The organism is Pseudomonas sp. UBA7530 (assembly GCF_002479365.1).
GTDB lineage: Bacteria > Pseudomonadota > Gammaproteobacteria > Pseudomonadales > Pseudomonadaceae > Aquipseudomonas.
This window is the reverse complement of the sequence record NZ_DLMS01000012.1, coordinates 1-56,047: the sequence shown is the minus strand read 5'-3', so window position 1 is coordinate 56,047 and position 56,047 is coordinate 1. Positions and strand designations below refer to the sequence as shown.

Below are 56,047 nucleotides of genomic sequence, written 5' to 3'. Positions count from 1 at the left end.
TACTCAAAGGACCTCGATACGGTCGCGGCCATTGGCCTTGGCCCGGTACATGGCCTGATCCGCGCGTTCCATCAGGCTGTCGAGGCTTTCGCCGGGATGGTATTCGGCAATGCCGAAGCTTGCGCTGTTGCGCTCAACGCGGTCGAACGAAAAGCCGTTGATACGCTTCTGCAGCGCCTGCACGGCCCGCATCGCATGCTCTGCATCGGTCTCGGGGAGGACGATGAGAAATTCTTCGCCGCCGAGTCGGCCGACTTTATCCACGACCCGCACACCGTCGCGCAGCAATCCGGCGAATTGACGCAGCACGCTGTCTCCGATCGCATGACCGTGTGTGTCGTTGACCGTCTTGAAGTGGTCGATATCGATCAGCACCACCGAGAATGGCGTGCCGTAGCGGTTGGCCCGTGCAGCTTCTTCGACGAGAAAGTGCAGGGTACGCGCGCGATTCCACAACCCGGTCAGGCTGTCGATGCTGGCGCTCAGGACCAAGCTGTCCTGATGCAGGAACATGCGTTTGTATGCCTTTTCCAGCAGAAATGCGCTGAGCAGGCCGAAGGAGAACGAGGCGAGAATCCAGATCAGGTGCAGGCGCTGCATGCCCGGCTGCAGCGAATCACCGAGAGTGACGAGGAGAATCACCAGCACCGACGCCGAGGCCGTTGCGCTGGCCTGACGCAGGGTGAGCCCGGAAACGGCGAAGGTCCACATCAGGTTGAGGTAGATCTCCGGTGCGTAATGGACGAACAGCGGTGTGCCGTAATTGAAATAGAGATTGGCTGCCGCCGTACACACGGGCGCCACCATGAGAATGGCGAACATGGTGCGCTGGCGGTTCGGCTGAAAACTCAACAACCCAACTGCCAGCAGCGCTCCGGGCACCATCAGCCCGTGAACGATGAAACGAGCCCATACCTGCTCGCTCGCCACGTTCTGCTCGATGGCGGCATAGATCAGGTACAGCGCCATCGTCAGGAATGCGACGTAGCGAATCTGCGGAATCTTCGCCTGCAGATACCAGCTGACGAACGCCTGCCGAGTCGTCTCGGGCGCCCCGTGCAGGGGGTTCAGCGCACGTATCAAGGAATTCAACAACGGCACCTTTGCACCTCAGCCAAATGGCCATCATCCACAGCATAGAACGCCTGCAGCGGAATAGACCACAAGACGACGCCTGAGGGCTGCGGGGAAGGAGGAGCGCAGGTGGGCCGAATCCCCCCCGGCAACTGGAACGGTCAACCCAATTGGTCACAACAAAGCGGCTTCGGCACTGGCCAGACAGGGCAAAACTGGGAAGAAGCGCGGTTCACCGCTGTGAATGAGCGTTCGACTTCCTGCTCAGACCGGGTTTTACGGTTTGATGACGATACGCCCAAGCGGCTTCTCCTTCTCGGCATAATCATGGGCTGCGGCAGCCTCCGATAACTTAAACGTTCGGTCAATGACGCTGCGAAGACTGCCCTTAGCAATGGCCTTCAACATGTCGTCAACATTCGAACGTACGGAGGGTCTCTCGAAAAGGGTTCCCATGAACACGCCCAGGAGTGTCTGGTTGGCCTGCATCGGTGGCCACAGGTCAGCTGTCAGGTTGCCGCCCCCCGCATTACCGACAAAGACAAGACGGCCCTCATGCGCGAGACAGGAAAGGGAGGCCTGCAGAGTCTTTCCAACCGGATCGATAGCGAGGTCGACGCCTGCGCCTTCTGTGAATTTATGAACTGCTTCCACCACGTCACAGTTAGCGCGGTCTATTACGTGGTCAGCGCCGAGTTCGACCAAGCGATTTTTGCGCTGTGCCCCGCTTGCTACAGCAATTACAGTCGCGCCCGATTGTGCTGCAAGCTGAAGAGCAGCAACCCCTACTCCGCCGGCAGCCGCCTGGATGAGAACAGTCTCCCCACGTGTAAGTGCGCCTCGCGTGAAAAGACAGTGGTAAGCGGTTCCAAATGAGATTGGTATAACTGCAGCACCCGAGGCATCTAGCTCATCGGGTATGCACCACGTTCGCGACTCCGGCACAGACCAGAGTTCCGCATGCGAACCCTGCATATCGAACGCGACGACCCTATCCCCGACCTTGCGGTTTCTGACCTCCGTCCCGATCTCGATCACGGTTCCGGATGCCGCATAACCGACTACCCAAGATGGATGGGGCGGCGGTGTAGAGCGACGGTTGATCAGGTCACCACCCTCGAGCGAAATGGCCTCAACGGAAATCAGCACTTCACTTGGACCAATAGCGGGTCTTGGAAGATCGATGTATCTCAAAACACTAGGGGCGCCGGGTGTATCGTAGGCTGCTGCTTTCACAATTTATCTGCTCCTTGTCCGAATCAAGCTGTGGATGAGTGCGCTCAACCTGCTACGACTGAAGCAACTTCTCGGCACCAAGTCGGCCTCAAGATCCGTTCCAGCTAGCGTATTCCCGTAGCGAAACGACACTGATTCAGAACGTCGATTTATCGACGTTGTTCCATCGGTTTCAGATAAGTGAACCTACGTGGGGAACTGCTAGCTCGTGGTTTTGGACCAGCTTCCCGCGCCGCGTTCAAGCGGCGGTTTGATCGAAGTAGATTCGCCAGGGTGCCCAATGTCTATCTTGCGCTTGGCGTTGATAGGCGGACGTACCTGGGGCTGGAGCGTGTCGGCATAGGCATGCGCTAGCGAACAAAGCGCACCAGAGCATCTAAGCCCGCGGCAGCGCTTCCAGCACCTGCCGATACAGCCCCTGCAGGCGTTGGGCATCGTCTTCTTCGAACGCCTCCTGCTGCAGCCGACGGGCGAAAACGTCCTCCACGCTCAGCTCGTCCAACGTCTCCCGCGAGTCACTGGCCAAGCTGGCTGCCGCATTGCCACGCTCACGGCGGATGCGCAGTACGTCCACTGGCAGCCCTTCGCAGAGAGCGTTGATGCGGCTTTGCAGATCGCTCAGGTAATCGTCGCTGCTGACCTGCACCTCCAGCCAGACCGGGCGCTCGGGTGTGCCCTGTTCAGCGGCCGCAGCGATGGCACCGGCCAGCTCCTTGAGCGAACCGCGCAGGCTGGCCATGGGCTGGAATACCGGTACGGGCAATGGCGTGATCGATTGTAGCTCCCCCTCGCCGAAGTCCAGCAGCAGCACTTCCTTCTGCTGGCGCGCCTCGTCGAAGGACAGGGCAATCGGCGAGCCGCTGTAGCGGATGTGCTCCAGGCCGCCGACCTTTTGCGGGCGGTGGATATGACCAAGGGCGATGTAGTCGGCCGGTGGGAAAGCGCTGGTGGGGAATGCCTCCAGGCTGCCGACGTAGATTTCGCGCACCGATTCGCTGGCGCTGGCGCCCACGGTGGTGAGGTGGCCGGTGGCGATGATCGGCAGCGCCGGAGCAAACGCCTCGCGCCTGCTCAGCGCCAGCTGGTACAAGGCCTGGTAATGCTCGGCGATGGCCTGCTGCAGCGACTGTTGCTTGTCCTGCGCGCTCTGCCCGGCCTGGCTGGCCATGACATCTCGCGGGCGAATGAAGGGGATGGCGCAGAGGATCGCGCCCGGCTGGCCCGTGCGATCAAGCAGCACCAGCACCTGTTCACCCGGATCGACACCCACGCCCGGCACCACGCGGGTGCCCAGTTGCGCCAGCAGGCTGCGGCTTTCGCCGAGCATGGCTGGCGAGTCGTGGTTGCCGCCGAGCACCACCAGCGCGCAGCCGGCATCGCGCAGGTCGACGACCAGACGGTAGTACTGTTCACGGGCGTAGCTGGGCGGCGCGCCGGTGTCGAACACATCGCCGGCGATCAGCAGCACGTCCACTTCATGCGCGTGTACCTGCTCCAGCAACCAGGCACAAAAGGCCTGGTGCTCGGCCTGACGGGTCTTGCCCATGAAGTGCTGGCCCAGATGCCAGTCGGAGGTGTGCAGGATGCGCATGCGAAAACGACCAAAGCGAAAAACCCGCCTACAGTGCCTGCGCAGCTGGATGCTGGCAATGCCGGGCGCCGCATCACATCCGGTTACACAGCCGCAGGCGTTGCGCCCACTGGGTTGAAGGGCGTTCTTGCCCGATCCTGCTGCGTATCGATACGAACCTAGGTCCCGCTCGCCAGTCGGAAAAAAATCGCCACCCTCGTGAGGAGCTTTTCCCGATGAGCGCTCTATCCGTTCGCAGCTTCGCCTCCCTCACCCTGCCCGTCGGATTGCTGGCCGGTCTGCTGATCGGCCCCGCGCAGGCCCAACAACCAGCGCGGCTCGACGTGCCCTACGTACCGACGCCGGAACCGGTCGTCGCGCACATGCTCAAGCTGGCGGAAGTCGGCCCGGACGATTACCTCATCGACCTGGGCTCGGGCGACGGCCGCATCGCCATCTCCGCGGTGCAGGATCATGGCGCCAAGGCTGCACTCGGCATCGATCTGGACCCCGAGCGTGTCAAAGAAGCCAAGGAAAACGCCAAACGCGAGGGCGTGACCGACAAGGTCACCTTCGAGCAGGGCGACCTGTTCCAGAAGGATATTTCCGAGGCCGACGTGCTGACCATGTACCTGCTTTCCACGGTCAACATGCGTCTGCGCCCGGTGATTCTCGACACGCTAAAACCCGGCACTCGGGTGGTGTCGCACGCCTTCAGTCTCGGTGACTGGGAGCCCGATCAGAGCGATGTGATCAACGGCAGCTCGGTATTTCTGTGGATCGTGCCGGCCAAGGTGGCGGGCCAGTGGACCCTCGAACTCGATGGCAAACGCTATCAGGTCGAACTCGATCAGCGCTTTCAGAAAGTCACGGGCACGGTCGAAGGCCATCCCGCTGGACTCAGCGGCCAGTTGAAGGGCAACGAACTGCACTTCACCCTCGACGACAGGCTGTATGTCGGCCAGCTCAATGGTGATCGTATCGAGGCGGTGCCGGCGGACGGCGCGCAGCAGGGTTGGGTCGCGTACAGGAGCTGAACCATGACCTCGCTAGCGTCCTCCCAGCGCGCCGGGCTTTCGGTCGTCGATGCCGTGGCCATGCTGGTCGGTGTGGTGATCGGCGTCGGCATCTTCGGCCTGCCGCCGCTGGTGGCGCAACATGCCAGCAGCGCCGAACTGTACCTTGCGCTGTGGCTGGTCGGCGGCCTGGTGATGCTGATCGGCGCGTTGTGTTACGGCGAGCTGGGCGCAACGCACCCGGACCAGGGCGGTGAATACCATTATCTAAGCCTGGCCTGGGGGCCGCAGATCGCCCTGCTGTTCGCCTGGGCTCGCGGCACGGTGATCCAGACCGGCGCCATCGCCGTGGTCGCCTTCATCTATGGCGACTACGCCCAGCGCCTGCTGCCGCTCGGCGAATATGGCGGGGCCTGGCATGCAGCCTCGGTAGTGGTCGCGCTGACCCTGCTCAATGTGCTCGGCACACGCGAATCGCGGCGGGCGCAGGTGTTCTTCACCGGGGTGACGGTACTGGCACTGCTGACGGTGGTGCTCGCTGGCCTGGCGCTGGCCGAACCGCAGCCGACCGCTGCCACCTCGGCACCTGCCGGCGGCAACCTGGCCGGCATGCTGGGCATGGGCATGGTCTTCGTGCTGCTCACCTACGGCGGCTGGAACGAGGCAGCCTATCTGTCCGGCGAGTTGCGCAACCCAGCGCGCAACATGAGCCGCGTGCTGCTGATCGGCACGGCGGTGGTGACCGCCATCTACCTGCTGGCGAACCTGGTCTTTCTGAATATCTTCGGCCTCGACGGCCTACGCCAGAGCGACGCAGTGGCAGCGGACCTGATGAGCATCGTCGCCGGGCCAAGAGCCGAAGCACTGCTGGCGCTGTTCGTCTGCCTCACCGCCTTGAGTACGTTGAACGCCACCCTGTTTACCGGCGCGCGGGTCTATTACGCGCTGGGCCGCGACGTGCCGCTGTTGGCCTTCATCGGGCGCTGGAACGAGCGCGGCGCCACGCCGGTGCGCGCGCTGCTGTTGCAATGCGCATTCACCTTGCCATTGATCCTGTTCGGCGCGCTGAGCGAGAACGGCGTGGAGACCATGGTGGCCTACACCGCCCCGGTGTTCTGGCTGTTCATGTTCCTCGTCGCCCTGGCGCTGATCCGCCTGCGCCAGCGCCAGCCCTGGGTGCCGCGGCCGTTCAGCGTGCCGCTGTATCCGCTGACGCCGATCCTGTTCGCCGCGACCTGCCTGGGCCTGCTGTATGCCAGCACGCTCTACGCTGGCAGTGGCGCATTGCTTGGCTTGCTGGTGCTCGGCGCCGGCCTGCCGTTGCTGGCCCTGCAGCGCCCGCAACCGGAACTGCAAGGCGAGCACGCCGAGTAGCGCTACATCGCCCAGTCCTTGACCACCACATGGGTCTTGACCTTCTGCATGCCGGGGAACGCCTCGATGGCCCCGCGCACTTCGCTCAGGCGCGTCATGCTCGGCGCTTCGATGAACACCAGCATGTCGGTTTCCCCGCTGATGCCGCTACAATGACGCACTTCGGGCAGCGCGCGCATGCGCTCGACGTATTCCTCGCAACGCCCGCCCTGATAGAAAAGCTCTAGAAAGGCCTTTACCCCCGCCTCGCCCAGCTCCGCCACCTGGGCGTGATAGCCACGAATCACCCCGCTGCTCTCCAGATGGCGAATCCGCTCGCTGACCGCCGAACGTGACAGATTCACCTCACGTGCAATCTGGCTGATGGAGGTACGCGCATCGCTGCGCAGCAGAGCGAGGATCTGGCGATCGAACTTGTCCACGGGCTTCTCGGGCGGCAATCAGTTTGACGGGGAAAACCACCATTTCGTCGGCAAAAGGCGCCAGCCTGCAAACGGCCAGCGCCCTACCATGGCGGTATCGGAAAGAGGATGAGCATACCCCATGAGTCGCTTGAACAAGGAGTTGGGCCTGTTGCAGGGCATCGCGCTGCTCAGCACATCGCTGCTCGGCACCGGCATCTTCGTGGTGCCGGCACTGGCGGCCACCGCGGCCGGCGAGGCCTCGCTGTGGGCCTGGCTGCTGCTGATTAACCTGGTGTTGCCGGTGGCGTTCACCTTCGCCCAGCTGGGCAAGCGCTTCCCCCATGCCGGTGGCGCGCCGCACCTGATCGGGCGCGCCTTCGGCCTGCGCATGGAGGGCGTCAGCGCCCTGCTGTTTCTCGCCGTGCTGCCGGTCGGGCTGCCGGCTGCCCTGCATATCGCCAGCGGTTTCTGGCTGGCCTTGTTCGACCTCGATCGCACCGGCCTGCTGCTCATCGAACTGGCGACCTTGGTCGCCATGCTCGTACTCGGCCAACGCCCAGCAAAAGCATCGGGCACGCTGCAGGGGCTGATTGCCGTGGCCATCGTCGCCAGCGTGGCACTGATCTGGTGGGTTGGTGACCTGCCGCGCGCCAGCCAACCGCTGCTGCCGACGATGGACGGGCAATGGCACCTGCTGCCTACGGCGCTGGCAGTCATGTTCTGGTGCTTCGTCGGCATTGAGGCCTTCACCCATCTGGGCGAGGAGTTCAAACATCCCGAGCGCGACTTTCCGTTGGCGCTGCTGCTCGGCGTGCTGCTGGCCGGCCTGGTGTACTGGGCCTGTTCGGTGGCGGTGCTGAGCTTCGCCACCTATGGCGACGTGCACAGCGATACCGCCGCCCTGCCGCGTTTGTTCTCGCTGCTGCTTGGCGACCAGGCGCGCGTGCCGGTAACGGTGCTCGGCTATCTGGCCTGCTTCGCCTCGATGAACGTGTACATCCAGGGTTTTGCCCGGCTGATCTGGAGCCTGGCCGACGAGGGCCGCCTGCCGGTCGCGATGGCTGCGCGCAATCGCCATGGCGTACCCGGCAGGGCATTGCTGCTGGTGGTGTTCAGCTGCGCACTGTGCACTACGCTTTCCGCCTCGTTGAACCTGTCCGTGGACGACCTCATCCGCTACGCCAACGGCAACTTCGTGCTGATCTATCTGCTCAGCATGGCCGCTGGCTGGGTGCTGCTGCGAAGCTTCTGGCGCCTGCTCGCAGGGCTTAGCGCAGTGCTCTGCGCCGGCGTGTTGCTCATGCTCGGCGGCGATGCCCTGTACGCCGTGGCGCTGCTCGGCGCGTTGCTGCTGCTCGATCGCCTGCGCGTCATGCACAAGGCCATGACCTGACGCAACCGCTCTGCCAGCGCAAGGTTACCTGCACCTCCGCGGCCGTTAGGGGTCGAAAACGGCGTAACCCGAGCGACGACGCAGCCAAGGCGTGACCTTCGTCGCTCAGGGGTTCTATCCTTGAATCGAGAATGCCGAAAGGATGCCCAATGCACCGCGTACTGAACGATCTGAAAATCATGATCCTGACCAACCTGTGGATCGTCCCGGTGGTTGGGGTAATCGTCTGGGCCTTGTTCCAGTTCGTCCCGCCACCGCCGCAGATGAGCGCGAGCATGGCCACCGGCACGCCGACCGGGGCCTATCAACAGTTCGCCGAGCGCCTGAAGGAGGAACTGGCCAAGGAAGGCTTCGAGCTCAAACTCGTACCGACCTCAGGCTCGCGTGACAACCTGGAGCGCCTGCTGGCGACGAACCCGCAAGTCGAAATCGCCCTGGTGCAAAGCGGTCTGGAGCGCCAGCTTACAGCCGCGCAGCAGCGCCAGTTGGAAAGCCTGGGGGCCATCTATCAGGAACCGCTGTGGCTGTTCTACCGACGTGACGTGGAGCTCGATCGCATTGCCGACCTGCTGCCGCTGCGCGTCGGCCTGGGCGGCGATGGCAGTGGCACTCGCGCCGCCAGCGACGCCATTCTCGGCGCTAATGCCATCGCCCCCGAGCAGTATCCGGAAACCTGGCAGAGCACCGGCGGCGGCAAGGCGGCACGCGCGCTGATGGCCGGCGAGTTGGATGCCGCATTCTTTGTCGGGCCTGCGGAAAACGCCCTGGTACAGCAACTGGCCGCCAACCCGGACATCGTCCTGGCGCATTTTCGCCGCGCCGCCGCCTATGAGGCGCGCCTGCCGTTCTTCAATCGGGTGGAGGTCGGCGAAGGCCTGCTCGACCTGGCCAGCAACGCGCCGGATCGCGATATCGTCACCCTCGCGCCCGTCGCGACGCTGGTGGTCAACGATGAATTCAACCCCGGCCTGGTGCCGCTGTTTCTCGAGGCCACCCGCGAAGTGATGAGGAAGGGCACGCTACTCGACGCGGCCGGCACCTTCCCCAGCGCCGAGCCGCGCACCTTCGACCTGCACAAGGACGCCAGGCACTACTACGACAAGGGGCTGCCGATCCTGCAGCGCTACGTGCCGTTTCGCATCGCCTCGCTGGCCGACCGCTACATCATCCTGCTGATCCCGCTGATCGTGGTGATGATCCCGCTGCTCAAGGCCGTCGGGCCACTTTACCAGTGGCGCATCCGCGCGCGCATCTATCGCTGGTACAAGTACCTGCGCGAGATCGACCGCAAGCTGCATGCCGGCTCGCTGCCCGACGAGCTCGACAGCGAGATCGCCCGCCTGGAGCACCTGGAGGACGAGCTGGCATCCGTGGAAGTGCCGCTGTCGTATTCCAACCAGCTGTACGAGTTGCACCTGCACGTACGCTACGTGATCGAGCGACTGCGCGAGTTGCAGCAGCGGCGGCACTGAATGACCATCGCGGCTGAAGCCGCTCCTACAGAATTCATCCACCCGTAGGAGCGGCTTCAGCCGCGAAGGCTTCAGCTTGGTTGCCCTACGATTGACTGTGCGCCGCGACTTTCTGCGTGACTACAAGACGCTTCACGGAACGATCCATGCCGGAATCCAGCGGCCGCTTCGGGTAAACTTCGCCTCCTGTTTCATCTGCCCACGAGACCGCCATGCCGATCCGTCACTGCATCGTCCACCTGATCGACAAGAAGCCCGACGGCAGCCCTGCCGCACTGCACGCCCGCGACAGCGAGCTGGCCACGTCGCAAGCCATGGAAAACCTGCTGGCCGACCTCAACGAGAGCTACAACGCCAAGCAGGGCAAGGCCTGGGGCCTGTTCCACGAGGAATCCGGCGCTTACCCGTTCAGTGGCTGGCTCAAGGCCTATCTCGATGGCGAGCAGGATTTCACTGCCTTCAGCCGCCAGGCCGTCGAGCAGTTGCAGAAGCTGATGGAGGAATCCAACCTGTCCACCGGCGGCCACGTGCTGTTCGCCCACTATCAACAGGGCATGACCGACTACCTGGCCATCGCCCTGCTGCACCACAGCGAAGGCGTGGCAGTGACCGACGCATTGGACGTGACCCCGGCCAAGCATCTGGACCTTGGCCAGTTGCACCTGGCCGCGCGCATCAACATCAGCGAGTGGCAGAACAACAAGCAGTCCAAGCAGTACATCTCCTTCATCAAGGGCAAGAACGGCAAGAAGGTCTCGGACTACTTCCGCGATTTCATTGGCTGCCAGGAAGGTGTCGACGGCCCGGGCGAAACCCGCACCCTGCTCAAGGCCTTCAGCGATTTCGTGGAAAGCGAGGACCTGCCCGAAGAGCAGGCGCGCGAAAAAACCAAGACCCTGGTCGGCTATGCCACCAGCCAGGCCAAGCTGGGCGAGCCGATCACCCTCGACGAACTCTCCGGGCTGATCGACGAGGAGCGCCCCAAGGCCTTCTACGAACACATCCGCAACAAGGACTACGGCATGGCCCCGGAATTTCCGGCGGACAAACGCACCCTCAACCAGTTTCAGCGCTTCACCGGCCGCGCCGAGGGCCTGTCGATCAGCTTCGAGGCGCACCTGCTGGGCTCGAAGGTCGAATACGACGAGGGGCGTGACATGCTGATCATTCGCCAGCTGCCGACCCAGCTCAAGGACCAGCTCAAGCGTCGCCAGGACTGATAGCGCAAGATTGGCGGGATGGCCCCGCGCGGTTTACCCTGATATGACCGCGCCATCACACAAGGACGCGAAACGATGAAGACGATTGTGCTGCTGCTCGCCGCCCTGGCCCTGTGGCAACACTGGGACAAGGTCGAGCGCTGGATCGACCCGCCCCAGGCACGCAATGCCAGCGGCGAAGTGGTGCTCTATGCCACGCAATGGTGCGGCTATTGCGCCAAGACACGCGAGCTGTTCGCCGAGGACGGCATCGCCTATCGCGAAGTGAATATCGAGACCGATGCCGCCGGCCGCGCCCAATACCAGGCCTTGGGCGGGCGCGGCGTGCCGGTGATCGACCTGCGCGGGCAGGTCATCCACGGCTACGACGTACGCGCCATCCGCGCCGCCTACTGACAGGCGGCGCAGCAAGCTTCAGCGCGCCTCGATGCGGAAGCCCAGGCGTGGGAAGTGCACATGCACGACGCCGGCGCGCTCGTCCTCGCGACGCAGAATCAGCTCGTCACGCCCGGCATGCAGCAATTCGCCTTGTACCGGGTCGACACCATAGTCCACCGCCGCGATGCTCACCGCCTGGCCGGCCTCGAAGCCATTGGGGTCGACGAAGGCTTCGTCCGGCAGCGCCGCCGGCGTGGCAGCACGCGCCACCTCAATCGCCTGCTCGCCGCTCATCTCGCTCAGCGATCCATGGCCGAAGCCCAGTACCCGGGCGAGCCAGGCAGCGACCTCGGGGTAATCGTCGACCAGCGGCGAGGTCACCGGCGTGCCGCGCAGGAACCACAGGCAATGGGCCACGGAGAAGTCTGCGTGCGATGGCTCACCGAAAAGGAAGTCACCCTGCTCGCACTGCAACTGACGCTGCAATGCGCCCATCAGCGCCGGCCACTGGTGCTTGGCCTGCTCCAGCGGCAGACGGCTCGCCGTGCCGCCGGAGAACAGCGCACTGCGGTCGGCGGCGAAGGCCTTGGCGAACTCCGGCGGCACCTTGGCGAAGCGTAGCGCCATCGACTCTGGCTGAAATACCAGCGCCACGACGTGCTGGAACAGTACCGAGTCAGCCCATTGCGAGAGCAGGCTGACGTTGAACGCCTGAGCTTCGGGGAACAGCGCCGGCGTGGCCTTTTCGGCCTCCAGGCGGCGGGCGATCAGCGCCGTATCGCAATAGATGTCAGCACCGACCTGCAGCACCGGCGTCTTGCGGTAGCCGCCGGTCAGTGCGGTGAGGTCGGGCTTGGGCATCAGCGGAGGGATCATCGCCGAACGCCAGGACAGTTGCTTGAAGCCCAGCATCAGGCGGGCCTTCTCGGCGAACGGCGAGGTCGGATAATGGTGCAGGATCAGCTCGTGCATGGCGCGCTCCGCGACAAAGTCGAAAGCTGCAGCTTAACCGCCTCGCTTGGCCACGCCCACCGTCTCAGGGTGATGCAACGCTATCAACGGCCAGAATGAGCGCCTCTTTGGCGCTTTTGCTCAGGCGTTTGATCGCCCGCTCGCGCCGCAGCGCGTCGCCCTTGCCGGCACAGGCCTCGACATAGGCAAGCGCCAGCGCGGGGCTGGTATGGAAGAAACGCGCGCCCTTGCCACTCTGGTGCTGGGTGAAGCGCCGTTGCGGGTCATCGCTGATACCGCAATAAAGAGCGCCATTGGCCGCACGCACCAGATAGACGAACCAAGCCTTTTCGACGGCCGCATTCATCCGCGTGCTGGAAACCACTCACGCGCCGAGCGCCACAGGCACATGCCGACGAAGTAAGCCGATGCCAGCCACCACAGCGCCAGCAGCCAGAAATGGTTGGCCGGGTACTGCAGAATCAGCAGCGCGCTGGAGAGCATCCAGACGAAGGTCACCAGGATGTTCAGCGGCATGAACTGGCGTACGCGGAACGGGTGCAGGAACTTCATCTTGGTCAGGGTCAGGCCGGCCAGCAGCACGATCATGCCCAGGGTGACCCAGGGATGCACATCGAGGATGTAGAAATACAGCACCACCACGTTCCAGGCCGCCGGGAAGCCGACGAAGTAGTTGTCCTTGCTCTTCATGTTCAGGTTGCAGAAGCAAAACAGCGAGGACAGCAGGATCAGCCCAACGGCGAACAGCGGCGTGTAATCCGGCAACGGGATGAAGCGGTAGAGGAAGATCGCGGGGATGAAGACGTAGGTGAGGTAGTCGATCACCAGGTCGAGGGTCGAGCCGTCGAAGTGCGGCAGCACGCCCTTGACGTCATAACGTCGCGCCAGCGAACCATCCAGGCCATCGACCAGCAGCGCCAGGCCAAGCCACATCAGGCACTGCTTGGGTTGGCCGTCGAGTACAGCCAACAGCGCCAGCAGAGCGAGGATCACACCGCTGGCGGTAACGGCATGAACCCCCCAGGCTTTGGCCTGTTTTACGGCAACGATCAGTTCGGTCACGGCAGGTCTCGATTGGCAGTGGAGATGCGACACCCCATGTGCGCACGCTCATTATTGAAGGCTAAGACCGAATAGCCTACCACTGCGTTCCTTCGCCCGCCTTAGCGCGAAGCGCGGAATTGGACGAGACCGCGTGCCGCCTGTCGACGAATGGCGGCCTGAACCGGTGGCGCCCAGCCCAATAGCAGCCCCTTGCCACCGAGCGCCTGACGCGCCCATCGCCACAGATCGAAATGATCGCGATGTTCGACGATCAGCCCGTCGCGGAACACGAAGCGCGCCTGGATGTGGTTGACCACCTGGCGACCAGTGGCACTGAAGCGGTAGCTGGCAATCCAGCGCGCACTGCCGGCATGGTCATCGGCGTGCACCGAGTCGAAGGTCAGCGAAAAGTCTTCGGCGCGGCTGCACAGCATGCGCCACATATCACCTGCCTCTGCGCCGCGCAGGCCAACGAAGACCGGGTCGGAGAACTTCACGTCCTCGGCGTAGCAGGCCGCCATGGTCTCGGCATCGAGCTTCTGGAAAGCGCTGTAGAAACGCTGGAGTAGTTCGGCGTTGGGGTGGCTCATGACTCGTTCCTGCGTGCGTTCTGGTGGTGACCGGCGCGCATGCGCGCTACGGCACGTGAATGCAGCCTAGTTTGTGCGCGGGAGAATCCGGTGACGACTGGCGATAAAGACAACCTTGTGTCAATAATCGCCAAATCCACACAAGAGCCGGTTTCATGCTGCGCATCGCCCTTTATATCTGCCCGCAAACCATCTGCTCCAGCCTGAGCATGGCGCAGGACGCCTTCAGCCTGGCCAATCGCCTCGCCGATACGCCGGGCTTCGAGCTGCAGCGCTTCAGCCTCGATGGACAGTCGGTGCAGCTGGATTTCGCGCAGATCCGGGTCGATGGCGGCCTGCAGTTGGCCGAACAGGCCGACCTGCTGATCGTGCCCGCCACCGGCAGCGCCATCAGCAAGACTCTGGAGAGCAACGCCAGACTCCTGCCCTGGCTGGCTCGACGCGACCGACAGCAAGTAGCGAGCCTGTGTAGCAGCGCCTTCCTGCTGGCAGCAGCCGGTCTGCTCAATGGTCGCCAGGCCACCACCCACTGGGCACTGGCCGGGGCCTTCTCGCACCACTTTCCCCAGGTAAACCTGCGCAGCGACCTGCTGCTGACCGAAGATGGCCCGTTGTTCTGCTCCGGGGGCGCACAGGCCGGGCTTGACCTGTGCCTGCACCTGATCGGCCGGTATGCCGGCGAATGGCTCGCACAACAAGTGGCCAGTGCCATGGTGATCGAGCGCCAGCGCGGCACGCAGACGCGCTTCGCTCCACTGCTACCCAACACCGAAGACAAGGCACTGGCGCCGCTATTGGCCTGGCTGCGCGAACACCACGCCGAGGCCATTGATCTCAACCGCCTGGCGCAGCAGGCCCATTGCTCGGCGCGCACCCTGCTGCGCCGTTTCAAACAGGGCACCGGGCTGACCCCAGGCGACTACCTGCAGCGCCTGCGCATCAGCGTCGCGCAACAGGCGCTGGCCGACTCGACGCAGTCACTGGAGCAGATCGCCAGCGAAGTCGGGTTCGCCGACCGCGCCACCTTCGCCAAGCGCTTCAAACAGCTGTGCGACGAAACGCCCGGCGCCTTTCGCAAACGCATGCGACGCAGTTAATACCAGGCAAAGAAAAAGGGAGCCTGAAGGCTCCCTGATACACAACGCGACGCCGACTCAGTGCAGGATCTGGCTGAGGAACAGCTTGGTGCGCTCGTTCTGCGGGTTGGTGAAGAAGGTGTTGGGCTCGGCCTGCTCGACGATCTCGCCCTTGTCCATGAAGATCACCCGGTTAGCCACGGTACGGGCAAAGCCCATCTCGTGGGTCACGCAGAGCATGGTCATGCCGTCTTCGGCCAGGCCGATCATGGTGTCCAGCACCTCTTTCACCATCTCCGGGTCGAGGGCCGAGGTCGGCTCGTCGAACAGCATGATCTTCGGCTTCATGCACAGCGCACGGGCAATCGCCACACGCTGCTGCTGACCTCCGGAGAGCTGACCCGGAAACTTGTGGGCCTGTTCGGGAATGCGCACACGCTCGAGAAAGTGCATGGCGATTTCCTCGGCCTGGCGCTTGGGCATCTTGCGTACCCACATCGGCGCCAGGGTGCAGTTCTGCAGCACGGTCAGATGCGGGAACAGGTTGAAGTGCTGGAACACCATGCCCACTTCGCGGCGGATCGCCTCGATGTGCTTGAGGTCGCTGGTCAGCTCGGTGCCATCGACCACGATGCGCCCCTGCTGATGCTCTTCCAGACGGTTGATGCAGCGAATGGTGGTGGACTTGCCCGAGCCGGACGGCCCGCACAACACGATACGCTCGCCCGGTTGCACGCTGAGGTTGATGTCCTTGAGCACGTGGAACTGGCCGTACCACTTGTTCACGCCCTGCAGCAGGATCATCGGCTCGGCGCTGGGTTGCTTGATTGCTTCACTCATAAATTCACTCCTATCGAGGGGCTCGATTCAGGATTTAGCGAGCTAGAGCCAGGCAAGGCGAAAACATTCGAGGGAGCGGAGCGTACTGTTGTACGTGAGCATTCCGAGAGTGTTTTCAACGACGCCTGGTCGACGCGCAGCAAATACTGATCAACTCCTAACGCTTGTGGCCGGTGTCCAGCTTCCTCTCCAGATGCATGGAGTAGCGGGACATACCAAAACAGAAAATCCAGAAGACCAGCGCGGCGAACACGTAGCCCTCGGTGGCCATGCCCAGCCAGGCCGGGTCGGTGGTCGCCTGCTTGATGCTGTTGAGCAGATCGAACAGGCCGATGATGATCACCAGGCTGGTGTCCTTGAACAGGGCGATGAAGGTGTTGACGATGCCTGGAATCACCAGCTTGAGCGCCTGCGGCAGGATCACCAGACCCATCGTCCGCCAGTAGCCCAGGCCCATGGCCGCGGCCGCCTCGTACTGGCCCTTGGGGATGGCCTGCATGCCACCGCGCACCACTTCGGCGATATAGGCGGCCTCGAAGAAGATCACCATCACCAGGGCTCGCAGCAGCTTGTCGAGGCTCATGCCTTCGGGCAGGAACAACGGCAGCATCACCGAAGACATGAACAGCACGATGATCAGCGGCACGCCGCGCCAGAATTCGATGAAGGTGACACAGATGACCTTGATCGCCGGCAGGTTCGAACGTCGCCCCAGCGCCAGCAGGATGCCCAGCGGCAAGGCGCCGGTGATGCCGACGTAGGCGATCACCAATGTAAGCATCAGGCCGCCCCAGCGGCTGGTAGGCACCACGCTCAGGCCGAACACGCCGCCGTGCAGCAGGCACCAGGCGATGATCGGGTAGATCACCAGGAATGCCACGCCATAGAACGCCTTGCGCGGCATCTGCGGGACGAACAGCGGCGCAGCTCCGACGATGGCCAGCCAGATGGTGGCATCGACCCGCCAGCGCTGCTCGCTGGGGTAGAAGCCATACATGAACTGGCCGAAGCGTTGCTGAATGAACACCCAGCACGCGCCTTCCTTGGTGCAGTCTGCGCGGGTGCTGCCCACCCAGTTGGCATCGAAGATCGCCCACTGCAGAAGCGGTGGAACCACGAGCCAGATCAGGTACAGCGCCAGCAGGGTCAGCAGGGTGTTGAACCAGTTGGAGAACAGGTTGGCCTTGAGCCAGCCCAGCGCGCCGACGCTCATGCTCGGCGGCGGCAGGTCAGGCTTGAAGATATGGGTCTGCATGGCTGCTCCTTACCGCTCGGTCAGCGCGATGCGCTTGTTGTACCAGTTCATCAGCAGGGAAATGCTGATGCTGATGGCCAGATAAACGCTCATGGTGATCGCCATGACCTCGATCGCCTGACCGGTCTGGTTAAGTACCGTGCCGGCGAACAGCGAGACCATGTCGGGGTAGCCGATGCCGGCCGCCAACGAGGAGTTCTTCGCCAGATTGAGGTACTGGCTGGTCAACGGCGGGATGATCACGCGCAGTGCCTGCGGGATGATCACCAGGCGCAGGGTGATGCCTGGGCGCAGGCCCAGCGAACGCGCGGCTTCGGTCTGGCCATGGCTGACCGCCATGATCCCCGAGCGCACGTTCTCGGCGATGAAGGCTGCGGTGTAGATGGTCAGCGCCAGGGTCAGCGCCATCAGCTCGGGGATCATCACCCGGCCGCCGCGGAAGTTGAACCCGGTCAGCTCCGGCACGCTCCAGTGCAACGGGTTGCCGGCGACGAGAGCCGTCAGCCCGGGGATCAGGACGATCAGCGCCAGCGACGTCCACAGCAGCGGGAAGATCTTGCCGGTGGCTTCGCGGCGCTTCTTGGCCCAGCGCCCCAGCGCGATGATGCCGACGATGGTGGCCAGCAGGATCACAACGAACAGGCCGAAACTCTCCGACGGGCTCGGCGCCGGCATGTACAGACCACGGCTGTTGAGGAAGAAGGTTTCGCCAACATCCAGGCTCTGCCGCGGTCCGGGCAGGGCGAGGAAGACCGCGAAGTACCAGAAGAGGATCTGCAGCAGCGGCGGGATGTTGCGGAAGATCTCGATATAGACGGTGGCCAGTTTGCTGATCAGCCAGTTCGGCGACAGCCGCGCCACGCCCAGCACGAAGCCGAGTATGGAGGCCAGCACGATGCCGATGAAGGACACCAGCAGCGTATTGAGCAGACCGACCACGAACACGCGACCGTAGCTGTTGCTCTCGGTGTAGTCGATCAGGTGCTGGGCGATACCGAAGCCGGCGCTGTTGTTGAGGAACGCGAAGCCGGAGATGATCCCGCGCTTCTCCAGGTTGGCCTGGGTGTTCTGGAAGAGAAACCAGCCGAGCGCCACGACGGCGACAACGGCAATGATCTGGAAAGCCCAGGCGCGCACCTGCGGATCGTTCAGAAGCGATCCACGCGGGCGCGGGGCGTTAGCAGTCGTATGCATGACAACCCTCACGGAAGCCCCGGCCGTACACAATCAGGCCGGAGTTCACTTAATCGGAAACGACAGCGGCAGCCCCCGAGAACCGGTCCATAGTCTGCTGCGCGTCGGGCCTGCTGCGTCATAAACAGGCTCAGAATGCTCATTTACAACTCGTAAACTGCGCTTCTTCGCCTGCTTTTTCCTTGCATGCCTCTAGCTCGCGAGCCTATGAACAGATTCTCGTCTGCCGCTGTGGACGGTCAACGCACCGGCGGTGCGTACTGCAGACCACCCTTGTTCCAAAGGGCGTTGAGACCACGCTCGATCTTCAGCTCGCTGCCGGCACCGACGTTACGGTCGAAGGACTCGCCGTAGTTACCGACTTGCTTGACGATCTGCACTGCCCAGTCTTTCGGCAGCTTGAGGTCCTTGCCGAACTCACCTTCGGTCCCTAGCAGACGGGCTACGTCCGGGTTCTTGGTGGATTTGGCGGTTTCTTCGACGTTGGCCGAGGTCACGCCCAGCTCTTCGGCGTTGAGCATGGCGAACAGGGTCCAGCGCACGATATCGAACCACTCCTCGTCACCCTGACGAACGGACGGGCCGAGCGGCTCCTTGGAGATGACTTCCGGCAGCACCACGTAGTCGCCCGGGGTGGCCAGCTTGATGCGCTGTGCGTACAGCTGCGACTGGTCGGAGGTCAGCACGTCGCAACGACCGGCTTCGACCGACTTGGCGCTCTCGTCGGAGGTATCGTAGGTGATGGGGGTGTACTTCATGCCGTTGGCACGGAAGTAGTCGGAGAGGTTCAGCTCGGTGGTGGTACCGGCCTGGATGCAGACGGTGGCACCGTCCAGTTCCTTGGCGCTGGAAACCCCCAGCTTCTTGTTCACCAGAAAGCCCTGACCGTCGTAGTAGGTCACGCCGGTGAAGTTCAGGCCCAGCGCCGCATCGCGCGAGCTGGTCCAGGTGGTGTTGCGCGAAAGGATGTCGACTTCGCCGGACTGCAGCGCGGTAAAGCGCTCCTTGGCGGTCAGCGGGCTGTACTTGACCTTGGTCGCGTCACCGAACACCGCGGCTGCAACCGCGCGGCAGACGTCGACGTCCAGGCCCATGTAATTGCCCTTTGCATCGGCGTAGGAGAAACCAGGCAGACCGTCGCTGATACCGCACTGCACGAAGCCTTTCTTCTGCACCGCATCCAGGGTGGCGCCTGCCTGAGCAAAACCACTGACACCGAGCACAGCTGCGGTAGTCAGAACAGCCAGGGTGGATTTCACCATCTTCATCAAAAACCTCCAGTTGCTCTTGTTGTGTTGGAGTCTCCGTCCGCCTTCCCCACCCTTTTGAGGCTTGCGATCCGCTGGCAGCAACGGTATCGACGAGAAGTTCGAACGTCAGGCGGGAGTCTAGTCGGCATTACCCTCTGCTGGCCAACTGCTCCTGCCCTGCCCATTGGTTGAACGGGCTTGAGACGGATCGTCATCCGCCTGGGCGTATCACCGCCCCGACGGTCTGGTTAGGAACCCCCCACAGCAGATTCCTGCCTGTTGAGCAGCGCGCATTACACAGTGTTACCGTTAGCGCACCGCGTCGTCAGTCCGGATGAGGCATAGCAAGCCCCGTACCAGCACACGGCGAACTGCCGTATCCAAAGGGGTCAAGCGCAAAAGATTCACCCGTGCGACAACTTGTTCACAGATTAGCCAAGCCTTGAAAAGGGTGCCGCCCCAAATAAAGGCACCTGCACCACACTGGAGCTACCAATGACCGCACCCATGATTCTGCAGCCCCCGCAAACCGCCGATGCCAGCGTGATCTGGCTGCACGGGCTGGGCGCTGACCGCTACGATTTCCTGCCGGTCGCCGAGATGCTGCAGGAACGCCTGCCGACCACGCGTTTCATCCTGCCGCAGGCGCCGACCCGCCCGGTCACCATCAATGGCGGCTGGAGCATGCCGAGCTGGTACGACATCCTTGCCATGAGCCCGGCACGCGCCATCGACCAGGCGCAGCTGGACGAGTCCGCCGATGAGGTAATCGCGCTGATCGAAGCCGAGCGCGAAAGCGCCATCGCCGCCGAGCGCATCGTCCTGGCCGGCTTTTCCCAGGGTGGCGCGGTGGTGCTGCACACCGCCTTCCTGCGTTACCAACAGAGCCTCGGCGGGGTGTTGGCGCTGTCGACCTACGCGCCGACCTTCAGTGACGACATGCAGCTGGCGGATACAAAAAGACAACTGCCGGTGCTTTGTTTGCATGGCAGATTCGACGACGTGGTGACACCCGACATGGGACGTGCCGCGTACGACCGCCTGCACGCCAGTGGCGCACAGGTGCAATGGCGCGACTATCCGATGACCCACGAGGTCCTGCCGGAAGAGATTCGCGATATCGCCGAATGGTTGGGCCAGTTGCTGGCCAACTGACCGAACCGAAGAGATGCACGATAAATGAGCACAGCGCCCCTGATTCGCACCCTGCAGGATATCGAGCAGATCGAGAGCACGCCGTTGAGCGAGCGCGATCTACCCGGCAGCACCTTCGAGCTGATCCGCCGCACGGCACAGGCCAACCCCGATGCACCGGCGCTGTCGTTCATCCTCCAGGGCACGGGCGATGAAACGCCACTGCGCCTGAGCTATGCCGAGCTGCTGGCCAGGATCACCCAGACCGCCAATGCCTTTCATCGCCTGGGTTTACGCCCGGGCAAGGCAGTCTCGTTCCTGCTGCCCAACCTGCCGCAGACCCACTACACCATCTGGGGCGGCGAGGCGGCGGGGATCGTCAACGCGATCAACCCGCTGCTCGATCCCGAGCACATCGCCGAACTGATCCATGCCTCCGAGTCCGAACTACTGGTGACCCTGGCGCCCTTCCCCGGCACCGACCTGTGGGACAAGGTCGAGGCCCTGCGCGATCAACTGCCGGAGCTCAAGGCGATTCTCTGCGTGGACATGGCCAACCTGTTGCCGGAACCGCAACGCAGTGCGCTCAAGGCCCAGCGCGGCCCGTTGCCGGACGGCGTGCTGGATTTCGATGAAACCATCGCCGCCTGCCCCGCCGACCATCTGGAAAGCGGACGCGTGATCGCCGCCGAGGACATCGCCAGCTACTTCCATACCGGCGGTACCACCGGCACGCCGAAACTGGCGCCGCACAGCCACGGCAACGAAGTGGCCATGGCCTATAGCATGAACCTGGTGACCCGCTTCGGCGTCGGAGACGTGACGCTCTGCGGCCTGCCGCTGTTTCACGTCAACGGTGTGATCGTCACCGGCCTGGCGGCCTTCATCGGTGGCGCCGAGGTGCTGCTGGCCACGCCGCAGGGCTATCGCAACACCACGCTGATCGGCAATTTCTGGAAAGTGATCGAACGCCACAAGGTCAGCTTCTTCAGCGGCGTGCCCACCATCTATGCCGGCCTGCTGCAGGTGCCCAGCGAGGGCCATGATCTGTCCTCGCTGAAATACGCGCTGTGCGGCGCGGCGCCGATGCCTGTCGAGCTGATCCGCCAGTTCGAGGCCAAGACCGGCCTGACCCTGATCGAAGGCTACGGCCTGACCGAAGGCACCTGTGGCAGCTGCGCCAACCCGCCAGCCGGCGAACGCCGCCCTGGTTCCATCGGCCTGCCGATGCCTTACTGCGAGGTGCGCATCAAGGTGCTCGACGAACAGGGACACTACGTTCGCGATGCCGCGCCAAATGAAATCGGCAACCTGTGCATCCGTGGCGCCACGGTGTTCAAGGGCTATCTGCAGGCGAGCAAGAATACCGGCATCTGGGTCGATAGCGACTGGTTCAACACCGGCGACCTTGGCCGCGTCGACGTCGATGGCTATATCTGGCTGACCGGCCGCAGCAAGGACCTGATCATCCGCGGCGGCCACAACATCGACCCGCAGATGATCGAAGAAGCCCTGCACAAGCACCCGGCCGTGGCCATGGCCGCTGCCGTGGGCAAGCCGGATGAGAAGGCCGGCGAGCTGCCGGTGGTCTACGTGCAGCTCAAACCCGGCAGCCAGATCAGCGAGGCGGAACTGCTCGAGCATGCCGCCGCGCACATTCCCGAGCGCGCCGCAATTCCCAAGGACGCCTGGATCATCGATGCCATGCCGCTCACCGCAGTGGGCAAGACATTCAAGCCGGCGCTGCGCTTCGATGCCATCACCCGCGTCTACCAAGCTGCCGTCGGCGAGCTGCATCCTGCCGCTCGGGTCGAAGTGCTGAGCGACGACAAGGCCGGTCAACTGGCTCACGTTCACCTGCCGAATCAGGATCAGGCACTTGCCGAGGCCATCGGCGAGCGCCTGGCCGGCTATGCAGTAGGCCATCGTATTCACTTCGCAACGTGATCCAGAGCGCGCAAGGACGCGCGCCAGTTAACAACTTTGCACTTTCGTGCCGCCATTGGTCGGTCTGGCTTGGGACAGGCATTGCCAGGCCTCCAGCGGCGGAATAATGTCGAGCGATCCGTAGACACGACAGGGAGCGTTGGTGGAGCCCTACGGCCTATTCCCCCGGCCAGGCCCGACGAGATTGCGATGAAACCGGCGCACTGGCAGGCAGACCTGCAGCAAGTCCAGCAGTTGCGACTCTTTCAGAATGTCGCCACCAGCAGCCTCGATCAGTTGCTGCGGGAGTTTCGTGCCTGCGAGTTGGAAGCAGGCGAAGTGCTGCTTTCCCCTTTCAACCGCAACCAGCACCTCTATCTGCTGATAGAAGGCCAGCTGCGCGTCTACCTCGGTTCACTGGACAACCAGGCCGTCAGCACCCTCGAAGTCGGCGACTGCGCGGGTGAAATCAGCTTCATCGACAACGAGCATCCTTCTGCCTACGTGGTAGCCGAGCGCCCCTCCATCGTCTTGCGCCTGCATCGCGAATCCCTGGTGGCGCTGTTCGAGCAATCCCCACAGATGATGCAGAACCTGCTGGAGCTGCTCTGCGACCGCGTGCGTCAGGGCAACCGGAAGATTCTCGACAGCGAGCAGAACGCCAACGTCGACACCCTGACCGGCTGCTTCAACCGACGCTGGCTGGAGCACGTGTTCGAGCGCGAGAGCACCCGCTGCGCCTTCAACGATGAACCCATGTCGCTGCTGATGCTCGATGTCGACCACTTCAAGGCCTACAACGACCAGCACGGCCATCTGGCCGGCGACTACGCCCTGTGCCTGGTGGCGCATACCCTGAGCAGCCAGCTCAGGCCCAAGGACAGCCTGATACGTTTCGGTGGCGAGGAGTTCGTCATCCTCTTACCTGAGATCGCTGCCGAGGCCGCGCGCGGCATTGGCGAGCGCCTGCGCGTCAGCCTGGAGCAGATCGCCTCGTTCTACTCGCCGGTTGGCGTGCTGCCCGGCGTCACCATTTCCATCGGTCTGGCGCAGATACAACAGCCGGACAGCCTGCAGGGCCTGATCGCGCGTGCCGATGCGGCGCTGTACCAGGCCAAGCAACAGGGTCGCAACTGCCTCTGCGGCTGAGCGTTGCCAACATCGCTGCGCACACGTACCCGAGCGCGCCGGACACTACGCTTCCCTGCTAGAGTGCCGGGCATAACAACATGCCCGGATGGCTTCTCATGCGCAAACTGCTGATCGCCCTGCTTCTGCTGATTCCCCTCTCCGCCCTCGCCGTGCTCGGCCTGCCGCAAGTGATCGACGCGCAGATGAACAGCGTCGCCAACCCGCCACCCTATGCGGCCAGTGCCAGCGCGCAAAAGCTCCACCAGGGCCTGTTCGTCGCCGACCTGCACGACGATGCGCTGCTCTGGGAGCGCGACCTGCTCAAGCGCTACGACTATGGCCATTCCGACCTGCCGCGCATGCTCGAAGGCCGCCTCGGCCTGCAGGTGTTCTCCACCGTGACCAAGACTCCGCGCGGCCTGAACATGGAGAGCAACGGCGCCGACAGCGACAACATCACCCTGCTGGCCATGGCTCAGCGCTGGCCGCGGGAAACCTGGAACAGCCTGCTGCAACGCGCGCTGTACCAGGCACAGAAACTCCAGGACGCCGCCGCTGGCAGTGATGGTCGTCTGGTGCTGATCCGCACCCGCGCGGACCTGGCGAACTTCGTCGAAGCCTGGGAAAAGGACCCGCGCCGCGTCGCCGGCCTGCTCGCCACCGAGGGCCTGCAACCCATCGAAGGCAAGCTGGAAAACATCGACGTGCTGTATGACGCAGGCTTCCGTATCGCCGGCCTGACCCACTTCTTCGACAACGAGGTCGGTGGCTCCGCCCACGGCCAGGAAAAAGGCGGGCTCACCCCGTTAGGCCGGCAGGTCATCGCGCGCCTGGAAGAAAAATCCATGCTGGTGGACCTGGCCCACGCTTCGCGGCCGCTGATCGATGACGTACTGGCCATGGCCAAGCGTCCGGTACTGGTTTCGCACACCGGAGTCGAGGGCACCTGCGCCGGCACACGCAACCTCAGCGACAAGCACCTGCAGGCCATCGCCGCCACCGGTGGGGTGATCGGTATCGGCTACTGGAGCACCGCGGTGTGCGACACCTCGGTCGCCGCCATCGTCAAAGCCATTCGTTACACCGCGGACAAGGTCGGCGTCGAGCACGTCGCCCTGGGTTCGGACTTCAACGGCGCCGTGCACACGCCGTTCGATGTAACCGGCCTAGCGCAGATCACCGAAGGCCTGCAAGGCGCCGGCTTCGACGACACAGCCATCGCCGCGATCATGGGCGGCAATGTCCAGCGCCTGCTGCTGGCCAGCCTGCCGGAGAAATGACGCACTGACCGCACAGTACGCTTGACAGACGCGAGCGAAGCACTTCGCCACGCCCGCGTCTTGCATTACACTGGCGGGCGTTCACTCCTTAACCAGTCGATGAGAAGCCCGTGCTCAAAGCACTCAAGAAAATGTTCGGCAAGGCCGAAGACGAGCAGCCGCAACCAGCGCCGTCACCCGTAGCAGCGCCCGCCCAGAGCCGTGGCGCAGACGACAAGCGCCCGCGCAGGAACAAGCCCGCCCGCAGCGCAGACGAACCGGCTGGCGACAGCCCGGCGCCACAGCCGCCGCGCCCGCCGAAAGCCGACAAGCCGCGCCGCGAGCGCCCAGCCAAGCCGGTAGACACCTGGAAGCTGGAAGATTTCGTGGTCGAGCCGGCCGAAGGCAAGATGCGCTTCCATGACTTCAAGCTCGCTCCCGAGCTGATGCACGCCATCCACGATCTCGGCTTCCCCTACTGCACACCGATCCAGGCCGGCGTGCTGGGCTACACCCTCAAGGGCCAGGACGCCATCGGCCGCGCCCAGACCGGCACCGGCAAGACTGCCGCCTTCCTCATCTCGATCATCACCCAGTTGCTGCAGACCCCGGCGCCGAAAGAGCGCTACATGGGCGAGCCGCGTGCGCTGATCATCGCGCCGACCCGCGAACTGGTGGTGCAGATCGCCAAGGACGCCGCCGAGCTGACCAAGTACACCAAGCTCAACGTCATGAGCTTCGTCGGCGGCATGGACTTCGACAAGCAGCTCAAGCAGCTGGAGTCGCGTTTCTGCGACATCCTCGTGGCCACCCCGGGCCGCCTGCTGGACTTCAACCAGCGCGGCGAGGTGCACCTGGACATGGTCGAGGTAATGGTGCTCGACGAAGCCGACCGCATGCTCGACATGGGCTTCATCCCGCAGGTGCGCCAGATCATCCGCCAGACGCCGATGAAGGGCGACCGCCAGACCCTGCTGTTCTCCGCCACGTTCACCGACGACGTGATGAACCTGGCCAAGCAGTGGACGGTCAACCCGGCCATCGTCGAGATCGAGCCCACCAACGTCGCCAGCGAAACCGTCGAGCAGCACGTCTACGCCGTCGCTTCCAGCGACAAGTACAAGCTGCTCTACAACCTGGTGACGCAGAACGCCTGGGACCGGGTGATGGTCTTCGCCAACCGCAAGGACGAAGTGCGCCGCATCGAAGAGCGCCTGACCCGCGACGGCGTCAGCGCCGCGCAGATGTCCGGCGACGTGCCGCAGCACAAGCGCATCAAGGTGCTCGAAGGCTTCCGCGCCGGGCATATCCGCGTGCTGGTGGCCACCGACGTGGCCGGCCGTGGCATCCATGTCGACGGTATCAGCCACGTGATCAACTTCACTCTGCCGGAAGACCCGGACGACTACGTGCACCGCATCGGCCGTACCGGCCGCGCCGGCACCAGCGGCACCTCGATCAGCTTCGCCGGCGAAGACGACGCCTTCGCCCTGCCGCCGATCGAAGCGCTGATCGGCCGCAAGATCCAGTGTGAGATGCCACCGGACGAGTTGCTCAAGTCGGTGCCACGCAGGCACTGAGCCGGCAGGAAGCAAAAAGGCGAAGCGCGTGGTGCGTCAAGGATTCGCGATGGTCGGCCGCCCTTCCAGCCGCGGTGCCCAGTCCTCGACTTCGGTTTTCTGCAGACGCCGCTCCAGGGTTTTGCGCCAGGACGGCACCAGTGGCAGAGCCAGGCATTCACGCAACAGCTCGGGCTCCACCCGCCTGTCGAACAACACTGCCGAAAGCCGACTCAGCGGCCAATCGGCATGGGTGCGTTCCAGCAACTGCAGAGGGTCGCCGACCCGAACCATGCCCTCCTCAACAACTCGGTAGTACCAGCCGGTGCGGCCGGACTGCTGCACGCGCAGCGCCAGATCGGCGACGCCGAAGCGGTCGCTCAGCTTCCAGCATGGCATGCGCCCCTGGGACACCTGCAGCAAGGCGCTGCCGGCCCGTATGAGATCGCCCAGGCAAACATCATTTTCGGTCCACCCTGTGGTACTGAAGTTCTCGCCGAAAGCGCCGGGCTGCGCCAGCAGAGGATGTTCGCCAAGCTCGCTAAGCCAGGCGGCGTAGTGTTCGCGCGGGTAGTGATGGATGGCCTTCTCCACGCCGCCGTGCACCCGCAGGTCGCCCTGCTCGTCGCCAGCCAGCCCCAATGCGGTCGCCGCCAGCGGCTCCTGGCGTGACGTCTTGGCAATGCCGCTGCGCGAGCCGGGTCGGGTGAACGGCTGCGCCCGCCCGGTAAGCAATGCATCGAGAATCAGGCGGGTCATGCGGCCTCCGGGGGTTGATGTTCACGACAGATCAGCTTGGCATCGTCTGGCGCCAGCGGTTCCTGGGTCAGACTGCAGAACGATTCGCCATCGATCTGTTGGTGAAAACGACAGCTGCCGCACAGCCCGAAGCCAGGCACATCGTTGTCGCGCTGGATTTCGCGCAGAAGGTCGGTCAGCAGGGCTTTGAGCTGCTCGCCTCTAGCCCCCAGGCGGGCCTCGCCAGCGGCCAGAAAATCGGGCGGCAACAGCGCCTGCAGCAGCTCCCAGGCCGGCTCGGTGAGCGCCAGGTGCACGCTGCGCTTGTCGCGTGCGTCCTGCGTCTTGACGATCAACCCCTTGCCCTCCAGCGCCTTGAGCGACTGCGACACCGTGCCCTTGGTCAGGCCAAGGTAGTCGGTCACCCCCAGCGGCGTATTCGAATAACGGTTGCAGCGCGCCAGGTACATCAGCGCACTCAGCTGGATGGGCTGCAGCTCGGCCAGCAGCGGGTGCTGGCGAAACCAGATGCGGGTCAGGCTTGAAAGCCGTTCAAGTAGATCGAAGAGAGTCGTGTCGGTCATGTATCACTCCTGTCGAAACATAGTATCGACTAAATACCATATTGACAAAGGATGTTTTGCGGGCAATCTTCGCATCAGTATCGAATCGATACTAAATTACCCAACAGGAGATTGATCATGACTCAAGCACGCTTCTATCACGCCGGTTGCCCCGTTTGCGTATCGGCCGAACAAACCCTGCTGAATCTGCTGGCTCCGGAGGTCAAGGTGGAGATCGTTCACCTCGGCGACCAGGCCACGCGCGTCGCGGAAGCCGAACAGGCCGGGGTCAAGTCGGTGCCCGCGCTGGTGGTCGACGGCCAGGTGCTGCACCTGAACTTCGGCGCCTCGATCGACGACCTGAAGTAAGTGCAGTACATGCGAGACGCCGCTCGGCGTCTCGCTGACCGCCGAGGAGAGAATCATGAAAGTGAATGTTTTCGATACCCACGTACGTACGCGCGACGGCCGCTATCTGCACTTCGATGTGTTGATCGAAGGCAACGATCAGGCGCACGCCAACCAGTTCGCCAGGGACTGGATGGCCGAGCGCGGCCTGCAGGAAGACGCCATCGAACAGAGCCGTTGCCAGTTCTGCCACAGCCAGCCGGCTCACCCGGAGATCGCGGCGGCCATCAGCAGTAAGGGCTACTTCATCATTCCCCTGCAAGATTGCTAGGAGACATCCATGAACACCTATCGCCCCCTGAACTGCGATTTGCACGACTACCTGGAAATCGCCTGCATGCACGGCTACCGCCTGCGCATCGAACGGCTCGATGGCCTCAGCTTCGAGGCCAGAGCACTGACCACGCGCACGGCCGCCAGCAAGGAGGAGTTTCTGCTGGTGCAAGGCGACGCGGGCCAGCAGGAGCTGCGCCTGGACCAGTTGCTGGCCATCACCCCGCTCAACGTGGGCGCCAGCTTTGGCCGCGTCGAGTTGGCTGGCAGCCACTGCGCCTTGTGATATCTACGCCCGCCCCGGCCCAACTGCAATGTCACCCAGGAGAACCAGCATGCCGACCTTCCGCCTCGTCATCAGCCGCAACGAGCAGTTGCTGGGGTATTTCCAGTCCGATGTTCCCCAGGCCCAGGCGGCCATCGCGTCTCTCGCCAGCGACTTGGGCAGCGCAGGCTACGACCTCGAACTGCAGATTGCACACCACGAACGCCGCTTACTGGAAAGCGGCCCCGAGGGGCTGCGCGTGATAAGCAGCGAACCGCTGTTCGTTGCCGTATCCTTGGACGCTCATCTGCAGACCTGACCGCCACGCCTCCCACGCCATGTTTTCCAGCCTGATTCGCCTCGTTCAGGGCTTGTGCCTGATTCCCAGCACCGGCCTGTTCATCGCCCTGCTGACCCACAAACTGCGCCACGACAGCCTGGGGCTGGAGTGGCCATCGCTGCTGGAGCCGGGCAGCAACCCCGCTATCGAACTTGTGCTCGCCAGCCTTCCTGGCCTGATCGCGTTCCTGCTGCTGGCCGCCAGCGGCCTGCTACGCAGAGGCAAAGCCCTGCCCTTGTTGCTCAGCTACAGCCTGTGCGCCAGCCTCGCCGCATACTGCGCCGTGAACCTGTTTGCCAGTTCCTACGGCAACACCTGGAGCGCGGCGGAAATCTTCCGTGAATTGCTGCTAAACCAGCTCAACTTGCTCGGCCTGGCGATCCTGCCTGGGCTGATCGTAGCCAGACTGCTGGACAGGCTTCTCCGCCGTCCGACATAGACCTCAGGTTTCGACGCTCGCTACCGGCTCGTCTTCCTGCTCCTGCCGGGCCTCGGCGCCCTCGTCACGCTCCTGCTCGGATTTGCCGAGGGCGCGATTGGTGGACTCCTGCAGAGAATCCACTTGGCGGTTGACCTCGTCCACCACCTCACCGACCGACTCCTCGATCAGCGCCTGCGCTTCCTTCTTCGCCTCTTCGGCGAGTTTCTGCGCGGACTGCTCGGCGGCATCGCAGCCCGCCAAGGTGATCAGCGCTACGCCCAGCGCGACGGGCGCCAGACGGTTTTTCCAGAATTGGTACATCTCAATTTCTCCGGTTGCGAGACCGGTCTCACCCCGTAAGGCGAGGCCAGGTTAATGGGTCAGATATTGGCGGGCGGCTGGCCGCGGGTCTTGTACAGCGACAGCAGCACGCCACCGATCAGCAGGCCCAGGGTCACGCTCAGCGACACCGCAGCCGGGATCTTGCCGATGATGCCGACCAGGAAGATCTTCGCGCCGATAAACACCAGCACCAGGGCCAGCGCGTACTTGAGGTAGGCGAAGCGGTGGATCAGCGCCGCCAGGGCGAAGTACAGGGCACGCAGGCCGAGGATGGCGAAGATGTTCGAGGTGTAGACGATGAACGGGTCCTGGGTGATGGCAAAGATCGCCGGCACGCTATCGATGGCGAACACCAGGTCGGCGCACTCGATCAGGATCAGCGCCAAGAACAGCGGCGTCACCCACAGCACGCTGCGCCCCTTGCCATCGTCCTGCCGCACGAAGAAGCGTTGGCCGTGCAGCTCATCGGTCACGCGCAGGTGCTTGCGTAGGAACTTGACCAGCATGTTGTTCTGCAGGTCCGGCGCATCGTCGAGTTTGGAGAACAGCATTTTCACGCCGGTGAAGAACAGGAAGGCGCCGAACACGTAGAGGATCCAGGCGAACTCGTGGATCAGTGCGGCGCCCAGGCCGATCATGATCGCCCGCAGCACCAGCACGCCCATGATTCCCCAGAACAGCACCTTGTGCTGGTACTGCCGCGGGATGGCGAGGAAGCTGAAGATCATGGCCATGAGAAACACGTTGTCCATCGACAGCGATTTCTCGATCAGAAAGCCGGTGAGGTAATCCATGCTGGCGTCGCCGCCCTTCTGGAAGAACACCCAGACACCGAACAACAGACCCGCAGTGATGTAGCCGCCCGACAGCAACAGGCTCTCGCGCACGCCGATCTCGCGGTTATCGCGATGCAGCACGCCAAGGTCGAAGGCCAAGAGGGAGATGACGACAGCGATGAAGACCAGCCACAACCAGGTGGCCGTGCCGAGGAAGTCGGCGAAGAGAAACGGTTCGAGGGCAGTCATGAGCCCCTCCTACAGTCAGATTGAACAGACTGTGATTCCGACATCGCGGTGTTAACCGCCAGAGGGGCCCGGTATCACGGGCGCAAATATATTCAGGCCGCGAATGCCGCTCAACGGGGCGAATTTTGCAAAGTGTTTCACGCCGTGCAAGCGTTCCACGGCAGTAGTCTGCTTGCGGGGGAACAGCGTCACGGACGAAGACCGCGTAAAAGCTTCGCGGACAAGTCCGCTCCCACAGGTAGCATCTGCTTATCGTGGGAGCGGACTTGTCCGCGAATTCTGCAACTGTAGCCCCAGGCCTGGATCGAGCAGCAGGCTGCCTCACCCCCATCCTGCAAATGCTCAGAAGAGCCCGAGCTGCCCATCCACCAACCGTTCGAACTCGCCGCCGACGAATGGCAGGATGGCATCGGCTAAAGGTTTCAATTGGCGGCTGATGTAGTGCTCGTAATCCACCGGCGACAGCAAGCGCTCCAGCGGTTGCGGCCCGCCAGTGGTGATCAGGTAGCTGATCCAGCCGCCGCGCTGGTACTGCAACGGCCGGCCCAGTCGCTGGTTATGCTCGTCGGCCAGGCGCGCCGCGCGTACGTGTGGCGGCACGTTGCGCTGGTAGTCGTCGAGGCGTCGGCGCAAACGCTTGCGATACACCAGCAGCTCGTCCAGCTCACCAGCCAGGGTTCGCTTGACGTAATCGCGCACGTAGTCCTCATAGGGCTGGCCGGCGAATACCAGGCGGTACAGCTCCTGCTGAAAGCGCTGGGCCAGCGGCGACCAGTCGGTGCGTACCGTTTCCAGCCCCTTGAACACCATGCGCTCGCTGCCATCGGCGGCGCGTACCAGACCGGCGTAGCGCTTTTTGCTGCCCTCCTCGGTGCCGCGAATGGTGGGCATGAGAAAGCGCCGGTAATGGGTCTCGAACTGCAGTTCCAGGGCGCTGGTCAGGCCGTACGCATTCTGCAGATGCTCGCGCCACCAGGCATTCACGCGCGCTACCAGCGCGCGGCCGATGCGCGTCGCCTCCTCCTCGTCATGGGCGCGGCCGAGCCAGACGAAGGTAGAGTCGGTGTCGCCGTAGATCACCGCATGCCCCTCGGCTTCGATCAGCTCGCGGGTGCGCTTCATGATCTGGTGCCCGCGCAGGGTGATCGACGATGCCAGGCGCGGGTCGAAGAAGCGGCAACCACTGGAGCCGAGCACGCCGTAGAAGGCATTCATGATGATCTTCAGCGCCTGCGACAGCGCCTTGTTGCCCTCGCGCTTGGCCGCCTCGCGCCCCTGCCAGACGCGCTCGACGATGGCCGGCAGGCAGTGCCGGGTACGCGAGAAACGCGCGCCGCGAAAGCCTTCCACCGAGTGCTCGTCGTCCGGCTGGCGTAAACCTTCGACCAGCCCTAGCGGGTCGATCAGGAAGCTGCGGATGATCGACGGATACAGGCTCTTGTAGTCCAGCACCAGCACCGAGTCGTACAGGCCGGGGCGCGAATCCATGACGAAGCCGCCAGGGCTGTTCTCGCCGCGAATATCGCCGAGGTTCGGCGCGACGAAACCCAGACGGTGCATGGGCGGCAGGTACAGGTGGGTGAAGGCCGCCACCGAGCCGCCACTGCGATCAGCTGCCAGACCGGTGACGCTGGAGCGCTCCAGCAGGAAGGCAAGCAGATCGGTGTGGGCGAAGATGCGCGTGACCAGCTCGCAGTCCTTGAGGTTGTAGCGGGCCAGTGCCGGCTTGTCCTCGTCGAACATGCGCTGGATCTCGTCCATCCGCGCATAGGGCGTGTCGATAGCCTTACCCTCGCCGAGCAGGGTCTGCGCCACCGACTCCAGGCTGAACGAAGAAAAGCTCCAGGTCGCAGAACGCAGCGCTTCGATGCCATCGATGATCAGTCGCCCAGCCGCCTCGGCAAAATAGTGCTGGCTGCTGTTGTGCTGGCGCCAGCCCATCACGTCGCCGCCACGCCCCAGCAGCAGCGGCACCTTGAGTTGCTCGGCGTGATCGCGCAGCACGCGCAGGTCGAACTGCACCAGGTTCCAGCCGATGATTGCGTCCGGATCATGCCGCCGAAGCCAGTCATTCAGGCGCTCGAGCAGTGCCTTGCGGCTGTCGCAGTACTCCAGGTCGAAGTCGACGATACTGGCGTCGCCATTGGCCGGGCCGAGCATGTACACCTGGCGCTGGCCACAGCCTTCCAGGGCGATGGAATACAGCTCGCCGCGGGCGCTGGTCTCGATATCCAGCGACACCAGGCGCAGCGTCGGGCGGTAATCGGTGGCGGGTTTGAGCGACTTGCACAGCAGGCTGCCGTCCTGCTGCTCGATGCCCTCGAAGCTGACGGAGGCAGTGATAAAGCGCTCCATCAGGTAGCGATCCGGCGGGCGGATATCGGCCTCGTACACATCCACTCCGACCTGACGCAGCTTCTTCTCCAACTGCAGCAACTGGCGGTACTGGCGGCAATACAGCCCCAGCACCGGGCGGCGCTTGAAATCGCGCAAGGCCAGCTCACGCAACTCGACGCCCTTCTCATTGCGCAATAACGGCTCGGCCCAGGCACGCTGCTCGGCGGGAATGAACGCCACCGTTTCCTGGCACGGCAGGCGCACCTGGCGCGGGCCGGTATCGGTCGCCAGCCAGAAGGCCACCTCTGTTCCTTCCGGCGAGTCGCGCCAATGGCGGCTGAGCACGAAGCCTTGCTGGGGTTGCGTCATCGGGATTGGGTCACGGGTTACACGGCAGATCAGGGGCACCTGTAGGAGCGGCTTCAGCCGCGATAGTCGCCGCTAAAGCGCCTCCCACAGGTTCATGTGCTTCAAACTGGCCGAGCATTCTACGCCAGCGGTTACAATGGCGCCTTTTCCGGACGATGGTTCGATGAGCGACACATTTCCCTACGGCACCGGCGATGCCTCCTACCAGGCTGCCGGTGGCATCGACGGCCTGCGCCGCCTGGTCGATGACTTCTACCGACTGATGGACGAACGCCCCGAAGCCGCCGCACTGCGTGCCCTGCACCCAACCGACCTGAGCGCCTCGCGCGACAAGCTGGCGTGCTTCCTGAGCGGCTGGCTGGGCGGGCCGCGGCTGTTCGCCGAGAAATACGGCAGCATCAGCATCCCTGCCTTTCATGCCCAGTGGCCAATCGACCAGGCGCTGGCCGAGAACTGGCTGAGCTGCATGGCCGGCGCCATCGCTCTGCAGAACTATGCACCGGCGTTCGCCGACTACCTGCTGACCCAGCTGCGCGTACCCGCCGAACGCTCGGTACAGGCCAGCCAAAACCGTCATCGCAAGGAAACCTGAAATGAGCGACGAACTGATCATCGAAGACCTGCAACTCGGCGACGGCAAGGCCGTGGTCAAGGGCGCCCTGATCACCACTCAATATCGCGGCTGGCTGGCGGACGGCAGCGAGTTCGACTCGTCCTACTCGCGCGGCAAACCGTTCCAGTGCGTGATCGGTACCGGCCGCGTGATCAAGGGCTGGGATCAGGGCCTGATGGGCATGCAGGTCGGTGGCAAGCGCAAGCTGCTGGTGCCGGCGCATCTGGGTTATGGCGAGCGCAGCATGGGCGCGATTCCACCCAACTCCGACCTGACCTTTGAGATCGAGCTGCTGGAAGTGCTGACCCGCGATGACTGATGCCGCCCTCGCCACCCTGCGCGAGCACCTGCTGCAGGCGCTGGATAACCACCCCGGCAGCGAGACCCGCCGCCTGTTCCATGGCCGTGGCCGCTGCTGGCCGGGGCTGGAACAGATCACCGTCGACTGGCTGTCCGGCATCGTTCTGGTGATGCTGTTCCGCGAGCCATCGCCAGCGCTGCGACCGCTGCTGATCGAGTTGCTGGCAACACCGCAGTGGCAGGCCAGCGGCGCGCGCGGCCTGTTGCTGCAGCATCGCTATGTACAGGGCAGCGAGAGCGAATGGCTGGCCGGCGAGCCACAGGCGCAATGGCCGATCATCGAGGACGGCCTGCACTACCTGCTGGATCTGGGCAGCAAGCAGAACAGCGGGCTGTTCCTCGACATGCGCCTGGGTCGCCAGTGGGTGCGCGAGCAGGCCGCCGGCAAGCGCGTGCTCAACCTGTTCGCCTACACCTGCGGCTTCTCCGTGGCGGCCATTGCCGGCGGTGCCGAGCGGGTGGTCAACCTGGACATGGCGCGCGCGGCGCTGTCACGCGGTCGCGACAACCATCGCCTGAACGGGCATGACCTCTCCCGAGTGGAGTTTCTTGGTCATGAACTGTTCAAGTCCTGGGGCAAGGTGCGCAAGAGCGGCCCCTACGATCTGGTGATCATCGACCCGCCGAGCTTTCAGAAAGGCAGCTTCGCTCTCACCCAGGACTACGCCAAGATACTCCGGCGCCTGCCGGAACTGCTCAGCGAGCACGGTATGGTGCTGGCCTGCGTCAACGATCCGGATATCGGCCCGGACTTCCTTATCGAAGGGATGGCGGCCGAAGCGCCACAACTGCACTTCGTGCAGCGCCTGGACAACCCACCGGAGTTTCCCGATATCTCCCCCGAGAGCGGCCTGAAGGCGCTGGTGTTCCAACTGTAGCCTGGATGAAATCCGGGAGTTGCTGGCCCCGGATTGCATCCGGACTACGAGCAGATGCCGATGATGTGGGATGGGCTTTAGCCGCGACGTGAACAGATCGCGGCTAAAGCCCCTCCCACAATCCGGCTAGCGAATACCCAGGCGCCTGGCCAGGCGGCTGAGGTTGGCGCGATCCACGCCCAACTCACGCGCCGCGTCGGCCCATTTGCCCTGGTGGCGCGCCAGGCACTGTTCGATCAGTCTGCGCTGGAAGGCGTCCACCGCCGTGCGCAGCTCCACACCCGTCGGCATAGCCTCACCGGGCGCCAGCACTTCGTCGATCAGGGGCGGCGCCTCGGCCGTCGGCAAGTCCAGGTCCTGCACGTCCAGGCTGAGAATGCGCGGGCGCTCGCCGTGGCGCGCCAGCGCCTTGATCGCCGCACGACCGACCAAATGCTCCAGCTCGCGCACGTTGCCCGGCCAGTCGTGGCCCAGCAGCGCCTTCTGCGCCTCGGCACTCAGACGCAGGCTGCGCAGCCCGAGCCGGGCACGGTTCTCCTCGAGAAAATAACCGGCCAGCAACAGCACATCGCGGCCGCGCTCGCGCAGCGGCGGCACCGGCAACGGATAGACGCTCAGGCGGTGATAGAGATCGGCGCGAAAGCGTCCGGCACGCACTTCGGCCGCCAGGTCGCGGTTGGTGGCGGCGATCACCCGCACATCGACACGGTGCTCGCGATCCGAACCGACCCGCTGCAACTGGCCGCTCTGCAGCACGCGCAGCAGCTTGGCCTGGATCGCCAGCGGCAGTTCGCCCACCTCGTCGAGGAACAGGCTGCCGCCATCGGCCAGCTCGAACTTGCCGCTGCGCTCGCTCATCGCCCCGGAGAAGGCGCCGCGCACGTGGCCGAACAGTTCGCTCTCCACCAGCGCATCGGGCAGCGCCGCGCAGTTGATACTGACCAGAGGCCGCTGGGCGCGTGGCGAGGCGGCGTGGATGGCTTCAGCCACCAACTCCTTGCCGACGCCGGTTTCGCCGGTGATCAGCACGGTCAGCGGGCTGTCGCCGACCAGGCGAATTTCGTCCTGCAGCTTGCGCAGCGCCGTGCTCTGCCCCACCAGCTCGCGCGGTTGCTGGCGCGCCTGCTTGTACAACTCGGTGAGCTGGCGCTCGGCCTCGACCCGCTGCGCCAGGCCGCTGATGCGCTGACTGACCTTGACCGTGGCCGCCGCCAGGCTGGCGAACGCATCGAGACTGTCCAGATCGAGCCGGCCGAAACTGGCCGGGTCCAGCGAATCCAGGGTCAACAGGCCCCATAGCTGCTCATCCAGATAGAGCGGGCAACCCAGGCAATCGTGCACTTCCAGATGCCCATGCAGGCCGTCTACCAGCCCGTCATAAGGATCAGGCAGGCCGCAGTCGGCGGCGAAGCGAGTCGGCCCGGCATGCTCCAGCAACGCGGCCAGGCGCGGATGCTCGCTGACCCGGAAGCGCCGCCCCAGGGTGTCTGGGCTCAGGCCTTCCACCGCCAGCGGCACCAGCACCTCACCATCGAGTCGCAGCAGCGCCACGGCATCGCAAGGAAACAGCTGGCGCAAGGCGGCGAGCAGCCGGCGGTAACGCTCGCCATCATCCAGCTCGCGCGAAAGGTCTGCCACCAGAGGAATCAGGGTTTCCAGCAAAGGGTTAGCGGTCATTTAGACTACTCTTAGTCATTAAGACCCACACGCAAAGCGAGTCATTAATACTGCAAAACAAGCAAGCCATTGATATTTAAGGATTATTTATCTGGCACGATTTCTGATGGGTATTTATCGCTAACGCTAGCACGCCATAACTGGCCAGACGAGCCACACCGGCGTCTTTATTTGTCTTGCGGAGATACCCTAATGCTGACCAACACTCAACGTGACCTGATCAAAGCCACCGTGCCGCTGCTGGAAAGCGGCGGCGAAGCGCTGACGACCCATTTCTACCGGATGATGCTCAGCGAGTATCCCGAAGTACGTCCGCTGTTCAACCAGGCCCACCAGGCCAGCGGCGACCAGCCGCGCGCTCTGGCTAACGGCGTATTGATGTACGCGCGCCATATCGACCGCCTAGAGGCCCTGGGGCCGCTGGTACGCCAGGTGGTGAACAAGCACGTCGCTCTGCAGATTCTCCCCGAGCACTATCCCATCGTCGGCGGCTGCCTGCTGCGCGCGATCCGCGAGGTGCTGGGCGCCGAGATCGCCACCGATGCCGTGATCGATGCCTGGGCCGTGGCCTACCAGCAACTGGCCGACATTTTCATCGGCGCCGAAGAACAGCTTTACGAGGAAAACGCCACGGCGTCTGGCGGTTGGCGTGGCGCGCGGGCCTTCCGCGTGGCGCGTAAGGTCATCGAGAGCGCCGAGATCACCTCCTTCTATCTGGTCCCGGTCGATGGCGGCGCCCTGCTCGACTACCAGCCAGGCCAGTACATCGGCATGCGCCTGCTGCTGGACGGCGAAGAAGTACGCCGCAACTACTCGCTTTCGGCGCTGGCCAATGGCCGCGAGTACCGCATCAGCGTAAAGCGTGAAGCAGGCGGACGCGTTTCCAACCACCTGCATGACAATGTTCATGAAGGCGACGAACTGGATCTGTTCCCGCCAGCCGGCGATTTCACCCTGAGCGAGTCGGACAAGCCGCTGGCACTGATCACCGCCGGTGTCGGCATTACCCCGGCACTGGCCATGCTCGACGCGGCACGTCATTCGGGACGACCGATTCACTTTATCCACTGCGCGCGCAGTGCCGATGTTCACGCATTCCGTGACTGGGTCGATGCGCACGCCGCCGAGCATCCGCAGATCCGCCATTACGTTTGCTACAGCGAACCGCGCGAGGGTGACCAGGCCGACGCAGAGGGATTCCTCAGCCGCGAACTGCTGGAGCAGTGGCTGCCGTCCGAACGTGATCTGGACGCCTACTTCCTTGGCCCGAAACCCTTTATGGCTCAGGTCAAGCGTCACCTGCAGGCACTGGGCGTACCGGACGAGCAAAGCCGCTACGAATTCTTCGGTCCGGCTTCGGCGCTGGACAGCTGATCAACGAGGAGGTGAATCATGTATCCGCTCAATCTCCCACCCATGCAGATCCTGCATTTGTCCAGCCAGTTGCTTTGGGCCGGGCTCGTCCTGCTGCTCCTGGGCGTGCTGGCGGCCTATGGCCTGGAGAGGCACCTGAACGTACCGACGTTGGTGCTGGCACACAGCCTGACACTGATCGGTCCCAGCGTGCTGAAGATCGGCTACGTGCTGCGCCTGATCGCGCAGGAACGCCTGAAAGAGAGAGCAAGCGCTCATGCAATTGCTTGATCGTAAGCAGGCCCTGGCCATCGCGCCGCTCTGGCGCCTTGGCTTTCGGTCGTTCTTTCTCGCTGGCGCGCTGTTCGCCCTGTTTGCCGTCGCCCTCTGGGCGGCGGCGCTGCACGGGCTGACGAGCCCCGCGGTGCCCGGTGGCATGCTAGCCTGGCATCGCCACGAGATGCCCTTCGGTTTCGGCCTGGCGATCATCGCTGGCTTCCTGCTCACTGCTGTACAGACCTGGACCGGGAGTCCGGGTCTCAGCGGCCGCCCCCTGATCGCTCTGTTCGGACTGTGGTTGGCCGCGCGCCTGGTGTGGTTCTTCCCCGCGCCGCTGGCACTGCTGGCAGTTCTGCAACTGGCCTTTATCGGCCTGTTCATTGCGCAGATGGCGCGCCAGCTGATTGCCGCGCGGCAACGCAACAACTACCCAATCCTGCTGGTGCTGAGCCTGCTCGCGCTGTGCCAGTCCCTCAGCCTCGCCGGCCTGGTGCTGGGCGACGATGGCCTGCAGCGCCGTGGCGCGCTGGCCGCGCTATGGCTGATCGCCGTAATGCTGAGCCTGATCGGTGGTCGCGTGATCCCCTTTTTCACCCAGCGCGGCCTGGGCCGGATCGAGGCCTTCGCTGCCCATCCCTGGCAGGATCGTTTGCTGCTGGTTTGCGGTGTGCTGGTCGCCGCGCTGTTCGCCAGCGGGCATAACCTGCGGCCCAGTTCCTGGCTGGCCGTGCCCTTCATCGTGCTGAGCGTGCTGCACGGCCTGCGCCTGTGGCGCTGGCACCTGCGCGGCGTCTGGCGCGTACCGCTGCTGTGGTCCCTGCACCTGGCCTACGCCTGGCTGTTGCTCGCCACGCTCGGCATGGCTGCGTGGCACCTGGGCTGGCTGACGCAACCCAGCCTGGCCAACCACGCGCTGGCGGTGGGTGCAATGGGCGGGCTGATCCTGGCGATGATGGCGCGGGTCAGCCTCGGTCATACCGGCCGTGCATTGCAACCGCCGAAGGCAATGACCTGGGCCTTCGGCCTGCTCAATCTGGGCGCGCTGATTCGAGTCGCGGCGGGCAGCAGCTGGCTATGGCTGGCGGCGCTATGCTGGGCCGTGGCCTTCGCCCTGTTCGCCTGGTATTACGCGTCGATGCTGTGTCAGGCGCGAGTGGATGGGCATCCGGGGTGAAACGCCTGGTGCGATCAAACGGCCAGACCGTAGCCCGGATGCAATCCGGGGCGACGATCTCCCGGATTGCATCCGGGCTGCGTTTTTAAAGTAATGACATCAATCGACCAGCGTGCAGGCCATCACCAACGCGTCTTCACGCCCACCGACTGCCGGGTAGTAATCGCGGCGGCGCCCCACTTCGTTGAAACCGAAACGCTCGTATAAGCGGTAGGCGCTCTGGTTGCTGGCGCGCACTTCAAGAAAGCACTCACGCCCGCCTAGTTCGAAGGCCTCTTTCATCAGATGTTCGAGCAGGCGCAAGCCAAGGCCACGGCCCTGGCTTTCCGGCTTGATGGTGATATTGAGCAGGTGCGCTTCGTCGAGGATCAGGTTGATCACGCCATGACCGACCTGCTGATTGCCCTCGAACATCAGCCAGCAGTTATAGGACTTGAGGCTGTCGGTGAAGATGCCGCGCGTCCACGGATGGCTGAAGGCGGCGTATTCGATCTTCAGCACGGCATCGAGATCCGCCTCGGTCATCGGGCGGAAGGAAATCGCATCGCTCATCGGGCGTAACTCAGGCACAAAGACGGGTGTTCTCAGGATTGAGCAGGGGCTGACCAGCGCTGGCGGATTCTCCGCATGGCCTGCCACAGCTCGCGCTTGCGCGTTGGTTCTTCCATCAGCAGCTCCAGGCCCGGCAACGCCCAGCAGGCGCCAAGGCCCTCGATCTGCAGCTCACGGTTGTAGCTGTGCTCGTCACCCTCGCCAGCGAAGCGAATGGCCGGCAGGCCGACCAGCCACAGACAGGCGCTGGGCTGCTCTTCCAGGCGTGCAGCCACGAAGCTCTGCACGAACTCCAGCGCCGCCTCCGGTCCCTGACCCAGGTTACCGCGCACCAGCAGCGGCCAGCGCACCGGCTCGCCGAGCAGCTGCGGGCTGTCCGGCAGACCGGCGGCGCGCAACAGATCCTTGAGCAGGACGTAGGCTGGATCGCGGCTCTGGAACGGCTGACCGGTGGGCAGCTCCACCAGCAGGGCGCAATCACCGGCACGCAGCAACTGCAGGGCAAAACGTGGCGGCGGTGCACTGACCCGAGCCGGTTTTTCCTCGACAGGTTCCGGCTCCGCCACCGGTTCGACAGCCGTCTGGCGCGGCTGGGCGCCTGGGCGCGGAATCTCGATCTTCGGCCGCTCGGCCGGCGTCTCGCGTACCGGCTCGGCCACCGCTGCCACCGATTCACTGACGACATTCAGCGGCGCTTCGGCAGGCGGCGGCGCCAGCAATTCGGCACGCGACGGCGCGGCAAAGGGCAGCTCGGTACGCGGCAGCCAAGTGGCTACCTGCATGGCATCGAGGTAGGCGCGACGGCGCAGCTCGGCGTTCAAAGCAGAAGTATCCAGTGCAGTCATTTGATAGGTGGCGATTGTCGCGTGAATCGAGGGGCGCGGATAGTCCCTGAGCCTTCTGCTCGTTGAAGTGAAGGCGCCATGAAAACCTGCGCCAGCGTCAGCCGTGCAGGCACATTCGCCACCCCGTGCTGCCAGGGCATCAGCCTGGTGACAATCTGAGCCCACTCTGAAACGAAAAAGGATCGCCGTGGCGATCCTTTTTCGTCATGCACAAAGAGCGGTCAGGGTTTGGCTTGCAGGATCTCGATCCACAGCGCGCCATCGCCCGACCTGGCTTCGCCAACGCGCTTGAGCTGGCCCTGGTCGCCAATTGCGTAACTGCCGACCGTCTGGCTTTTTTCACCCGTCACCAGCAGCCATTTGCCATTGGGGAAGAAGGCGATGTTGCGCGGCTGCTTTTCCTCGACCGGGTAGTTGCCAATGAAGCTCAAGCTGCCGCTGTCAGGATCGACCCTGAAGGCCGACACCGAACTGGTGGTGCGTTCGGTGATGTAGAGCAAGGTGCCGTCCGGCGACAGGCGAATGTCGGCCGCCCAGATACGCGGGGTCGGATCATCCTTGAGATCGTTGTTGGCAGCACTGCGCGCTTCACCATGGGCCAGACCCAGGGACGCAGGGATGCCATTGGCTTCGCTCACCTGCTTCAATTCACCGCTACTCTCGTCGATGGCATAACCGCTGACCGTGCCGCTCAGCTCGCCCACCACATAGAGGAATTTGCCGTTGGGCGAGAACAGGAAATGGCGAGGCCCGGTATTGGCTGCGGTTCTGGCGTAGCCTTCGCCGATCGGCGTCAGTGCGCCGGTGGTCTTGTCCTGGCTGAACTGCAGCACCTTGTCGACCCCGAGATTGCCGGCGTAGACGAAACGATCACTCAGATCCGAGCGGATCGAGTGGGCGAAGGGGCCGGTCTTGTAGACGGCGATCTTATCCGCTACCTGGCCGTCCGTGCCGATGGCCTGCACGCTGAGCAAGGCACCGCCATAGGAGGCCGCCATCAGGAAACGTCCGCTGCGGTCCGTGGACAGGTAGGCCATGCTGTCGGCCAGCGGCGCCTGGCCGATTTCCTCCAGATGCCCGGTCTTGGCGTCTATGCGGTAACTGAGCACGGTGAAGGGCGCGACGCGCTGCGCAGCAAACAACAGGGTGCCGTCAGGGGACAGGGCCATGGGGTTCACCTTGTCGCCAGCCTGGATCTGTTCGACCAGTTCGATGGCGCCGGTGGCGTCATTCAGGCGGTACTGCGAGATCAGCCCGTCGTTAGGGCTCGAGATGTAGGCGAAGGTGGCAGCGTGTGCGGACATCACCAGGGTCGAAGCGAGGGTGGCGGCGAATACGAGGGGTCTGATCATGATGGCGGCCTTGCTATTGTGATTGTTGTGGTCAGTCATCGTACGACTATGTAACTATTCATTGCAATGACTCATAACCGCCGAAAACTCCGCATCCAGCGGTTCAAGCCGGCACCTCGCCAGCCGATATCCCATAACGAAAACAATTCTGCCTGCCCGCCCCCAGTGAGGCTTACATGCTGCTACGCAACTGGAACATCGCTCCTCGCGCTGCCTTTGGTTTTGCCCTGATCGCCCTGATGGTGGCCTTTCTCGGCGTGTTCTCGCTCGCCACCATGTCGAATATCCGCGAGCGGGCCACCAACATCGAAACCGACTGGGTGCCGAGCATCCGCGCCGTCGACTCCATTCGCGAGAACATGCTGCGCATCCGCACCATTTCCCTGCGCGTGGCGCTGGACCCCGACCCGAACAACGTCGACACCTACCTGAGCCAATACGAGGCGCGCAACAAGGTGCTCGAACAGAACATCCGCGACTTCGAGCCCTTCATCGATACGCCGGAAGAGCAGCGCATCTACGACCAATTCCGCCGCGACTTCGCGGCCTACCAGCGCGGTATGGCCGACTCCTTCGTGCTGGCCCGCAGCAGTAACAGCGAAGCACTCAACAAGCTGCTGCTGGTGGATATGAAGCCGGTGGTCGACGGCACCGGCGCTCAGCTCGCCGAACTCGGCGAGATCTACAGCAAGGGCATTGCCCTGGAAGGCCAGGTGTCGGCGGACGAGTACGCCCGCTCACAGTTGATCGTCATTGCCGTGATCGCTCTCGCTGCGCTGGTCACCGTACTACTGGCCTGGCTGCTGACCCGTAGCATCGTCGGCCCGCTCAAAGGTGCCGTGGAAGCGGCCCAGCATGTCGCCGCCGGCGACCTGACCCAGCGCATCCAGGTTGCCGGGCGCGACGAGGTCAGCCAGTTGCAGACCGCCCTGGCGCAGATGCAGCAGCGCCTGCGCGACACCCTGGCGGAAATCAGCGGCTCCTCGACTCAACTGGCGGCGGCGGCCGAAGAGCTCAATGCGGTGACCGAAGAAGCAGGCCGCGGCATCCAGCGGCAGAACGACGAGATCGAACAGGCCGCCACTGCCGTCAACGAGATGAGCGCGGCGGTGGACGAAGTGGCGCGCAACGCGGTGTCCACTTCGGAGGCCTCGAAGACGTCCAACCAGTCGGCGCAGTCGGGCCAGGCGCGCGTCGCGGAAACCATCGCGGCCATCAGCGACCTGTCCGGAGAGGTGGAAAGCACCTCGTCGCTGGTACAGCGCGTCGCCGAGCAGTCGCAGGAAATCGGCAAGGTACTCGACGTGATCCGCGCGATCGCCGAACAGACCAACCTGCTGGCGCTCAATGCCGCCATCGAGGCAGCGCGCGCCGGCGAATCCGGCCGAGGTTTCGCCGTAGTGGCCGATGAAGTACGCGCCCTCGCCCACCGCACGCAGAACTCCACCCAGGAGATCGAGCAGATGGTCTCCAGCATGCGCACCGGTGCCAGCCAGGCGCTGACCTCGATGCAGTCGAGCAACGATCGCGCACGTGCCACTCGCGAACTGGCACAGAGCGCCGGCAGCGCGCTGGACGAAATCACCGTGGGCATCAGCGAGATGTACGAGCGCAACCTGGTGATCGCCAGCGCGGCGGAGCAGCAGGCTCAGGTGGCCCGCGAGGTGGACCGCAATCTGGTGAACATCCGCGACCTGTCGCTGCAATCGGCCACCGGCGCGCACCAGACCAGCGCCTCCAGCCACGAACTGTCGCGCCTGGCCGCCGACCTCAACCAGTTGGTGGGCCGCTTCAGGGTCTGACGCTAGCGTCGCCATAACGAAAAAAGGATCGCCGAGGCGATCCTTTTTTCATGCTGCGGGCTGTATCAGGCTGGCTGATTCCACGGACGGTCGCCGTGCTCATCCTTGATGCGCGTCGGCAGGCCCATCACGTCCAGCAGCTCCAGGAACGGCTCGGCCGGCAGCTGTTCGACGTTGACCATGCGCTTGGCATCCCACTCGCCACGCGCGACCAGCAGCGCTGCGGCGACTGGCGGTACGCCGGCGGTGTAGGAGATACCCTGGCTGTCGGTCTCGGCGAAGGCTTCTTCGTGGTCGGCCACGTTGTAGATGAACAGCTCACGCGGCTGGCCATCCTTGGTGCCCTTGACCAGGTCGCCGATGCAGGTCTTGCCGGTGTAGCCCGGCGCCAGCGAGGCGGGGTCGGGCAGCACGGCCTTGACCACTTTCAGCGGCACCACTTCAAGGCCTTCGGCGGTCTTGACCGGTTGTTCGGAGAGCAGGCCGAGGTTCTTCAGCACGGTGAACACGTTGATGTAGTGATCGCCGAAGCTCATCCAGAAACGGACGTTCGGCACGTCGAGGTGCTTGGACAGCGAGTGCACCTCGTCATGGCCGGTCAGGTACAGGTTCTGTTCGCCCACCACCGGCAGATCGTCGGTGCGTTTGACTTCGAACATGCTGTTGCTCACCCACTGACTGTTCTGCCAGCTGTAGACCGTGCCGGTGAATTCGCGGAAATTGATTTCCGGGTCGAAATTGGTGGCGAAGTACTTGCCGTGCGAACCGGCGTTGACGTCGAGGATGTCGATCGACTCGATCTTGTCGAAGTACTGTTGTTGCGCCAGAGCGGCATAGGAGTTGACCACGCCCGGGTCAAAGCCGACACCGAGGATGGCGGTCACGCCCTTGTCCTGGCATTCGGCCAGGTGCTTCCACTCGTAGTTGCCATACCACGGCGGGGTTTCACAGATTTTGCTCGGATCTTCGTGGATGGCGGTGTCCAGATAGGCGACGCCGGTGTCGATACAGGCGCGCAGCACGGGCATGTTGAGAAACGCCGAACCGACGTTGATGACGATCTGCGATTCGGTCTCGCGGATTAGTGCCTTGGTCGCTTCCACGTCCAGAGCGTTCAGCGCATAGGCCTTGATCTCGCCGGGCTGCTTGAGGCCGCCCTTTGCCTGCACGCTGTCGATGATGGCCTGGCATTTGGAGATGTTGCGCGACGCAATTGCAATGCGACCTAACTCGTCATTGTGTTGCGCGCACTTATGGGCCACCACCTTGGCAACACCTCCTGCTCCAATGATCAGAACGTTCTTCTTCAATTGTTTCACCTCCTGGGTACTGCGTTTTGGACAATGATTACGTTGGAAATCGTAGGGTGGACGACGCTTCATCCGTCCACCGAACACCTGCGCCATGGTGGATGGGAAAAGCGTCATCCACCCTACGACAAGATCACGACAGACTGGACAGGTAGTCGTCGAACTCGAACTTTCGGGCCACCTCGAGGCTGCCGTCGAGCTGCTTGACCACGATGGACGGCATTTTCAGGCCGTTGAACCAGTTCTTCTTGACCATGGTGTAACCGGCCGCGTCGATGAACGACAGGCGATCGCCGATTTGCAGCGGCTTGTCGAACTGGTACTCGCCGAAGATATCCCCGGCCAGGCAGCTCTTGCCGCAGACCATGTAGGTATGTTCGCCATCGTTGGGCGCCATCTTGGCGTTGAGGCGGTAGATCAGCAGGTCGAGCATGTGCGCTTCGATCGAGCTGTCGACCACCGCCAGGTGCTTGCCGTTGTACAGGGTGTCGAGCACGGTGACTTCCAGCGAGGCGCTCAGGGTGATCGCCGCCTCGCCCGGTTCCAGATACACCTGCACGCCGTACTTCTCGGAGAAGGCTTTAAGGCGCGCGCAGAAGGCGTCGATCGGATAGCCCTCGCCGGTGAAGTGGATGCCGCCGCCGAGGCTGACCCACTCGACCTGGGCGATCAGGTGACCGAAGCGCTCTTCGATGGTGGTGAGCATCTTGTCGAACAGCTCGAAGCTGCCGTTCTCGCAGTTGTTGTGGAACATGAAGCCGGAAATCTGCCCCATGACCTGCTCGATCTTGGCTGGGTCCCATTCGCCCAGGCGGCTGAACGGACGCGCCGGGTCGGCCAGCAGGTAGTCGGAGCTGCTCACCTGCGGGTTGACGCGCAGGCCGCGGATGGTGCCCTGGGTACGCTCGGCGAAGCGTTCGAGCTGGCCAATGGAGTTGAAGATGATCTTGTCGCAGTTGGCGACCATCTCTTCAATCTCGTCGTCGGCCCAGGCCACGCTGTAGGCGTGGGTTTCGCCCGCAAACTTCTGCCGGCCCAGCTTCAACTCATAGAGGGACGATGAGGTCGTGCCGTCCATATATTGCTGCATCAGGTCGAACACCGACCAGGTGGCGAAGCATTTCAGCGCCAGCAGCGCCTTGGCACCGGAGTTCTCGCGCACGTAGGCGATCTTCTCCAGGTTGACCAGAAGCTTCTGTTTGTCGATGAGGTAGTACGGCGTCTGGATCATCTCGTCGCCCCAGCAAGGTCGGCCAATGGAGGGCTTTCAGCCCCCGGAAAAAAGTGGACGCGAATTGTGCCGATAACTGACGCATATCGAAAGGGCACCAAGGGCATTTCATCCCCGGACCGATCACTGGCGAACTCTGCCCGCTGGGCTCACCCTTCACTGATCGGCCTGTCGCCGAGCTTGCCCAGTACGCATGACGCCCCCATGACAGCTCGGTTACGCCTGCGCAGCACGTAACATACGGCAACAACCTGTCGCTCGCCGGCCTCTGATCGACAGACACTCAAAACAGGCCCCTTCCTTGCAGTACAATCACTCCTTTTCACTTGCCTGGAACCCGGCGCCTCGATGATCGATCCCAAGCGCGTTTTGCGCGCCCTCGCCGAACACTGGACGTTGCTCGAACCGCTCTGCGAGCGCTTCGACGCCGGCACCCTGAGCCTGGTCGAGCTGCGCAGCCAGCTCGCCACGCAGTTGCCCGACGCCACGCCCAGCGACACCACTGCCCTGCTCGACACCTGGATCCGCCTGGACATCCTGGTGCCGGTGGCCAAGAGCCCTAATCGTTTCGAGCTCAACGCGCAGATCCACGACTTCCTGGCCTACCTGCGCCGCGAGCACCGCCTCGGCCTGTGCCTGGAGATCGAAGCCTACCTGCGCCATCTGGAGCGCCTGGCCGGCTATATCCAGGACGCCTTCGAGGTGCGCGACGCCAACGACCTGGCACGCCAGCTGCGCCTGCTCGATATGCGCGTGCGCGACGTGCTGAAGAAACTGGCCAACGACGAACAGGCGCTGGTTGGCGTGGCCGACCGCGCGAAGACCAGCGATCGGCAAATCCCCCTGCGCCAGCGCTACGCCGAGGTGTTGGCCACCTGGGACGAGTACGTCGAGCCGATGATCCAGCTGGTCGCCGCCGATGGCGCCTTCGAGCAGGGCGTGCGCCGCGTCGAACAGGTGCTGCTGCGCCTGCTCGGTGACCAGCAGCGCCTCGGCCAACTGGTCGACGACGACCTGCTGCTGCGCACCCATGCGCGCATCCTGGAAATGCAGACCACCGCCCAGCTGACCCTGCGCAAGGCCCGCGAGCTGCTGCTGCCGCTACGCGAGGAAGCGCGCCGGCACAACGCCGTGACCCGCGGCGCCGCGCTGGCGCTGTCGGTGATCCGCAAGAAGGGCATCGACGCCGTGCCGCAGGCGGCCATGCCGCTGTTCACCCGGCCGCAAAGCAACTTCCTCGGTTCGGCCAGCCAGGTCGAGGCCTACGTCTACGCCCTGGCGCGCTTCGAAGCCAAGCCGGCGCATTTCCCCAAGGCCAGCGGCAGCCGCAAGGGCGGCGCGCCCAAGGCGCCGAAAACCGCGCGGGAAATGATCGAGCGCTGCGAGCAGGCCCTACCGCTGCCGGATCTGATGACCTGGCTGCTGGAGCAGGAACCGGAAGGCGCCACAGACGAATTGCTTTACTGGTTCTCGCGACTGTCACGCGAAGGCCGCTTCCAGCGCGACCGTCTGGAACGCCAGACCTATCTGACCCGCGAGCACGAAATCAGCATCAGCTCCTACGCCCTGGTGGGCCGCCCCCATGCTTGAACGCGACGCAGGGCGGACAACGCCCTTTTTGTCCGCCTTGGCGATTGCCAGGCAGCAGGACTCGCCAGTGCATGACCATCACGTAGGGTGGGCAACGCTTTCCTTGTCCACCTCGTCGATCACCGGGCGGTGGACGGATGAAGCGTCGTCCACCCTACTCCTGCCCACCATCGGCCATTTCGACCTATCAGGTGGAGCGCGCTCAACCGCACTCGACCCAACGCTTGCCCGTGAGCACCGTCTATGAATATCGACCTGAAAGAAATGACCCAGCTCGCGGCCGCCTTCCGCGACCTGTTCAAGGGCTACCACATCTCGCGCAGCGAGCCGGAGTGCTACGCCCAGCTGTCCAGCATGCAGGACCAATACCGCGCGCTGTTCCGCGCCCTCGGCTTCGAGCTGGTTTGCGACCCGCGTGGCTTCTATTACTTCGTGCCCGAGCAGGTGGCGCCGCAGGTGAACAAGACTGCACAGCGCCTGGCGCTGTTCACCTTCATTCTGGTCGAGCACCTGGCCGACCAGGGCCGCGACCCGCTCTCTGTACTCGACGGCGGCAGCATCGGCCGTGACGAGCTGCCAGCGCTGCTGGAAAAGTACCGCGACCTGTTCCTGCAGGCCGAGGTCACCACCTTCGAGGAGCTGGAAGACAAGATCATCCGCCGTCTCGTGCAGCTTGGTTTCGCCGAGGACAGCAACGGCGTGTACCGCTTCCTGCCGCCGATGCACCGCTTCCTCGACGTCTGCCTGTCGGTGCAGCACGACCGCGACCTGGCTGCCAGCCTGCACAGCAGCGACCTGCCGCTGCCGGCACCGGTGCTGCTGGACGATGACGGCGATGTCGACACGGCAGTTGCCATCGACACCGACGAATCCGAGGAAGACGCCCTGGCCCGCGCCATGGCAGAAGAACGCGCCGCACAGGAGATGGACGCATGAGCCAGGAACGCTACGGCATTCGCCGCTTCGCCCTGCTGAACACCGCCGGCTACAGCCTCGGCCTGTTCCCGCTGGAAAACCCGCTGTCGGTCTACGGCGCCAACAACCTGGGTAAATCCGCCTCGATCAACGCCCTGCAGTTCCCGATCCTGGCGCGCATGTCGGACATGAGCTTCGGCAAGTACAGCCTGGAAGCCTCGCGCAAGTTCTACTTCGCCTCTGATACCAGCTACATCCTCGTCGAAGTCGCCCTGCCCCACGGCCCGCATGTGATCGGCGTGGCTGGTCGCGGCCCGGGTGGCGGCTTCAGCCACCAGTTCTTCGCCTACGCCGGCGAGCTGGATCTGGAACACTACCAGCAGAACGGCACCTGCCTGCGTCAGCGCGAACTGTTCAAGAACCTCGGCCAGGCTGGCATCACCGCCTACGAACTGAAGCCCGACGAACTGCGCCGCCTGCTGGTCGGCGGCCACACCAGCATCCCGCTGGACCTGACCCTGATCCCGCTGCGCTCGACCAGCGAGCAGAGCCTGAAGACCTTCCGCGCGCTGTTCATCAACCTGCTGCACATGCGCGAAATCACTGCGGCCAAGCTCAAGCAGCTGTTCCTCGATGCCTTCGAGCACAGCCTGCGCTCGGGCAGCGTCGACTACATCGCCGCCACCGAGGAAGCCTTCCGCGACGTGCGCCGCATGGAGCAGGACTACCAGGCTCTGGTGACCGCCGGCCCCTTGATCGAAGCACTGGCCTCGGGCGTGGCTCAGCGCGAAGTGCTGCGCGGCAAGCTGCACCGCCTCTCGCCGCTGCTCGATAACCTGCTGGGCACTTGGCACGACTACGCCGATGCGCGCAAGGAAGAGCTGGTCATTCAGGCTGAGCACTATCGAAACGAGCAGGACGGCTTGCAGAACGAGCAGCGCGGCGGCACGGCCGAGCTGATGCGCCTGGAGCGCGAGATCAGCGAAATCCAGCGCTGGCTGGGCGAGCTTGCGGTGCTGAAGAACCGCTTTGCCCTGGTGGAGAATGCCAAGGTACTGGAAGAGCAACTGCTCGCCGCCAAGGACGCCCACGACGAACTGGCCGGTGCCCTGGCGCAGTCCCGTCAGTTCTCCAGCGAAGACCTCGACGAGCGCCTGCGCGACCTGGAAAAACGTCTCAAGTCGGTCAAGCAGCAGCTCGACCACGCCGACAACAACAGCTACTCGCGCCTACGCGAGGAGTTTTCCCAGGCTGACGTCGACCGTCTGATGCGCCTGTTCAACGGCCAGCTGTTCAGCCTGCCGCTGGGTGAGAAAGGCATCCAGGCCGAGGGCGACGACTGGGTCAAGGCCGTCGAGGCGGTGCTGGATCGCTTCAAGGGCGATACCTTCGCCGTGCCGGGCCTGTCCATCGACCTCAGCCATATCGAGCCCCCGGCGCTGCAGGCACTGGCCGACCGTGCCGCCCTGCGCGACCAGAAGGATCGCCTGGAGCGCGAGCTCAAGCAGCTCAAGACCCAGCAGTCGGTGGCTGCCGACCGCGCCGCCAGCAAGGCCCAGGCCGAAACGCTGTACCAGGCCGTACTGGATGCGCAGAAGGCCCTGGAAGACTTCCGCAAGAGCCAGACCCTGGCTGCCGAGGAGCCGCAGAAACTGGAGCGTCTGGCCGAACTGGAAGGCGCCCAGGACGAGCTCAAGCGCGCCAGCGATGCCTTCGCCGAGCGCGTGCAGCAACTGTCCGCCAAGCTGCAACTGATCAGCCGCCAGATCGGTGATCTGGAGTCCAAGGAACGCACCCTGGAAGACGCCCTGCGTCGTCGCCAGTTGCTGCCGGCCGACCTGCCCTTCGGCACGCCGTTCATGGAGCCGGTGGACGACTCGCTGGACAACCTGCTTCCGCTGCTCAACGACTACCAGGACACCTGGCAGGCGCTGCAACGTGTCGACGGCCAGATCGAAGCACTCTACGCCCAGGTACGCCTGAAGGGCGTCGCCAAGTTCGACAGCGAGGACGATGTCGAGCGCCGCCTGCAACTGCTGGTCAACGCCTACGCCCACCGCCAGGACGAAGCCCTCACTCTAGCGAAGGCCAGACGTGCGGCAGTCACCGATATCGCCCGCACCCTGCGCAACATCCGCAGCGACTACGACAACCTGGAGCACCAGCTGGCGCTGTTCAACCGTGAGATCAACAAGCGCCAGGTTTCCAACCTGCAGAGCTTCCGCATCGTCTTGGCGCCGAACAAGGAAGCCCTGCGCCATATCGACCAGATCATCCACAGCGCCGGCCAGTACGAGGAAGGCGAAACCCTGTCGGTGTTCGACCTGTCGCAATCGGCCGAGCAGGACGCCAAGAACGAGGAGGCCAAGGACTACCTGTCGCGCCTGGTGGCCGCCAACGGCAACCAGCTGGGCCTGAAGGACCTGTTCGAGCTGGCCTTCGAGATCACCAAGGTGCATGGCCAGCCGGTGATCCACACGGACATCGATGGCGCCGCCTCCAACGGCACCACGATGACCATCAAGGCGCTGACCAACATGTACCTGCTGCTGCATCTGATGGATCGCGAGCAGGCCGGGCGCGTGCGTCTGCCTTACTACCTCGACGAGGCGGCGGACATCGACGAACGCAACCAGCAGGCCCTGATCGAGACCAGCCTGCAGCTTGGCTTCGTGCCGATCCTGGCCTCGGTCAAGCCACAGGTCTCGGCTCACGTGGCCATCGATCTGGAGGGTGGCAGCGGCCCCAACGGCATCTATATCGACGAGGCGGACTGGAAATTCATCAAGCCGCGCGAAAGTGCCAAGGCGCAGGAGCCTGCGCAGGAGGAAGCTGCCGAGCCGGCCTGACCCCATCGCGGCTGAAGCCGCTCCTACAGACAGCCTTGTGTAGGAGCGGCTGGGCGGCATTCCGCTTCAGCCGCGAGCTTTAATAGACTGAAAATGAAAGGGCCGCTCATTGCGGCCCTTTCATCTATGGTCTGCTCACTTCTCCAGCACAATCTTCGGTGCCCAATCCAGCCAGCCTTCAGCCGGCTCTTCGAACAGCGCGAAGGTCTGCCCCGGCAACGCCGGCCCGCCCATTTCCGGATTGTTCGGCGTGGCAAAGGCAATGCCGCCCTCGAGCAATGCCTCCAGTGACTCGGTTCTCACCTTCACGCCCTTGAACAGCCCGGCATCCACACCAATACCGCTGGCGTTCCAGAAACGGCTGCCCGAACGCACCAGCGGCGCGTAGCGCGGCTCGATCAGCGCATGGATCAATACACGATCCGAGGTCGGCCCCAGTTCGAAATCCACCACCTTGCCCACCGGCACCTCGCGGTAACTGACGATCACCCCCGGCTTGATCGAACCGCGCCGCGGCGCACTTAGCACCAGTCGTAAACCTTCTTCGCGCACAGCCTGATTCGGGGCGCTGGCCAACGCGGTGAATTCGCTACGGCGTGCCCCCTTCAGGCCAGCAGGTTGCACCTCCAGATACTGACCGCTGACCAGAGTGCCGAGATTCGCGGCGCGGGTCAGACTCAACTCCGGCTTCACCACCCAGAACTGCGTACCCTCACGGGCGATCTGCTCGGCGGCCTGAGTAATACGCACATTCAGGATCACCGCCTGCAGATCATCGGTCAGGCTCAGGTTCTCCACCTTGCCGACCTCCAGGCCCTTGTAGCGTACGAGCGTACCTGGCTGCAGACCGTCGCCGTCACTGACGCGAATACTGATCTGCTGCCCCAGCTGCAAGGCGCTTTCACGATCCGCGTGCAGCGCAAAGCGCTGCACCTGGCGGTTCGACCTGCTGGCCTGTAGATCCGGTGTCTCGAAGGCAATACCGCCGGCCAGTAAGGTCTGCAGCGACTCGCTCTTGACCTCGACACCCGACAGCCCGCCCTTGAGGGTAATACCGCTGGCGTTCCAGAAGCGCGTGGAGGTGTTCACCAGGTGCGTGTACTCCGGCTCGATATGCACACCGAGCACCACTTGGCGGTCATCACGCGACAACTGGAAGCTCTGTACCGAGCCCACCCGCACCTGCTTGTAGAGTACCGGGCTGCCCACTTCCATCGAGCCCAAGGTGTCGCTGAACAGCACCAGGTGCAGTCCGGGCGCACCCAGATCGAGTGGCGGCGCCTTGGCCCTGGCCTCGAAGGAGCGGGCCGCCGGTTTGCCGCTTTCACCCGGACGCATGGCGATGTAGTTGCCCTTGACCAGCGCCTCCAGGCCGGTAATGCCGGCCAACGAAATGGAAGGACGGACGACCCAGAAATCGGTGCCCTCGACCAGGTAATCTTCGACACGCGGATCGAGCATCAGCTCGACCTGTGCGCCGCTCAGATCGGTATCGACCTTGAAGGTTTTCATCTGCCCGACCTGGATGCCTTTGTACATCACCGGCGTGCGACCGGCCTCCAGCCCCTCGAAATCCTGCAGCTTCAGCGCGACCCTGATGCCGGCTTGGGCCGCGTCGTAGTCCTCGTAGAGGCGGAAGGGAATGCTGGGGTCGGTAGGTGGGCTGTCGGCCCGGTGTTCGGGCGTGGAGAAGGCGATACCGCCGGCCACGATGCTGGCCAGTGACTCGGTGCGCACCGTGACGCCCGAGAGGCCGGCGTCGATGGAGATCCCGCTGGCGTTCCAGAAACGCGTGTGCTTGCGTACCAGGTTGGCGTACTGCGGCTGGATGAACAGTTTCACCTCGACCGTGCTCTGGTCTTCGCCGAGCTTGTAGCTCTTCACCCGGCCGACCTGAATCTGCTTGTAGAACACTGGGCTGTCCTTGCTCAGCGAGCCCAGTCGTTCGGCCTTGAGGGTCAGGTGCAGGCCTGGCTCGCTGTCGGACATCGGCGGCGCGTCGGCAAGCGCCGTGAAGCTGCGCGCCAGATCGCCCTGGCCGGGGCTGACGGCGATGTAGTTGCCCGAGACCAGGGTCTCCAACCCGGTAATGCCGGCCAGGCTGACGCTGGGCTTGACCAGCCAGAAGCGCGTCTCGCTGCCCAGATTCTTTTCCATGTCCTGGTTCATTTCCACGGTCGCGATCACACCACGGCTGTTTTCACCTCGATCCAGCGCCAAGGCCACGACCTTGCCCACCGACATGCCCTTGTAGATCACCTCGGTCTTGCCGGCCTGGATGCCTTCACCGGTCAGGAACACCACCTCGATTTCGACACCGGCATCGCTGTACGCACGCCAGGCCAGCCAACCGCCGATCAGCAGGGCAATAAGCGGCAGCACCCAGATGGCCGACCAGTTCGAAGCGGGACGCGTCTTGGCCAGAGGAAGGTCAGTCATGGTCGATTTCCGTGTTGTCCCAGATGAGACGAGGGTCGAAAGTCAGTGCCGCCAGCATGGTCAGGATCACCACACAGGCAAAGGCAGCGGCGCCGGCTCCGGCTTCGATGCTGGCCAGGCTGCCGAAATTTACCAACGCCACCAGAATTGCGATGACGAAGATGTCGAGCATCGACCAGCGGCCGATCCACTCGATGAAGCGATACATGAGAATGCGCTGGCGAGCGGACATCGGCTGATGCCGCTGCACCGAGTACAACAATAGAGCGATACCCACCAACTTGAACGTGGGCACCAGAATGCTGGCGATGAACACCACAGCCGCAATCGGCAGCATGCCCAGGTGAACGAGCTCCAGCACACCGCCCATGATGGTCGCTGGCGCGCCTCTGCCCAAACTGTTGACCGTCATGATCGGCAGCAGGTTGGCCGGGACATAGAGAATCGCCGACGTCAGCAACAAGGCCCAGGTACTCGCCAGGCTATTGGGTCGACGTGCGTGTAGCTGTCCGCCGCAGCGACTGCAGTACTGGTGCCTGACATCCTTTTCGATCGGGTTGAGTTGGTGGCACTCATGGCACACCTGCAGCCCGGCATCAATCGCCCGCATGGATATCCTCCCCGGACAACGCTTCCCAGATCTGATGCGGCGACATGGTCACTTCAAGCCACACCTGCACCAGCAGTAATGCGATGAAACAGAACAACCCCAGGCCCAGGCTCAGGTCAGCCAGGTCCATCAACTTCACCATCGCCACCAGAATGCCCATCAGATAGACCTCGAGCATCCCCCACTCGCGCATATGATGATAGATCCGATAGAGCAACAGACCGTAGCTGCGACCGAAGTCGAAACGAATGCTCAGCAACACCAGAAACTGGCAGAGCAGCTTGAGCAGCGGAACCGCCATGCTGCTGAGGAAAACCACCACGGCAATGCCCTGCATGCCGCTCTCGTAGAGACCAAGTACGCCACTCCACACGGTATCCTGCGTAGTCTGGCCCAGCAGATTGAGCTGCATGATCGGCAGAAAGTTGGCCGGGACGTACAACAGCAAAGCGGTCAGCACCAATGCCATGCTACGCCGCACCACATGATGCCGGTGGCTGAACAGCTCGTAGCCACAGCGCGGGCATTCGGCGCTTTCCCCGTCCTGCAACAACGGCTTGCGCATCAGCAGATCGCACTCGTGACAGGCGACCAGTTGCTCGAGCGGCAAGGATGACAAGGAAGGTTCGGGCGGCGAGTCAGACATGAAAGTCCCCTGCAGAATTCGCGCATTCTACCCGAGCGGCGCCAAAGGCCGACATGCTCTCTCGTTAGATGCGCAGCCGCTCTTCCAAACTTTTCTGCCGCACAAAGAAGAAACCCCAGACCGC

General features: G+C 63.6%; 53 protein-coding genes and 1 pseudogene. 28 read left to right on the top strand and 26 right to left on the bottom strand.

Going from position 1 to position 56,047, the window contains the following annotated elements; all coding sequences use genetic code 11:
* Positions 1-3: 3 nt before the first annotated feature.
* From B2U07_RS20435 to sbcD, 3 genes are all read right to left on the bottom strand, one after another.
* Positions 4-1,101 carry a GGDEF domain-containing protein gene (locus tag B2U07_RS20435; protein ID WP_296277665.1) on the bottom strand — a complete coding sequence of 366 codons (1,098 nt, stop codon included), beginning with the start codon at positions 1,099-1,101 and terminating at the stop codon, positions 4-6.
* 249 nt (positions 1,102-1,350) lie between these two features.
* Positions 1,351-2,310: a quinone oxidoreductase family protein gene (locus tag B2U07_RS20430; RefSeq protein ID WP_296277664.1), complete on the bottom strand. Its 960-nt coding sequence runs from the start codon at positions 2,308-2,310 to the stop codon at positions 1,351-1,353.
* Between the two features lie 376 nt (positions 2,311-2,686).
* Positions 2,687-3,901: an exonuclease subunit SbcD gene (gene sbcD / locus B2U07_RS20425; RefSeq protein ID WP_275546009.1), complete on the bottom strand. Its 1,215-nt coding sequence runs from the start codon at positions 3,899-3,901 to the stop codon at positions 2,687-2,689.
* Between the two features lie 215 nt (positions 3,902-4,116).
* Between sbcD and B2U07_RS20420 the strand changes: the two genes are divergently transcribed.
* Together B2U07_RS20420 and B2U07_RS20415 are read left to right on the top strand one after the other, a co-directional pair.
* Positions 4,117-4,917, top strand: a complete 801-nt coding sequence (locus tag B2U07_RS20420) for a 50S ribosomal protein L11 methyltransferase (RefSeq protein WP_275546010.1) — start codon at positions 4,117-4,119, stop codon at positions 4,915-4,917.
* A gap of 3 nt (positions 4,918-4,920) precedes the next feature.
* Entirely contained in the window at positions 4,921-6,270 is a 1,350-nt protein-coding gene (locus B2U07_RS20415; RefSeq protein WP_275546011.1) for an APC family permease, read from the top strand.
* Positions 6,271-6,272: 2 nt separating this feature from the next.
* Here B2U07_RS20415 and B2U07_RS20410 read toward each other — a convergent pair whose 3' ends face one another.
* Complete coding sequence (locus B2U07_RS20410; protein WP_275546012.1) at positions 6,273-6,692, bottom strand: Lrp/AsnC family transcriptional regulator; 420 nt, start codon at positions 6,690-6,692, stop codon at positions 6,273-6,275.
* 121 nt (positions 6,693-6,813) lie between these two features.
* On the opposite strand from B2U07_RS20410, the gene yjeH reads away from it, so the two are divergent.
* The 4 genes from yjeH to B2U07_RS20390 all read left to right on the top strand — a co-directional run bounded on the left by yjeH (position 6,814) and on the right by B2U07_RS20390 (position 11,155).
* Positions 6,814-8,067 (top strand): L-methionine/branched-chain amino acid transporter, encoded by a 1,254-nt coding sequence (gene yjeH, locus B2U07_RS20405; protein ID WP_275546013.1) that lies wholly within the window; start codon positions 6,814-6,816, stop codon positions 8,065-8,067.
* Positions 8,068-8,216: 149 nt separating this feature from the next.
* The gene (locus B2U07_RS20400; protein ID WP_275546014.1) at positions 8,217-9,539 is read left to right on the top strand and encodes a TAXI family TRAP transporter solute-binding subunit; all 1,323 of its coding nucleotides are present in this window, start codon (positions 8,217-8,219) and stop codon (positions 9,537-9,539) included.
* Between the two features lie 212 nt (positions 9,540-9,751).
* Entirely contained in the window at positions 9,752-10,759 is a 1,008-nt protein-coding gene (gene yejK, locus B2U07_RS20395) for a nucleoid-associated protein YejK (RefSeq protein ID WP_197858334.1), read from the top strand.
* A gap of 75 nt (positions 10,760-10,834) precedes the next feature.
* Positions 10,835-11,155, top strand: coding sequence for a glutaredoxin family protein (locus tag B2U07_RS20390; RefSeq protein ID WP_275546015.1), 321 nt, complete (start codon positions 10,835-10,837; stop codon positions 11,153-11,155).
* A gap of 18 nt (positions 11,156-11,173) precedes the next feature.
* Here the strand turns inward: B2U07_RS20390 and B2U07_RS20385 are convergent, their stop codons facing one another.
* The 4 genes from B2U07_RS20385 to B2U07_RS20370 all read right to left on the bottom strand — a co-directional run bounded on the left by B2U07_RS20385 (position 11,174) and on the right by B2U07_RS20370 (position 13,743).
* Entirely contained in the window at positions 11,174-12,109 is a 936-nt protein-coding gene (locus B2U07_RS20385; RefSeq protein WP_275546016.1) for a glutathione S-transferase family protein, read from the bottom strand.
* 64 nt (positions 12,110-12,173) lie between these two features.
* Positions 12,174-12,455, bottom strand: a complete 282-nt coding sequence (locus B2U07_RS20380) for a GIY-YIG nuclease family protein (RefSeq protein WP_275546017.1) — start codon at positions 12,453-12,455, stop codon at positions 12,174-12,176.
* A complete protein-coding gene (pcsA, locus tag B2U07_RS20375; RefSeq protein WP_275546018.1) occupies positions 12,452-13,171 on the bottom strand; it encodes a phosphatidylcholine synthase in 720 nt (239 codons plus the stop codon). Before pcsA ends, B2U07_RS20380 begins: the two co-directional genes overlap by 4 nt.
* Before the next feature lie 101 nt (positions 13,172-13,272).
* Complete coding sequence (locus B2U07_RS20370; RefSeq protein ID WP_197858324.1) at positions 13,273-13,743, bottom strand: nuclear transport factor 2 family protein; 471 nt, start codon at positions 13,741-13,743, stop codon at positions 13,273-13,275.
* A 155-nt stretch (positions 13,744-13,898) separates the two neighbouring features.
* Here B2U07_RS20370 and B2U07_RS20365 point away from each other — a divergent pair, with 155 nt between their 5' ends.
* Positions 13,899-14,840, top strand: a complete 942-nt coding sequence (locus B2U07_RS20365) for a GlxA family transcriptional regulator (RefSeq protein ID WP_275546019.1) — start codon at positions 13,899-13,901, stop codon at positions 14,838-14,840.
* A 57-nt stretch (positions 14,841-14,897) separates the two neighbouring features.
* Here the strand turns inward: B2U07_RS20365 and B2U07_RS20360 are convergent, their stop codons facing one another.
* The 4 genes from B2U07_RS20360 to B2U07_RS20345 form a co-directional block, all read right to left on the bottom strand.
* A complete protein-coding gene (locus B2U07_RS20360) occupies positions 14,898-15,659 on the bottom strand; it encodes an amino acid ABC transporter ATP-binding protein (protein ID WP_275546020.1) in 762 nt (253 codons plus the stop codon).
* A 157-nt stretch (positions 15,660-15,816) separates the two neighbouring features.
* Positions 15,817-16,914 carry an amino acid ABC transporter permease gene (locus B2U07_RS20355; RefSeq protein ID WP_275546021.1) on the bottom strand — a complete coding sequence of 366 codons (1,098 nt, stop codon included), beginning with the start codon at positions 16,912-16,914 and terminating at the stop codon, positions 15,817-15,819.
* 9 nt (positions 16,915-16,923) lie between these two features.
* Entirely contained in the window at positions 16,924-18,108 is a 1,185-nt protein-coding gene (locus B2U07_RS20350; protein WP_275546022.1) for an amino acid ABC transporter permease, read from the bottom strand.
* Between the two features lie 239 nt (positions 18,109-18,347).
* Positions 18,348-19,376 carry an amino acid ABC transporter substrate-binding protein gene (locus B2U07_RS20345; RefSeq protein ID WP_197858315.1) on the bottom strand — a complete coding sequence of 343 codons (1,029 nt, stop codon included), beginning with the start codon at positions 19,374-19,376 and terminating at the stop codon, positions 18,348-18,350.
* A gap of 477 nt (positions 19,377-19,853) precedes the next feature.
* Between B2U07_RS20345 and B2U07_RS20340 the strand changes: the two genes are divergently transcribed.
* The 5 genes from B2U07_RS20340 (at position 19,854) to rhlB (ending at position 26,388) form a co-directional block, all read left to right on the top strand.
* Positions 19,854-20,513: an alpha/beta hydrolase gene (locus tag B2U07_RS20340; RefSeq protein WP_275546023.1), complete on the top strand. Its 660-nt coding sequence runs from the start codon at positions 19,854-19,856 to the stop codon at positions 20,511-20,513.
* A gap of 24 nt (positions 20,514-20,537) precedes the next feature.
* The gene (locus tag B2U07_RS20335; RefSeq protein WP_275546024.1) at positions 20,538-22,439 is read left to right on the top strand and encodes an acyl-CoA synthetase; all 1,902 of its coding nucleotides are present in this window, start codon (positions 20,538-20,540) and stop codon (positions 22,437-22,439) included.
* Positions 22,440-22,628: 189 nt separating this feature from the next.
* Positions 22,629-23,567 (top strand): GGDEF domain-containing protein, encoded by a 939-nt coding sequence (locus B2U07_RS20330; RefSeq protein ID WP_197858309.1) that lies wholly within the window; start codon positions 22,629-22,631, stop codon positions 23,565-23,567.
* Positions 23,568-23,665: 98 nt separating this feature from the next.
* Positions 23,666-24,829, top strand: coding sequence for a dipeptidase (locus tag B2U07_RS20325; protein ID WP_275546025.1), 1,164 nt, complete (start codon positions 23,666-23,668; stop codon positions 24,827-24,829).
* A gap of 110 nt (positions 24,830-24,939) precedes the next feature.
* Positions 24,940-26,388 carry an ATP-dependent RNA helicase RhlB gene (gene rhlB / locus B2U07_RS20320; RefSeq protein ID WP_275546026.1) on the top strand — a complete coding sequence of 483 codons (1,449 nt, stop codon included), beginning with the start codon at positions 24,940-24,942 and terminating at the stop codon, positions 26,386-26,388.
* 36 nt (positions 26,389-26,424) lie between these two features.
* On the opposite strand, the gene B2U07_RS20315 is transcribed toward rhlB, so the two are convergent.
* Both B2U07_RS20315 and B2U07_RS20310 read right to left on the bottom strand, forming a co-directional pair.
* Entirely contained in the window at positions 26,425-27,126 is a 702-nt protein-coding gene (locus tag B2U07_RS20315) for an MOSC domain-containing protein (RefSeq protein ID WP_275546027.1), read from the bottom strand.
* On the bottom strand, positions 27,123-27,689 hold the full coding sequence (locus B2U07_RS20310) for a MarR family transcriptional regulator (protein WP_197858304.1): 567 nt from the start codon (positions 27,687-27,689) through the stop codon (positions 27,123-27,125). Before B2U07_RS20310 ends, B2U07_RS20315 begins: the two co-directional genes overlap by 4 nt.
* Positions 27,690-27,806: 117 nt before the next feature.
* On the opposite strand from B2U07_RS20310, the gene B2U07_RS20305 reads away from it, so the two are divergent.
* From B2U07_RS20305 to B2U07_RS20285, 5 genes are read left to right on the top strand one after another with little or no spacing between them, the layout of a single operon-like run.
* Entirely contained in the window at positions 27,807-28,037 is a 231-nt protein-coding gene (locus B2U07_RS20305) for a thioredoxin family protein (RefSeq protein WP_197858303.1), read from the top strand.
* 55 nt (positions 28,038-28,092) lie between these two features.
* Complete coding sequence (locus B2U07_RS20300; protein ID WP_275546028.1) at positions 28,093-28,347, top strand: DUF2024 family protein; 255 nt, start codon at positions 28,093-28,095, stop codon at positions 28,345-28,347.
* Between the two features lie 9 nt (positions 28,348-28,356).
* Positions 28,357-28,635 (top strand): Rho-binding antiterminator, encoded by a 279-nt coding sequence (locus tag B2U07_RS20295; RefSeq protein ID WP_275546029.1) that lies wholly within the window; start codon positions 28,357-28,359, stop codon positions 28,633-28,635.
* 49 nt (positions 28,636-28,684) lie between these two features.
* Positions 28,685-28,933, top strand: coding sequence for a cytoplasmic protein (locus B2U07_RS20290; RefSeq protein ID WP_275546030.1), 249 nt, complete (start codon positions 28,685-28,687; stop codon positions 28,931-28,933).
* Between the two features lie 19 nt (positions 28,934-28,952).
* Positions 28,953-29,393: a hypothetical protein gene (locus tag B2U07_RS20285; protein ID WP_275546031.1), complete on the top strand. Its 441-nt coding sequence runs from the start codon at positions 28,953-28,955 to the stop codon at positions 29,391-29,393.
* 3 nt (positions 29,394-29,396) lie between these two features.
* Here B2U07_RS20285 and B2U07_RS20280 read toward each other — a convergent pair whose 3' ends face one another.
* From B2U07_RS20280 to B2U07_RS20270, 3 genes are all read right to left on the bottom strand, one after another.
* Positions 29,397-29,696, bottom strand: coding sequence for a hypothetical protein (locus B2U07_RS20280; protein WP_275546032.1), 300 nt, complete (start codon positions 29,694-29,696; stop codon positions 29,397-29,399).
* A gap of 59 nt (positions 29,697-29,755) precedes the next feature.
* Positions 29,756-30,742, bottom strand: a complete 987-nt coding sequence (locus tag B2U07_RS20275; RefSeq protein WP_197858292.1) for a TerC family protein — start codon at positions 30,740-30,742, stop codon at positions 29,756-29,758.
* 342 nt (positions 30,743-31,084) lie between these two features.
* Positions 31,085-33,448 (bottom strand): DNA polymerase II, encoded by a 2,364-nt coding sequence (locus B2U07_RS20270; RefSeq protein WP_275546033.1) that lies wholly within the window; start codon positions 33,446-33,448, stop codon positions 31,085-31,087.
* Between the two features lie 163 nt (positions 33,449-33,611).
* Between B2U07_RS20270 and B2U07_RS20265 the strand changes: the two genes are divergently transcribed.
* From B2U07_RS20265 to B2U07_RS20255, 3 genes are read left to right on the top strand one after another with little or no spacing between them, the layout of a single operon-like run.
* Positions 33,612-34,040 carry a group II truncated hemoglobin gene (locus tag B2U07_RS20265; protein ID WP_275546034.1) on the top strand — a complete coding sequence of 143 codons (429 nt, stop codon included), beginning with the start codon at positions 33,612-33,614 and terminating at the stop codon, positions 34,038-34,040.
* A 1-nt stretch (position 34,041) separates the two neighbouring features.
* A complete protein-coding gene (locus B2U07_RS20260) occupies positions 34,042-34,380 on the top strand; it encodes an FKBP-type peptidyl-prolyl cis-trans isomerase (protein ID WP_275546035.1) in 339 nt (112 codons plus the stop codon).
* Positions 34,373-35,299, top strand: coding sequence for a class I SAM-dependent methyltransferase (locus B2U07_RS20255; RefSeq protein WP_275546036.1), 927 nt, complete (start codon positions 34,373-34,375; stop codon positions 35,297-35,299). Before B2U07_RS20260 ends, B2U07_RS20255 begins: the two co-directional genes overlap by 8 nt.
* Before the next feature lie 126 nt (positions 35,300-35,425).
* Here the strand turns inward: B2U07_RS20255 and norR are convergent, their stop codons facing one another.
* Positions 35,426-36,976, bottom strand: coding sequence for a nitric oxide reductase transcriptional regulator NorR (gene norR, locus B2U07_RS20250; protein ID WP_161867502.1), 1,551 nt, complete (start codon positions 36,974-36,976; stop codon positions 35,426-35,428).
* A 192-nt stretch (positions 36,977-37,168) separates the two neighbouring features.
* Between norR and hmpA the strand changes: the two genes are divergently transcribed.
* The 3 genes from hmpA to B2U07_RS20235 are packed head-to-tail and all read left to right on the top strand — an operon-like array spanning position 37,169 to position 39,782.
* Entirely contained in the window at positions 37,169-38,350 is a 1,182-nt protein-coding gene (gene hmpA / locus B2U07_RS20245; protein WP_275546037.1) for an NO-inducible flavohemoprotein, read from the top strand.
* Positions 38,351-38,368: 18 nt separating this feature from the next.
* Entirely contained in the window at positions 38,369-38,620 is a 252-nt protein-coding gene (locus B2U07_RS20240; RefSeq protein ID WP_275546038.1) for a transmembrane sensor/regulator PpyR, read from the top strand.
* Positions 38,607-39,782, top strand: coding sequence for an NnrS family protein (locus tag B2U07_RS20235; protein ID WP_275546039.1), 1,176 nt, complete (start codon positions 38,607-38,609; stop codon positions 39,780-39,782). The genes B2U07_RS20240 and B2U07_RS20235 overlap by 14 nt, the downstream gene beginning before the upstream one ends.
* Before the next feature lie 99 nt (positions 39,783-39,881).
* Here B2U07_RS20235 and rimI read toward each other — a convergent pair whose 3' ends face one another.
* The 3 genes from rimI to B2U07_RS20220 form a co-directional block, all read right to left on the bottom strand.
* Positions 39,882-40,334, bottom strand: coding sequence for a ribosomal protein S18-alanine N-acetyltransferase (gene rimI / locus B2U07_RS20230; protein WP_041979584.1), 453 nt, complete (start codon positions 40,332-40,334; stop codon positions 39,882-39,884).
* A gap of 32 nt (positions 40,335-40,366) precedes the next feature.
* Positions 40,367-41,155, bottom strand: a complete 789-nt coding sequence (locus tag B2U07_RS20225; RefSeq protein WP_197858284.1) for an energy transducer TonB — start codon at positions 41,153-41,155, stop codon at positions 40,367-40,369.
* A 245-nt stretch (positions 41,156-41,400) separates the two neighbouring features.
* Positions 41,401-42,531, bottom strand: coding sequence for a lactonase family protein (locus B2U07_RS20220; protein ID WP_275546040.1), 1,131 nt, complete (start codon positions 42,529-42,531; stop codon positions 41,401-41,403).
* Between the two features lie 176 nt (positions 42,532-42,707).
* Here B2U07_RS20220 and B2U07_RS23190 point away from each other — a divergent pair.
* Together B2U07_RS23190 and B2U07_RS23185 are read left to right on the top strand one after the other, a co-directional pair.
* Positions 42,708-43,478 (top strand): annotated as a pseudogene (locus tag B2U07_RS23190) (MCP four helix bundle domain-containing protein); the annotation flags it as partial.
* Positions 43,470-44,333, top strand: coding sequence for a methyl-accepting chemotaxis protein (locus B2U07_RS23185; protein ID WP_419096369.1), 864 nt, complete (start codon positions 43,470-43,472; stop codon positions 44,331-44,333). The pseudogene B2U07_RS23190 and the gene B2U07_RS23185, both read left to right, overlap by 9 nt.
* 65 nt (positions 44,334-44,398) lie before the next feature.
* Here B2U07_RS23185 and B2U07_RS20210 read toward each other — a convergent pair whose 3' ends face one another.
* Together B2U07_RS20210 and B2U07_RS20205 are read right to left on the bottom strand one after the other, a co-directional pair.
* Positions 44,399-45,643: a saccharopine dehydrogenase family protein gene (locus B2U07_RS20210; RefSeq protein ID WP_296277649.1), complete on the bottom strand. Its 1,245-nt coding sequence runs from the start codon at positions 45,641-45,643 to the stop codon at positions 44,399-44,401.
* 133 nt (positions 45,644-45,776) lie between these two features.
* Entirely contained in the window at positions 45,777-46,874 is a 1,098-nt protein-coding gene (locus B2U07_RS20205) for a carboxynorspermidine decarboxylase (RefSeq protein WP_275546043.1), read from the bottom strand.
* A gap of 348 nt (positions 46,875-47,222) precedes the next feature.
* On the opposite strand from B2U07_RS20205, the gene mksB reads away from it, so the two are divergent.
* The 3 genes from mksB (at position 47,223) to mksF (ending at position 52,228) form a co-directional block, all read left to right on the top strand.
* Complete coding sequence (gene mksB / locus B2U07_RS20200) at positions 47,223-48,464, top strand: Mks condensin complex protein MksB (protein WP_197858279.1); 1,242 nt, start codon at positions 47,223-47,225, stop codon at positions 48,462-48,464.
* A gap of 243 nt (positions 48,465-48,707) precedes the next feature.
* Positions 48,708-49,400, top strand: coding sequence for an Mks condensin complex protein MksE (mksE, locus tag B2U07_RS20195; protein ID WP_275546044.1), 693 nt, complete (start codon positions 48,708-48,710; stop codon positions 49,398-49,400).
* Entirely contained in the window at positions 49,397-52,228 is a 2,832-nt protein-coding gene (gene mksF / locus B2U07_RS20190; protein WP_275546045.1) for an Mks condensin complex protein MksF, read from the top strand. Before mksE ends, mksF begins: the two co-directional genes overlap by 4 nt.
* A gap of 135 nt (positions 52,229-52,363) precedes the next feature.
* On the opposite strand, the gene B2U07_RS20185 is transcribed toward mksF, so the two are convergent.
* From B2U07_RS20185 to B2U07_RS20175, 3 genes are read right to left on the bottom strand one after another with little or no spacing between them, the layout of a single operon-like run.
* A complete protein-coding gene (locus B2U07_RS20185; protein ID WP_275546046.1) occupies positions 52,364-54,667 on the bottom strand; it encodes a PqiB family protein in 2,304 nt (767 codons plus the stop codon).
* Complete coding sequence (locus B2U07_RS20180) at positions 54,660-55,277, bottom strand: paraquat-inducible protein A (protein WP_275546047.1); 618 nt, start codon at positions 55,275-55,277, stop codon at positions 54,660-54,662. Before B2U07_RS20180 ends, B2U07_RS20185 begins: the two co-directional genes overlap by 8 nt.
* Positions 55,264-55,923: a paraquat-inducible protein A gene (locus B2U07_RS20175; RefSeq protein WP_275546048.1), complete on the bottom strand. Its 660-nt coding sequence runs from the start codon at positions 55,921-55,923 to the stop codon at positions 55,264-55,266. The genes B2U07_RS20180 and B2U07_RS20175 overlap by 14 nt, the downstream gene beginning before the upstream one ends.
* Between the last annotated feature and the right edge of the window lie 124 nt (positions 55,924-56,047).

Bases quoted from the DNA above. Each gene is read 5' to 3' on its own strand.
- sbcD (WP_275546009.1), bottom strand. From the start codon at position 3,901: ATGCGCATCCTGCACACCTCCGACTGGCATCTGGGCCAGCACTTCATG.
- B2U07_RS20420 (WP_275546010.1), top strand. From the start codon at position 4,117: ATGAGCGCTCTATCCGTTCGCAGCTTCGCCTCCCTCACCCTGCCCGTC.
- B2U07_RS20415 (WP_275546011.1), top strand. From the start codon at position 4,921: ATGACCTCGCTAGCGTCCTCCCAGCGCGCCGGGCTTTCGGTCGTCGAT.
- yjeH (WP_275546013.1), top strand. From the start codon at position 6,814: ATGAGTCGCTTGAACAAGGAGTTGGGCCTGTTGCAGGGCATCGCGCTG.
- B2U07_RS20400 (WP_275546014.1), top strand. From the start codon at position 8,217: ATGCACCGCGTACTGAACGATCTGAAAATCATGATCCTGACCAACCTG.
- yejK (WP_197858334.1), top strand. From the start codon at position 9,752: ATGCCGATCCGTCACTGCATCGTCCACCTGATCGACAAGAAGCCCGAC.
- B2U07_RS20390 (WP_275546015.1), top strand. From the start codon at position 10,835: ATGAAGACGATTGTGCTGCTGCTCGCCGCCCTGGCCCTGTGGCAACAC.
- B2U07_RS20385 (WP_275546016.1), bottom strand. From the start codon at position 12,109: ATGCACGAGCTGATCCTGCACCATTATCCGACCTCGCCGTTCGCCGAG.
- B2U07_RS20380 (WP_275546017.1), bottom strand. From the start codon at position 12,455: ATGAATGCGGCCGTCGAAAAGGCTTGGTTCGTCTATCTGGTGCGTGCG.
- B2U07_RS20370 (WP_197858324.1), bottom strand. From the start codon at position 13,743: ATGAGCCACCCCAACGCCGAACTACTCCAGCGTTTCTACAGCGCTTTC.
- B2U07_RS20365 (WP_275546019.1), top strand. From the start codon at position 13,899: ATGCTGCGCATCGCCCTTTATATCTGCCCGCAAACCATCTGCTCCAGC.
- B2U07_RS20360 (WP_275546020.1), bottom strand. From the start codon at position 15,659: ATGAGTGAAGCAATCAAGCAACCCAGCGCCGAGCCGATGATCCTGCTG.
- B2U07_RS20355 (WP_275546021.1), bottom strand. From the start codon at position 16,914: ATGCAGACCCATATCTTCAAGCCTGACCTGCCGCCGCCGAGCATGAGC.
- B2U07_RS20350 (WP_275546022.1), bottom strand. From the start codon at position 18,108: ATGCATACGACTGCTAACGCCCCGCGCCCGCGTGGATCGCTTCTGAAC.
- B2U07_RS20345 (WP_197858315.1), bottom strand. From the start codon at position 19,376: ATGAAGATGGTGAAATCCACCCTGGCTGTTCTGACTACCGCAGCTGTG.
- B2U07_RS20340 (WP_275546023.1), top strand. From the start codon at position 19,854: ATGACCGCACCCATGATTCTGCAGCCCCCGCAAACCGCCGATGCCAGC.
- B2U07_RS20335 (WP_275546024.1), top strand. From the start codon at position 20,538: ATGAGCACAGCGCCCCTGATTCGCACCCTGCAGGATATCGAGCAGATC.
- B2U07_RS20330 (WP_197858309.1), top strand. From the start codon at position 22,629: ATGAAACCGGCGCACTGGCAGGCAGACCTGCAGCAAGTCCAGCAGTTG.
- B2U07_RS20325 (WP_275546025.1), top strand. From the start codon at position 23,666: ATGCGCAAACTGCTGATCGCCCTGCTTCTGCTGATTCCCCTCTCCGCC.
- B2U07_RS20315 (WP_275546027.1), bottom strand. From the start codon at position 27,126: ATGACCCGCCTGATTCTCGATGCATTGCTTACCGGGCGGGCGCAGCCG.
- B2U07_RS20310 (WP_197858304.1), bottom strand. From the start codon at position 27,689: ATGACCGACACGACTCTCTTCGATCTACTTGAACGGCTTTCAAGCCTG.
- B2U07_RS20305 (WP_197858303.1), top strand. From the start codon at position 27,807: ATGACTCAAGCACGCTTCTATCACGCCGGTTGCCCCGTTTGCGTATCG.
- B2U07_RS20300 (WP_275546028.1), top strand. From the start codon at position 28,093: ATGAAAGTGAATGTTTTCGATACCCACGTACGTACGCGCGACGGCCGC.
- B2U07_RS20295 (WP_275546029.1), top strand. From the start codon at position 28,357: ATGAACACCTATCGCCCCCTGAACTGCGATTTGCACGACTACCTGGAA.
- B2U07_RS20290 (WP_275546030.1), top strand. From the start codon at position 28,685: ATGCCGACCTTCCGCCTCGTCATCAGCCGCAACGAGCAGTTGCTGGGG.
- B2U07_RS20285 (WP_275546031.1), top strand. From the start codon at position 28,953: ATGTTTTCCAGCCTGATTCGCCTCGTTCAGGGCTTGTGCCTGATTCCC.
- B2U07_RS20280 (WP_275546032.1), bottom strand. From the start codon at position 29,696: ATGTACCAATTCTGGAAAAACCGTCTGGCGCCCGTCGCGCTGGGCGTA.
- B2U07_RS20275 (WP_197858292.1), bottom strand. From the start codon at position 30,742: ATGACTGCCCTCGAACCGTTTCTCTTCGCCGACTTCCTCGGCACGGCC.
- B2U07_RS20270 (WP_275546033.1), bottom strand. From the start codon at position 33,448: ATGACGCAACCCCAGCAAGGCTTCGTGCTCAGCCGCCATTGGCGCGAC.
- B2U07_RS20265 (WP_275546034.1), top strand. From the start codon at position 33,612: ATGAGCGACACATTTCCCTACGGCACCGGCGATGCCTCCTACCAGGCT.
- B2U07_RS20260 (WP_275546035.1), top strand. From the start codon at position 34,042: ATGAGCGACGAACTGATCATCGAAGACCTGCAACTCGGCGACGGCAAG.
- B2U07_RS20255 (WP_275546036.1), top strand. From the start codon at position 34,373: ATGACTGATGCCGCCCTCGCCACCCTGCGCGAGCACCTGCTGCAGGCG.
- norR (WP_161867502.1), bottom strand. From the start codon at position 36,976: ATGACCGCTAACCCTTTGCTGGAAACCCTGATTCCTCTGGTGGCAGAC.
- hmpA (WP_275546037.1), top strand. From the start codon at position 37,169: ATGCTGACCAACACTCAACGTGACCTGATCAAAGCCACCGTGCCGCTG.
- B2U07_RS20240 (WP_275546038.1), top strand. From the start codon at position 38,369: ATGTATCCGCTCAATCTCCCACCCATGCAGATCCTGCATTTGTCCAGC.
- B2U07_RS20235 (WP_275546039.1), top strand. From the start codon at position 38,607: ATGCAATTGCTTGATCGTAAGCAGGCCCTGGCCATCGCGCCGCTCTGG.
- rimI (WP_041979584.1), bottom strand. From the start codon at position 40,334: ATGAGCGATGCGATTTCCTTCCGCCCGATGACCGAGGCGGATCTCGAT.
- B2U07_RS20220 (WP_275546040.1), bottom strand. From the start codon at position 42,531: ATGATCAGACCCCTCGTATTCGCCGCCACCCTCGCTTCGACCCTGGTG.
- B2U07_RS23185 (WP_419096369.1), top strand. From the start codon at position 43,470: ATGCAGCAGCGCCTGCGCGACACCCTGGCGGAAATCAGCGGCTCCTCG.
- B2U07_RS20205 (WP_275546043.1), bottom strand. From the start codon at position 46,874: ATGATCCAGACGCCGTACTACCTCATCGACAAACAGAAGCTTCTGGTC.
- mksB (WP_197858279.1), top strand. From the start codon at position 47,223: ATGATCGATCCCAAGCGCGTTTTGCGCGCCCTCGCCGAACACTGGACG.
- mksE (WP_275546044.1), top strand. From the start codon at position 48,708: ATGAATATCGACCTGAAAGAAATGACCCAGCTCGCGGCCGCCTTCCGC.
- mksF (WP_275546045.1), top strand. From the start codon at position 49,397: ATGAGCCAGGAACGCTACGGCATTCGCCGCTTCGCCCTGCTGAACACC.
- B2U07_RS20185 (WP_275546046.1), bottom strand. From the start codon at position 54,667: ATGACTGACCTTCCTCTGGCCAAGACGCGTCCCGCTTCGAACTGGTCG.
- B2U07_RS20180 (WP_275546047.1), bottom strand. From the start codon at position 55,277: ATGCGGGCGATTGATGCCGGGCTGCAGGTGTGCCATGAGTGCCACCAA.
- B2U07_RS20175 (WP_275546048.1), bottom strand. From the start codon at position 55,923: ATGTCTGACTCGCCGCCCGAACCTTCCTTGTCATCCTTGCCGCTCGAG.